Source organism: Acidovorax sp. GW835-FHT14G06, from assembly GCF_058793595.1.
The window spans coordinates 52751-108904 of the sequence record NZ_JBXAGA010000010.1; the positions used below are offsets into that span (position 1 = coordinate 52751).

Here is a 56154-nt window from a genome sequence, read left to right on the forward strand (position 1 = left end):
CAGAAGTTCGTGTCCATGGGCAGCTACATCGACCCCGTGAAACGTTGAGGACACCCGCCATGACAACAAGCTTGCGACAACAGCTGCGTGCGCGCATCCAGTCGGGCCCTACCTTCTGGATGGCCGGTGCGCAGGACGCCCTCTCGGCCCTGCTGGTGGACCAGTCGGACTTTGACGGCATCTTCACCACGGGGTTTGGCATCTCGGCATCGCTGCTGGGCCAGCCAGACATGGAGGTCTACACACTCAGCGAAAACGTGGGGGTGGTGCACCACATCGTCAACGTGGTGAAAAAGCCTGTGTTTGCCGATGCCGACACCGGCTACGGCAATGTCATCAACGTGGCCCGCACCGTGCGCGAGTTCGAGAAGGCGGGCGTGGCCGCGATCTCGATCGAAGACCAGATCAGTCCCAAGCGCTGCCCGGCGGCGGCGGCGGTGACGCCTGTGGTGTCCATCCCCGATGCCGTGGCGCGCATCAAGGCGGCGGTGGATGCCCGCCAGGACCCGGACTTCCTCATCGTCGCACGCACCGATGTGGCCGACCCCGAGGAGGCCATCGAGCGCGCCGTGCGCTTTGCAGAGGCGGGGGCGGACCTGATCCAGCCTATCTCGCGCACGTTCAAGGGCTATGAAGACCTGGTGCGCTTGCGCAATGCCTCGGGCCGCCGCCTGTCGCTGCAGCTCATGCAAGGGCTGTGGATGTCGCGTCTCACGCGGTCGCAGATCGAAGAGGTGGCGGCTTTTGCGACTTATCCGGTGGTCACGCTGATGAGCACGGTGCACGCCTTGCAGAAGAACCTGGCCACGCTGTCGGCCCGCCGCACGGGCGATGTGGACGGCTTGCCCTGCGGACAGACCAGCATGGCCGACTTCAAGGAAGTGATCGGCTGGAAGGCGATGGAAGAGCGCCAGGCGCACTACGAGGCGGGTTGATCGCCACACGCCCGAAAGGGCCGTGGTGTTGATGCAGGCCAGTGCCCTCGACGGGTGCTGGCCTTTTTTGTTGCCTGGACTGACTTTCGGGCGCTGGGCTGTACCTTCAGTCGCGCGTCGCGCGCCGCTGCACGCAGGCGATGTAGGCGTCGCCATCAGGCGGGCGGCCTGCGCGCTGGCTCTCCCATAGCATCTCGCCCAGGCAGTCCATGGCAGCGTGGTGGGCGTCGTGCAGCGAGTCGAGCCGCGCCGTCAGCAGCTCCACCGCCTGGCGTATGCCACGGGGCTGGTCGATGCTGCATTGCTCGCTGATGGACAGGTGCATCGACAGGTGCAGGAAGGGATTGGTCTGCCCCGGTGTTTCGTCGTAGTTGCGGGCCACGGCCGCATCGGCGTCGGACAGGTCGGCGTGGTACTCGGGGTGCTCGGCGATCCACAGGCTGGCCAGCGTCTCGATGGCTTCCATTGGGGCGCCGCTCTGGGTCTTGGCGTGCACGCCGCACAGAAAGCGGCGCACATCGGCTTGGGAGGGGCTGAACATGGGGCGTGAGGGTAGCACGCAGGGCAAGGGCTTGGCGTCAGAGGGGAGGCGGGCGAGGGTGATGCGGATTGCGCCCGGCCGCTACATCGCGCCGGGGCGGCGTCCTACGCGGGCTGTGCGCCGGCGCACCTACATTGGGCTGGCGCAAGGGTCGGGAGCCGGGTCCACTTTGCTGCAGTCCTCCAAACCCGGCATCGGGAGAAGTGTCATGAATGCAATGCGAATCGTTGGTGTGCTGTTGTTGGTGGTGGGCCTTGCCGGGTTTCTGACCGGGGGGTTCAGCTTTACCAAGGACACCACCCAGGCCAAGATCGGTCCGCTGGAGTTGACCGTGAAAGAAAAGGAATCCGTGAATATCCCCCAATGGTTGAGCCTGGGCGCGATGGTTCTCGGCGGCGTGGTGCTGGTGCTCGGCTTTCGCAAGAACTGATTTCATCCACCGTGGCGAGTGACGGGTGTTGCGGCTCCGGTTCTCGCCCTATCCACGTAAGACGGAAATCGGAGCTTTAGCACCGGCCGCTCGTTGCGGTGGGTGATCCCTGGTGCCGGTTGCCGATAGCCGTTATCTGTCACCCCCTCGGCGCTCCCATCATGCGCGAGATGGTCCGGGCCGCACTCAGCAGTGCGGGCAGCAGGCTCTCCTGCATCACCGCCGCACTCGTGCGATTGGCCTGACCGCTGATGTTGAGCGCCGCCACCGTCTGCCCCGTGCGGTTGGTCAGCGGCGCAGCAATCGATATCAAACCCTCTTCCAGTTCCTGATTCACCAGGCACCAGCCCTGCTGCCGCGCCTGGCGGATGTGGGCCAGCAGTGAATCCACATCGGTGGTGGTGTGTTCGGTAAAACGCTGCATGGGGTGGCCTTGCAGCCGGGCCTGCAGTTCGTGGTCCGGCAACCCGGCCAGCAGCATGCGGCCCATGGACGTCCAGCACGCGGGCAGGCGCGAGCCCACGCCCAGCGTGGTGCGCATGATCTTGTGCGTGGGCACGCGCAGCACATAGACGATGTCCAGGCCGTCGAGCACGGCGGCCGATGACGACTCGCGCACCTCTTCCACCAGGTCTTCCATCACCGGCTCGGCCAGGTTCCAGATGGGCAGCGAAGACAGGTACGCAAACCCCAGGTCCAGGATGCGCGGGCTCAGGCGAAACAGCTTGCCGTCCGTCTCCACATAACCCAGCGTCTGCAGCGTGAGCAGGATGCGGCGCGCACCGGCGCGCGTGAGACCTGTCTGCGCGGCGACTTCACTCAAGGTCTGCTGCGGTGTGGCCGCGCTGAATGAGCGGATCACCTCCAGCCCGCGCGCGAACGACTGCACATAGCTGTCGCTCGGTTTGGGGTCTTTGGCTTCAGGGGTTTGTGAATTCATATGTATGCCAACTATAATTCTTTAAGCGAACATTTGTTCTATATGCGAACAAATTTCAGAGAGACAACAAACAAGCAAACCAAGAAAGCGTTGCAATGATCAACAAACTGGCGGACTCGGTGGCCCAGGCCCTTGCGGGGGTAAAGGATGGTGCCACGGTGTTGATAGGCGGGTTCGGCACGGCCGGCATTCCGGGCGAGCTGATCGATGGCCTCATCGCCCACGGTGCGCGGGACCTCACGGTGGTCAACAACAACGCAGGCAATGCGGACCAGGGCCTGGCCGCGCTGCTCAAGGCCGGGCAGGTGCGCAAGATCATCTGCAGCTTTCCGCGCCAGGTGGACAGCTATGTGTTCGATGACCTGTACCGCAGCGGCAAGCTGGAGCTGGAACTGGTGCCCCAGGGCAATCTGGCCGAGCGCCTGCGTGCTGCGGGCGCGGGCATCGGCGCCTTTTTCTGTCCCACGGCCTATGGCACCGAATTGGCTGCAGGCAAGGAAACGCGCGAGATCAACGGCAAACACTACGTGCTCGAACACCCCATCCACGGCGATGTGGCCCTGGTCAAGGCCGAGAAGGGCGACCGCTGGGGCAACCTCACCTACCGTATGTCGGCGCGCAACTTTGGCCCCGTGATGGCCACTGCTGCCAAGACCACGGTTGCCACGGTGCATGAGGTGGTGGAACTGGGGGCGCTGGACCCCGAGGCCATCATCACCCCGGGCATCTATGTGACGCATGTGGTGAAGATCGACCGCACGGCCACGCAGGCGGGCGGATTCAAGAAATCCGCGTGATATCGCCACCAAGCGCAGAAAGAATAAGCATGAGCAGCTATCAAAAGCGTAGTAAAGACGAGCTGGCGAAACGCGTGGCGCAAGACATCCACGACGGCGCCTACGTCAACCTGGGCATCGGCCAGCCGACCCTGGTCGCCAACCACATCCCGGCAGGCCGCGAAGTCATCCTGCAAAGCGAAAACGGCATCCTGGGCATGGGCCCGGCGCCCGCTGCGGGGCTGGAGGACTATGACCTCATCAACGCCGGCAAGCAGCCCGTCACGCTGCTGCCCGGCGGCGCGTACTTCCACCACGCCGACAGCTTCGCGATGATGCGCGGCGGACACCTCGACATCTGCGTGCTGGGTGCCTTCCAGGTCAGCGCCACGGGCGACCTGGCCAACTGGAGCACGGGCGAGCCCGGCGCCATCCCCGCCGTGGGCGGCGCAATGGACCTGGCCATCGGCGCCAAGCAGACCTGGGTGATGATGGACCTGCTGACCAAGCAGGGCGCCAGCAAGATCGTGACGCAGTGCACCTACCCGCTCACCGGTGTCGCCTGCGTGAAGCGCATCTACACCGATCTGTGCACACTGGCCTGCACGCCCACCGGGCTGCAGCTTATCGACACCGTGCCCGGCCTGTCGCACGCTGAGCTGGAGCAACTGGTGGGCCTGCCCATCCGCCCTGCCGCCTGAACGAATCCACCCCCCAAGCAACGAGGAGACAAAACCATGAGCACACAACGCCAAGCCTTCATCTGCGACGCCATCCGCACCCCGTTTGGCCGCTACGGCGGCGCACTCAGCAGCGTGCGCACCGACGACCTGGGTGCCATCCCCATCAAGGCGCTGATGGAGCGCAACCCCGGCGTGGACTGGGCGGCCGTGACCGACGTGCTCTACGGCTGCGCCAACCAGGCCGGTGAAGACAACCGCAACGTGGCCCACATGAGCAGCCTGCTGGCGGGCCTGCCCATCGACGTGGCCGGCGCCACCATCAACCGCCTGTGCGGTTCGGGGCTCGATGCCGTGGGCACCGCAGCGCGCGCCATCAAAGCGGGCGAGGCAGGTCTGATGATCGCGGGCGGTGTGGAGAGCATGAGCCGCGCCCCCTTCGTCATGCCCAAGGCAGAGTCGGCCTTCAGCCGTAACAACGCGGTGTACGACACGACCATCGGCTGGCGCTTTGTCAACAAGCTGATGAAGGAAAAGTACGGTGTGGACTCCATGCCCGAAACCGCCGAGAACGTGGCGACGGAGTTCAAGATTGAGCGCGAAGCCCAGGACCAGATGGCCCTGCGCAGCCAGCTCAACGCCGTGGCCGCCATCAAGGCTGGCCATCTGGCGCGCGAGATCGTGCCGGTGCACATCCCGCAAAAGAAGGGCGACGCGATCATCGTGAGCCAGGACGAGCACCCGCGTGAGACCAGCATCGAAGCGCTGGCCAAGCTCAAGGGTGTGGTGCGGCCCGATGGCACGGTGACGGCAGGCAACGCCAGCGGCGTGAACGACGGCGCCTGCGCGCTGCTGCTGGCCGATGAAGCCAACGCTGCCAAGTACGGCCTCAAGCCCCGCGCCCGCGTGGTGGGCATGGCCGTGGCCGGTGTGGCGCCGCGCATCATGGGCTATGGCCCCACGCCCGCCACGCTCAAGGTGCTGGCACAGACGGGCCTGACCATCGACCACATGGACGTGATCGAACTGAACGAAGCCTTTGCCGCGCAAGGGCTGGCCGTGCTGCGCGCGCTGGGCCTCAAGGACGACGACGCGCGTGTGAACGCCTGGGGCGGCGCCATTGCGCTCGGCCACCCGCTGGGCGCCAGCGGCGCGCGCCTGGTCACCACCGCCGTCAACCGCCTGCACGAGCACGCCGGCCAGTACGCGCTGTGCACCATGTGCATCGGCGTGGGCCAGGGCATTGCCGTGATTCTGGAGCGCGTGTGACCGTGATTGAGCGCAACCCGACACCGGTCACCGTCGTCACCGGCGCCAGCAACGGCATCGGCCGTGCCATCGCCGAAGCCGTGCTGGCCCAGGGCCACGCCGTGGTCAACCTGGACTACGTGCTGCCCACCTGGAGCCACCCGCAACTCACCTCGTACCAGGGCGACCTGACCGACGAAGCCTCGACCCGTGAGCGCGCGGCCGAGATTGCGGCCAAGCACAACGTCACGGCGCTGGTGAACAACGCCGGCGCCACGCGCCCAGGCACCATCGACACCGCCACCACCGCGCAGCTGGATGACGTGGTGGGCCTGCACCTGCGTGCGCCCATGCTGCTGGTGCAGGCCTTTCTGCCCACGTTGCGCGCCAGCGGGCAGGGCCGCATCGTCAACATGTCGTCGCGCGCCGCTTTGGGCAAGGGCGAGCGCATCGTCTACTCCGCCACCAAGGCCGGAATGATCGGCATGACACGCACGCTGGCCATGGAGCTGGGGCCTGACGGCATCACCGTCAACGCCATCGGCCCCGGGCCCATCGCCACCGAACTCTTCCGCCAGAGCAACCCCGACGGTGCGCCGCAAACGCAGCGCATTCTGAACAGCATTGCCGTGGGCCGCATGGGCACGCCCGATGACGTGGCGCGCGCAGCGCTGTTTTTCCTCTCGCCCGACAACGGTTTCGTGACCGGACAGGTGTTGTACGTGTGCGGAGGCACCACGCTGGGAGTGGCGCCTGTCTAGCAACCTGAACTGATTTTCCTTGCCGCCCCGCAAGGGGCACCCCCCGTTCTCGTCCGGAGGCCTCGGCGCCCGGTTGAGGCCACGGCGCGGCCAGACGCGGGCCCACGCGGCGCTGGTGGCACCGACCCATTCATTCATCCACCTTCTTGAAGGAGACAAACCATGACCCGTTCCATCCACGCCACCCGCCGCTTCGCGCTGTCGGCCGCTGCAGTCACCGCCCTCGCTGGTATCGGCCTGCTGGGCAGCAGTGCGGCGCTCGCCCAGGCTTACCCGAGCAAGCCCGTCACCATCGTCGTGCCCTTTGCGGCAGGCGGCACCACCGACATCCTGGCCCGCATCATCGGCCAGGCGCTGACCACGGAGCTGGGCCAGTCGGTCATCGTGGACAACCGCGCGGGCGCGGGCGGCAACATCGGCGGCGCCATGGCGGCCAAGGCCCCGGCAGATGGCTACACACTCTTTATGGGCACGGTGGGCACCCACGCCATCAACGCCAGCCTCTACAAGAAGATGCCGTTTGATCCCATCAAGGACTTTGCCCCGCTGACGCGCGTGGCCAATGTGCCCAACCTGCTGGTGGCCAACCCGGCACAGCCCTACAAGACGGTGAAGGAGCTGATCGCCTACGCCAAGGCCAACCCGGGCAAGGTCAACTTTGGCTCCTCGGGCAACGGCAGCTCCATCCACCTGTCGGGCGAGCTGTTCAAGAGCCTGGCCAAAGTGGACATGGTGCACGTGCCCTACAAGGGCAGCGCCCCGGCCGTCACCGACCTGCTGGGCAACCAGATCGGCATCATGTTCGACAACATGCCCTCGGCCATTCAACACGTGCGCAGTGGCAAGCTGGTGCCCATCGCCGTGACGACGGCCAAGCGCTCGCCCGAGCTGCCCAACGTGCCCACCATTGCCGAAGCCGGTGTGCCGGGCTACGAGGCCACGTCGTGGTTCGGCATGTTTGCACCTGCAGGCACGCCTGCGCCGGTGCTGGCCAAGCTCAACACCGCACTGGTCAAGGTCTTGAACCAGGCCGAGGTGAAGAAGAAGATCAACGAGCAGGGCGCCGAGACCTACAGCGAAACGCCCGAGCAGTTTGCTGCCTTCATCCAGGCCGAGTCCGTCAAGTGGGGCAAGGTCGTGAAGGAGTCTGGGGCGAGCCTGGACTAAGAGCGGCTAACAAAACCCTTCTGGCGTCGTTGCCGCGTCTTGTCGTACTACTCGTACTGCCTGCGACGCGGCGCCTCGCCAGAACCGCTGCGCTGGGTTTTGTTATCCGCTCTAAGCGCAGTCGAGATTTTTGCAGCTACCAAATTGATAGCTGCTACCGCTCATGCATCGGGCGGTAGCAGCTATTTTCGTTTCACATTCGGGTCGGCGGGATCACTGCACCCGGTACACACGCCCCGTCTGCGCGCCTTCCACGCTGCGCTGGTAGGCCAGCGCCACGCGCTCGGCAGGCACCGGCTCGAACCCCGGGAAGAACGGCCCGTAGCTGCCCATCGACTCGGTCAGTACCGTGGGGCTGATGGCGTTGATGCGCAGGCCGCGCGGCAGCTCGATGGCGGCGGCAGCCACAAAACCTTCGATGGCCGCGTTCACGGCCGTGGCGCTGGCGCCGTTGCGGATGGGCTCAATCGACAGGATGCCCGCCGTCAGCGTGATGGAGCCGCCATCGTTCAGATACTTCTGGCCGACCAGCGCCAGCTGCACCTGGCCCAGCAATTTGTCCTGCAGGCCCAGGTTGAACTGCTCGGCCGTCATTTCCGCCAGCGGGCCAAAGTGCAGGTTGCCTGCGGTGCTCACGATGCCATCGACTTTGCCCACGGCTTCGAACAGTTGGGCAACCGCGCCTGGCTGCGAGAAGTCCGCACGGTGCGTGCCGCTGCTGCGGCCCACGGTGATCACTTCGTGGCGTGGGCCCAGGTTGGCCAGCACGGCCTGGCCGATGGTGCCGCTGGCGCCGATGAGAAGAATCTTGGACATGGTGTTTTCCTTGGGTGTCAAAAAGGGTTGATGAGGAACTGACAGCCCGATTCTTTTGCTAATCAGTAGGAACATAAAGTACCTGCAAGTTATGCTTGTGCTAACCATTGATTAGGAATTGAGGGAGTTGCCGTGGACAAGCTGCGCAATATGGAAGTCATGGTGGCCGTGGTGGAGGCCGGCAGCTTTGCCGCTGCCGCGCGCCAGCTGCAGATATCCGCCGTGATGGTGGGCAAGCACATCCAGCAGCTGGAGACGCACCTTGGCGCGCGCCTGTTCCAGCGCAGCACGCGCCAGAACAGCCTGACCGAGGTGGGCGCCGCGTTCTACGACGACAGCAAACGCGTGCTGGAGCAGGTGCGTTGGGCCGAGTCCGCCGTGGAGCGCAGCCGCGCCGTGCCGCAGGGCCTGCTGCGGGTGAGCGCGCCCTTCACGCTGGGCAACCACGTGATCGCGCCGCTGGTGGCCGACTTTCTGCAGCGCCACGACCAGGTGCGTGTGGACCTGCAGCTCACCGACAGCGTGGTGGATCTGGCAGGCGAGGGCTTTGACGTGGCCGTGCGGATTGGCCAGGTGGTGAACGAGGGCCTGGTGGCGCGCCCGCTGCGCCCCTACCGCATGGTGATTGCCGCAGCACCCGCGTACCTGCAGCGCCACGGCACGCCCGAACGCGCGGCCGACCTGGCGCGCCACCAGTGCCTCAGCCACTCGGTGTGGCAGCGCCGGGTGGAATGGACATTGCGCGACGGCAAGGAGGAGTTCTTCTGGCCCGAGAACGCGCGCTTTGTGTGCAACCAGGGCGATGGCCTGCGCCAGGCGGCGTTGCGCGGCCTGGGCCTGATCATGCAACCCGAGGTGCTACTGGCCGACGACCTGGCCAGTGGCGTGCTGGTGCCGGTGATGCAGCACTGCCTGCCCGTGCCGCGCCCGATGCACCTGGTGTATGCGCCCGACCGGCGGCAATTGCCCAAGCTGGCGCGGTTTGTGGAGCATGTGGTGGGCGCGCTGGGCGCAGCCTGAGCGGTGCTGGTCAGGCTTGTGCGCCGGGGCGTGCAGCTGGAGACCTGGGGCCTTGGGCGTGATGCCCAGGGTCGCTCACTCCACGGCGTCGCGGGGCGCCACGGGCCCGATCTTGAACACGCCGCTCACCCGCGCGCAGGGCACGCCATCAGCTGTGACCAGCCCTTGCGCAAACACCAGCGAGCGCGTGATGCGCAGCGGCTCGGCCTCGCCCTCCACCCAGGCGCCCAGCGGGGCGGGGGCCAGGTAGTCGATCTGCAGGCTGATGGTGGGCAAGAAGCGGTCCGACACCTGATCGCTTTTGCGGTGCACCGACAGCGGCACCAGCATGTCGCAGAACGTGGCCATCATGCCGCCGTGCAGGTTGCCCATGGGGTTGGTGTGGCGTGGCTCCACGCGAAAGCCGAACTTCACCACGTTGCCCTGGTGCAGCACATACAGCGGGCCGTTGTGCTGGATGTAAGGGCCCCCGGCCACCAGCGGCGTAAAACCTGCGGGGATGGGGGCGGTGGTGGCGTTCTCGGGGGCGTGCGTCATCAGCGGGCTTCCTTTTCAATGTCGTTGGCAAAACTGGCGTCCTGCAGGCTGCTGCGGGTGGCGTCACCCTGCAGCCAGCCGCCGTACACCGTGCGAAAGTCGGCCTCGATCTGCGCGAGCGGCATGTCGTCAAACGCGCCGCGCTGGTGCACGTATTCCATGTGGCGTGCGCCCGATTGGTCGAACGGGTGGTAGATGGAATCGTTCTCGCCGTCGAACTCCAGCGGCAGCAGGCCAAAGCGCTCGCACAGCTCGATGTTGAAGGCGGGTGTGGCCTTGCGCCAGGCGCCATCGAGCCAGATGTCGGTGTAGCCATGCCAGATGAAGAGGTCGGTCTTCATGGTCTCGCGCATGCGCTCGGTGCTCAGGTGGTTGCGCACATCGGCAAATCCCATGCGCGCCGGGATGCCCGCCGCACGGCATGCGGCCGTCAGCAGCGCGGCCTTGGGCACGCACCAGCCGTAGCCGTTGGCCAGCACGGTGCTGGCCGTCATGCCCTGGGGCGACAGGTCGATGCGGTAGGGGTCGTAGCGGAAACCATCGCGCACGGCCAGGTACAGGGCCACGGCGCGTTCGCGGTCGGTGGCGCCACGCGCGTGTTCGGTGGCGAAGGCCTTCACAGCAGGGGCGTCGCTGTCGATGAGGGCCGTGGCGCGCAGGTGGGCGGGCGTGGGGGCGCTGGTCATGGTGGGTTGTCTCCTGCAGTCTGACGGGAACCAGTGTGCGGGCCCCGGGCTCTGGATGCTGTCACAGGTGCGCCAGCCTTGCTGTGCCAGGGCTGGATGCCTTGGTCACACCCGCCATGCGGGCAGCTCCCAGTTGCGCCACACCGCCAGCCCGCGCAGCCCGGCGGTGAGCAGCATGCAGACCACCAGCGGCGCCCAGTCGGGAGCCTGCATCTGGCGCAGGGCCACGTCGGCCCAGCCGCCCGCAAACGCGCACAGCGCATAGGGCCGGTGGTCGCTGAAGGCCTGGGGCACCTCGTTGCACAGCACGTCGCGCAGCACACCGCCAAACACGCCGGTGGTCACGCCCATCATCACGCTGATGATCGGCGGCATACCGATGGCGGTGGCAATGTCCACGCCCACGGCGGCGAAGAGGCCCAGGCCGATGGCGTCGGGCAGCAGCATGGCGCGCTCGGTGGGCTCAAAGTGCCGCTGGCGCATGAACAGCATGGCGCCAATGCACAGCGCCAGAATGCCCCACACAAACTCGGTGTGGCGAATCCAGAAAAAGGGCCGCTGGTCCAGCAGCAAATCGCGCAGCGTGCCCCCGCCAAATGCGGCCACAAAGGCCACGATACACACGCCCACGGCATCCAGCCGCTTGCGCGCGGCGGCCATCACGCCCGACAGTGCGAAAGCCACGGTGGCGGCCACTTCCAGCACAAAGCGCAGGGTGTGCACCCAGGGGGCGTTGAAGATCAGCGAATCCATGGCGACGATTGTGCCGTGGCCGCTGGCGATTCCAGGGGGGTGGCTAGCTATATATTTGATAGCTGCAGCAGCAGAAAGTAGTAGCGCTTGGGCGCATATTGAGCAAAAAGATGCGCGGATTGGGTGTTGCGTGTCCGGTGGGCCCTGTTCGCGCCCGGTGCTGAGCCTGGCTGCGTGCACTCAGCGCAGCAGGCCCTCGGGCAATGCGCAGGCCACCAGCGCCAGCACACATCCGCCCAGGCCCAGCCACCCCAGCCGCAGTGCCCAGCGCTGGCTGGCCTGGGGCCACAGGTTCATGGCCAGCACCAGCAACCAGCCCAGCACCATCCATGCGGCCAGCACCAGGGCCACACCGGCGACCCAGCCAGCAGCCAGGCTGGCGGTGGTGGTCTGCAACAGCAAGGTGCCCAGCGCCACCGCCTTGGCGCGCCATCGCGCCGCCCCCGTGGGTGTGTCATCGCCCCACGCACGGGTGGGCACTGTGCGGGCCCAGCAGGCCAGTGCCACCAGCGAGGCCAAGGCGGCGGAAATGCCCAGCAGTTCGTTCATGCGGTCTCGGAGGGCTGTGGGTGGCGTGGGGTGTGACGGGCGCGGCTGCGATGGCCCAGGCCCCGGGCCCCCAGCCGGTGGTGCAGCGGCCGCGCGCTGCTGCAGGCTGCTGCCGTGCAGAGCATGGCCGCCACCCAGCCTTGCTGCAGCCCGGCCTTGGCTGCCAGGCCGGCACAGGCCAGCCCTGCCAGCAGCCACAGCAGGGCGCTGGTGCGGGGCGCCCAGGTGCGCACCGTGGCCGCAGGCAACCCGACAAAAAACGACAGCAGCAGGCCCAGCATGCCGGCCGATCGAGCTGGCTCAACCGCCACGATGTGCGACAGACGGAATGACTCCACCGCCAGCGCCGCGCAAAGCCAGAAGGGCAGGTGCGCCAGCGGTGCCAGGGGCCAGGGGCGGCCCGTGTGGGACACCACATGCCGTGCCGCCGCCGGGGTGATCGCAATGGACGGGCGACTCCCCCGGCGCCGATGAGCCTGCTGCACCCGCTGCGGGCCCATGAACGCCGCCACGCCCGCACAGGCCAGACCTGTGACCACAAGGCCCAGGGCCATGGCGGGGGCCAGGGCGCTACCGAGTGCCAGGCCGGTGAGCGCTGCCACAGCCAACAGCGCCCCGGTGCTGCCCAGCGCCACCCGCCACAGCGCCAGCGTGCGCAGCGCCCACGCGGCCAGGGCCGACATCAGCAGCCACACGGCAATGAGCACCCACACGGTCCACACGGGCCGCTGCGCCAGCGGGGCCAAGCCCGCAGGTCTCCACAGGTGTACGAACACCGCCACGAGGAGCGCGGCGGGCACGGTGGCATGCAGGGCCAAAAAGAAACGTTGCATGGTGGGTGTGGTGTGGAAGGTGGGGGCTGATGCCCGTCAGCCCGCCGCGATGGCGTTGCCTGCGGACGCCGGATGTGCCGCGTCGGCCTCGCGCCTGCGCTGCTGGCGCGCATCCAGCCAGATCAGCGTGCCCGAGATCGACAGAAACGCCGGGGTCATGCCCAGAAAAAAATACAGCCACTTGAGCGCCAGCCCGCCAAAGTCGCCAAAGTGCAGTGGCTCCATCAGGCTGTTGAACAGCGACCAGAAGCCCGCCGTGCGTGGGTCGTGCACCTTCTTGGGAATGCCTGTGACGGCATGGATGTCCACCCGCGCGGTGCTGGCCAGGTGGCCGCTCAGGTTGCCGGTGAAACCCGCCTCGGCGGTGCCTGTGCCCCAGCGGCGCAGCGACACATAGCGCGCCTCCAGCCCCGGCACGGCCTGCTGGGCGGTAGCGTACATCGCATCCAACGACTGCATGGGCGCGGGCTCGCTGCCCTCGGCCTTGCGCGCGGGCTTGGCGGTTGTCAACGTGGCAGGGGTGGTGATGAACTTGTAGCCCTGCTCGAACAGCGGCGCCAGGCCCATCCACGCGCCGGTGGTGGCTATCAGGATGTGAAAGCCCAGCCCCCAGATGCCGGCGGACTTGTGCAGGTCCGACATCACCACGCGAAAGCTGCGGCCCCAGCGCTGGGTGAACAGCTCGGCCAGGATCTTGCGGTGGATGACGATGCCGGTGGCAATCAGCACCAGCATGGCCGCGCCGAAGAACCCCACGATCCAGCGCGGCCCGAAGAACAGGAACACATGCAGCATGCGCAGGTACTGGCCGAGCTGGCTGTCCACCGGGCCCACCACCGTGCCGGTGTCAGAGCGCAAGGCCACCTTGGTGCGCGTGTTGGCAGGCGCGCCGCGCTCGCGCACGAACGCGAAGTAGCTGGGGTTGACGGCATCCGGCAGCGCGATGGTCTCCACCGTGGCGCCCGGGTAGCGGGTGTGCAGCTGCGTGAGCACCGCGTCGAGCGAGGCAGGGTTTTCAGAGTGTGGCAGCTTGGCCAGTGAGGGGTTGGCCCACAGGTCGATCTCGTTCTTGAACACCACCACCGCGCCCGAGAAACACACGATGAACAGCAGCAGCCCCGTGACGATGCCCGCCCAGGAGTGCAGGGTGAAGAGGCGGTTGAGCGTGCGCTGGCTGGTCATGGCGTGTGGGCGGCGGGGTGGGGGCGCTGCGTCAGAAGAAGTACGTCACACCCAGGCTGAAGCTGCGGGGCAACGCGGGCGAGACCACGTTGGCGTTGATCGCGCCGTCGTAATACGCCTTGTTGAACACGTTCTTCACGCCCGCCGTCACGCGGTAGTTCTCGCCCACGTAGCTGAGGGACGCATCGGCCACAAAGTACGACGGCAGAGTGAAGGGGTACGAGCCGATCTGCTCGCTCACATACCGCCCTCCCAGGCCCAGCGTCACGCGCTGGACCTTTGGCAACTTGTACGTGGCCCAGGCGGTGAGCGTGTGGCGTGGAGTGAGGTTGAGCGGCAGGCCCACAATCGCCGCGTTGTTGTCCCGCGTGACCTTGCTTTGTGTGTAGGTGTAGGCGCTGGTGATCTTCCAGCCGTTCTTCAGGTCGGCGCCCAGCTCCAGCTCCAGCCCGCGCGCGCGCTGCTCGCCGGTCTGCACGCTGAAGCCGGTGTTCACCGGGTCGGCGGTGGTCACGTTCTGGCGCACCAGGTCGAACACGGCGAGCGCGCCGGTGATCTGGCCACCGGGGGCCTCGTACTTCACGCCCGCCTCCCACTGCTTGCCGGTTTCGGGCACGAAGTTCGATCCACCAAACGTCAGGCCCGACTGGGGCAGGAAGGACTCGCCATAGCTGCCATACGCGGCCCAGCCCGGCTTGAACTCGTACACCAGGCCGGCAGACAACGTGGTGGCGTTGTCCTTCTGGCGCGTCTGTGTTTGGGCCACGCGGTTGTTGGTGTCGTTGGTCGACCAGTCGCGACGCAGGCCTACCAGGGCCGTCCAGCCCTGGCCAAACTTGATCTGGTCCTGCGCATACAGCCCGGCCACGGTGAGCTTGGAAGGCGCGTCGCTGGTCAGCGCCTCGGGGCAGGTGGCCTGCATGCCGTACACGGGCGCGAACAGGTCCAGCGCTCCGATGCGGCAGGTGCGGCTGGCCAGCAGGCTGGTGCCGCTGCGCACATCCAGGCCCGTGACCAGCTGGTGCTTTACGCCCAGCGCCTCGAAACGTGACAGCAGCGAGGTGTCGGTGGCCAGCAGGTCGTAGTCCATGTACTGGCGCGAGGCCTGGCGGTTCTGCAGCCGCTGGTTGGCCTGCAATGCCTGGTTGGAGACGAAGTTGCCCGTGCCCTTCTCGGTCTCGTAGCGCACGTTCTGGCGGAAGGTCATGGCATCCGACAGGCGATGCTCCAACGCATAGCCCACGGTGGTGCTTTCCACGTCATACACACCGAAGCTCGGATCGCCCGTGAACATCGTGCGTGACAACGTGCCATTGCGGTTGGGCAGCACCGTGCCATAGGGCGTGATGCCCTGCTGGCGCATCCACTCGCTGCGGCTGTAGGTGGCAAACAGCACCAGGTCGGTCTGCGCGCCCAGGTCGATGGAGAGCGACGGCGCAAACCACCGGTCCTTGCGATAAACGAACTGTGTGGGATCGTCGGCGTTCGAGACCTGCGCATTGATGCGCAGTGCCGTCTTGCCCGATTCGGACAGCGGCCGGTTGATGTCGGCCTGCAGCGTGCGCTGGCCGAAGCTGCCCACCTCCACACCCACCTCGTTGATCGCCTCCTTTTTGGGCCGCTTGCTCACCGCATTGACAATGCCGCCCGGCTGCACCTGGCCATACAGCACCGAGGCTGAGCCCTTGAGCACTTCAAAACGCTCGTAGCCATACGGCTGCAACTTGGCCCACATGCCAGGGCTTTGCACCAGCCCGTCAACCAGGATGGATTCGGTGGAGCGAAAGCCCCGGATGTTCAGGTCGTCAAACCCCCGGCGCCCAAAGTTGACCGGGCTGACCCCCGCCACGGTCTGCAGCGCCTGCTGCACATTGGTGATCTGCCGCGACTCCATCTGCTCGCGTGTGACCACGCTGATGGACTGCGGCGTTTCCAGTCGGCGCATGGGCGCCTTGCTGGCGGTTTGCGCCTCCACGGGCGCAAAGCCCATGTCTTTTTCGGTGCTGGCGTTGATGCGGACTTCCTGCAACTGAGGGGCGGTGGCTGCGGCCGGGTCGGAGTCAGGAGTGGCGACCTGCTGGGCCGTGGCGACTTGTGCCACACACAAAGCGAGGGGCGTCAGGGCGAACAAACGGGCCTTTCGGGCCGTTGATGAGCAAGTGTGGGCGGACAGCGAACAATGCGCCGCGCGTGAAGGCAGAGAAGACATGAGGGTCCCGATCAAGGTGAGCAGACAGCAGACGCTGGGGTGCTGGCTCACGTGATTTCTCGGGACGCTGGCTGGCGGAATTAGTTATTTTAATGCGAATAGTTATCGTTTGTTTCTTGGGTTTGATCAGAGTGTGTCCGTCGCCCGTAGCGCCGCAGGCGGGGGAGTGGGGGAGGTGCGGCGAAGGATCATGGTTGTAGCCCAGCCCGCAGCCGCCTTGCGCACACTGGCCTGCACTGGCTGGCGGTGCTGACCAAAAGGAATGGGAGGATAGGAGAGGGAGGATCTGGCCGTGACCGGGCAGCAAATCGATTCGCTGTTTTCCGGTTGCCGCTCGCGCTTCAGCGTGAAGAATTGATGTGGTGCATTTACTATCAAAATAAGAGCAATTGGCGCTTTATTTGAAAGCGATATCGCCTATTTTTGATCGAGCTTCTGAGCACTGGCGGCCCCATCGCTTCTCACCGTATCGTCTCCCCCACCATACCCCGGGTACTCCGCCCCCGCCGCATTCATCGCCGCACTCTCCTGTCGCTCTTTGGCCATCTGCTCGGCGAACTGGTTGCGCCCTTCGCGGGCCACGGCGATGAACTTGGCGCGGTCCTTGTGGTGCGGGTACATGCGGTCGGCCAGTGCGATGTTGTGGGTGCGAAAGCGTTGGGTGATGGCCGTGGCTTCTGCGGTTGGGCGGCCCATCAACTCCAGCACGGTGTGCGCGCTTTTGAGGCTGGCTTCAAACAGCTCGCGCTGCACCAGCGTCACGCCCAGGTCGCGCAGCTTGTTCCAGTGGCTGATGTCGCGCGCGCGGGCCACGATCTGCAGTTGCGGGAAGTGTTCGCGCGCGAGCTTGGCGATCTTGAGGGATTGATCCGCATCGTCCACGGCAATGACGAGGATGCGTGCGCGTTCGGCCCCGGCGATGCGCAGCAGATCGAGCCGCGTGGCGTCGCCGTAGAACACGCGGTAGCCAAAGGTGCGGGCTACTTCCAGCATGTCCACGCTGTGGTCCAGCACGGTGGTGGGGATGCCCTGGGCCAGCAGCACGCGCGAAACGATCTGCCCGTAGCGGCCGAAGCCCGCGATGATGATGGGAGCCTCTTGGGGCTCGGAGATTTCCTCGGCCTGGGGCCCGGTCTTGAGCTTGGCGTAGCGGCGCAGCAGCACGCGGTCCAGCAGCACCAGCAGCAGCGGGCTGATCAGCATGGACAACGCCACCGCGCCAATCAGCAGCGAGGCGGTTTCGGCCGGGAATACGCTGGCGCCCGCAGCCGCCTGGAACACCACAAATGCAAACTCGCCGCCCTGGGCCAGCAGCAGGGTGAAGACGGGGCGCTCCTGGTAGGGGATGCCGACGATCTTGGCCAGCGTGTAGATCACCACGGCCTTGGCCGCGAGAAAGCCGACCAGAATGGTCGCCATGAGCCAGGGTGAGCGCAGGATGACGCCAAAGTCGATGCTCATGCCCACGGCAATGAAGAACAGGCCGAGCAGCAGGCCCTTGAAGGGCTCGATGTCGGCCTCCAGCTCGCGCCGGTATTCGCTGTCGGCCAGCAGCACGCCGGCGAGGAAGGCGCCCAGCGCCATCGACAGGCCCACCAGCACCATCAGGTAGGCAATGCCCACCACCAGCAGCAGCGCGGCGGCGGTGAAGATTTCGGGGGTATTGCTCTTGGCGATCCAGCGCAGCACGGGGCGTAGCAGCAGGCGCCCGCCCAGGATGATGGCGGCGATCACGCCGACGATCTTGAGCACCTCCAAAACCATCTCGCCCGGTGTGTGGCCCGCGCCTTCGCCAGCGGCCGCGCCCAGCACGGGCAGCAAGGCCAGGATGGGGATGGCCGCCACGTCCTGGAACAGCAGGATCGAAAAGCCTGCCTGGCCGCTGCTGTTGCGCATCAGGTTGCGCTCGGCCAGCACCTGCAGCGCAATCGCCGTGGACGACAGCGCCAGGCCCAGTGCGCCCACCAGGCTCACGCGCCAAGGCAGGCCCGCCAGTGCACCCAGCGCAAACAGCAAAGCGGCGCAGCCCAGTACCTGGGCCGTGCCGGTCCCAAAGATGGGGCGACGCAGTGCCCACAGGCGGCTGGGTTGCAGCTCCAGCCCCACGAGGAACAGCATGAGCACCACGCCGAACTCGGCAAAGTGCAGGATGTCTTGCACGTTGCTGACCAGCCCCAGGCCCCAGGGCCCGATGGCGATGCCCGCCGCCAGGTAGCCAATGATGGCGCCCAGGCCCAGCGCCTTGGCAATGGGCACGGCCAGCACGGCGGCGGTGAGGTACAGAAAACCGTAGGTGAGCCAGGTGGGGGCGTGTTCCATGGATGGGAGTGCGCTTGGGGGTCGTCGTGGGGTGGGCAGGAACACCGTGCGCCCAAGGGTGGGGCCGGTGTGGCCGATTCTGGCACTGCGGCAAGGCTCTGGGGCGGTCACCGGGTGAAGGGTGTTGATTGCTCTTGATTTGATAGCTGTCAAGGCATGATCGTGTAGCGCATGCGGCTGTTTTTATGCAGATCATGGTGCATGCGGCCCTGCGTTGCTAAGATGCGGGCCCTTCTTCGCACACAGGCACGGTGACCCATGGATTTGCAGACTTGGCTGGCTTTTTTTGCGGCGTCTTGCCTGATTGCGGTGTCGCCGGGCTCAGGGGCCGTGTTGTCGATGAGCCATGGCCTGTCCTTCGGGGTGCGCAAGACGGGCGCCACCATCCTGGGTCTGCAGCTGGGGCTGTTGCTGATCTTGCTGATTGCCGGTGCGGGCGTGGGCTCGCTGCTGCTGGCGTCCGAGGTGGCGTTCAGCATCGTCAAGGTGCTGGGTGCTTGCTACCTGATCTATGTGGGCTTCTGTCAGTGGCGAGCGGGCGATAAGTCGCCGGTGAAAGGGGACGAGGAGACCCCGGCGGGCACCTGGCAAAAACGCTGCCTGACCGGCTTTCTGACCAACGCCACCAACCCCAAGGGCATCATCTTCATGGTGGCCGTGCTGCCCCAGTTCATGACCGACACGCGCCCGCTGTGGACGCAGCTGCTGGTGATGGCCGCCACCACGGTGACGGTGGACGTGGTGGTCATGCACGGCTACGCTGCGGGGGCGAGCGCCCTGCGCCGCCTGATGCGCAGTGCGCGGGCCGTGCGGGCGCAAAACCGTGTGTTCGGCGGCTTGCTGATGGCGGTGGGAGCCGGGCTGTTCTTTGTCAAGCGCGGCGGCCAGCACGCCTGAAACGCCTGAAGCGCGCTTGGCGCCACTGGGCTGTCTGGATGGTGCTTCGATTTTGATAGCTGCTGGCGCATATGAAATATGCGCTTGGAGCTGATTTGGCTTGTATTTTCATGGACCTGCAGATTCCAAGGAGCTTGTCATGCCAGTAGTTGTTGTCGCCAACCCGAAGGGCGGCGTGGGCAAGTCCACGCTGTCTACCAACATCGCGGGCTACTTTGCCAGCCAGGGGCATCCCGTGATCCTGGGCGACACCGACCGGCAGGAGTCCGCCAAGCTGTGGCTCGACCTGCGCCCGCCCGCTGCGCGCCTCATAGGCAGCTGGGACACCAGCTCGGACGTGATCAGCCGCCCGCCCAAGGGCACTACGCATGCGGTGCTCGATACCCCTGCCGGGCTGCACGGCTGGCGCCTGAAAGATGTGCTCAAGCTGGCTGACAAGATCATCGTGCCGCTGCAGCCCAGCGTGTTCGACATCTTTGCCACGCGCAGTTTTCTGGACCAGCTGGCCGAGCACCGCCGGGCGGAGGGCGTGCAGATCGGTATCGTCGGCATGCGCGTGGATGCGCGCACCAAGGCGGCCGAGCAGCTGCACCACTTTGTGGACAGCCTGGGGTTTCCGGTGCTGGGCTATCTGCGTGACACGCAGAACTACATCCACCTGGCAGCACACGGCCTCACGCTGTTTGACGTGGCCCCTGGCCGCGTGGCGCGCGACCTGGAGCAGTGGCAAGGGATCTGCACTTGGCTCAATTCTTGAAGGACAGCGTGAAGCACAACGCAAAACCAAGCCCCCGGGAAAACACCTGTCACCCGGCAGACAAGGCGCGCCTGGGTGCGGGGCTACATTGCGACGATGAAAATCTTCCGCTCTTACTCCGAAGTCAGCGCCTGCGTGGGCCAGGAGGTCGCCGTGACCGACTGGATCACCATCACGCAGGAACAGGTCAACCTGTTTGCCCAGGCCACGGGCGACCACCAGTGGATCCATGTGGACCCCGAGCGTGCCAAGGCTGGGCCGTTTGGTGCGCCCATCGCGCACGGGTTTCTCACGCTGTCGCTGATCCCGCAGTTTTTCGAGACGGGGCTGACCATCGAGGGTGCGCGCATGGGCGTGAACTATGGGCTCAACAAGGTGCGCTTTACGGCTCCGGTGCCAGTGGGCAGCCGCTTGCGCGCGCGCCTCGCGCTGCAGGCTGCCGAGCCCGTGGCGCCCGATGGCATGCAGATGACCTGGCTGGTGACGGTGGAGCGCGAGGGCAGCGACAAGCCGGTGTGCGTGGCCGAATCGCTGGCGCGCAATTTCGGCGCCCCGGCCTGAGCCTGGTCGCCATCGGGCAGGAGGTCTGAACCATGGACCGCTTGCAAGCCATGAAAATTTTCGAGCGCGTGGTGGAAGAGGGCGGCTTTGCCGCCGCCGCCCGCGCCATGGACATGTCACCCCCCGTGGTCACCCGCATGGTGGCCGAGCTGGAGCAGCACCTGGGCACGCGCCTGCTGCAGCGCACGACCCGCAAGCTGGCGTTGACCGATGCGGGTGAGTCGTACCTGCAGCGTGTGCGCGCCATCCTGCACGAGATCGACGATGCCGAGGCCGCCGCCGCAGCCAGCACGCGCGACCTGCGCGGCACCATCCGCATCGTGGCGGCGCCGGTGCTGGCCACCAACTTCCTGGCGCCCATGGTGGCGATGTGGCATGCCCACTACCCCAAGCTCATGCTGGACATCAGCATGGACGCCTATGCATCCAGCCGCGTGGATGAGTTCGATGTGACCATCATGGTGGCGGGCGAGGACTTTGACGCCAACATCGTCGCGCGCCCGCTGGTGCAGGGCGAGGCGATTGTGGTGGCGTCCCCCGACTACCTGGAACGCCGGGGCATTCCGCGTGAGCCGCAGGACCTGGTGCACCACGACTACCTGCGTGATTCGAGCGCGCCCGTGCGCCTGCAGTCAGGGCCTGGCCGCAAGCTGCGCCTGCAGTCGCTGCGGGCAGACGTGCCGGACGAAGAAGTGGACGCACCGGCGGTGTTGCAGTCCGTCAGCACCGAGCTGCTGATGCGTGCGGCCGTGGATGGGGCGGGAGTGGCTGTCACTTCGCGCCTGCTGGCCGAGGAGCACCTGGCCCGTGGCGAGCTGGTCCACATTCTGCCGGGCTGGATCTTTTCGCGTTACACGATTTATGCGGCATTGCCGTCAGGCCGCATGCTGCCCGCCCGCACGCGGGTGTTTCTGGATTTCCTGACCGAACACGTGCCCCGCGCAGTGGCGGAAAAGTCCGGACACCTCAGTTGAGCTGCGAAAACCCGCTGATGATCGTGCCTTCGGGCTCGACCACTACCTGCCCGTCGGGCATCGCAAAGCTGTTCTGGCGCCAGGCCTCGAAGACGGTCACCGCCACGGCGTTGGACAGATTGAGGCTGCGCTGACCCGGCACCATGGGCAGGCGCAGGCGCTGGGCGGGTGGAAAGCTCTCGCGCAGCTCAGGGGGGAGCCCCCGCGTTTCAGCGCCAAACACCATCCAGTCGCCGGGCAGGAAGCAAGTGGAATGCACGGGCTGCGAGCCGTGGGTGGTCATCGCAAACATGCGGGTGGGGTCCGGTTGGGTATCCCGCAGAAACGCGGTCCAGCCCGCATGGACCTGCACGCTGGCGTACTCATGGTAATCCAGCCCTGCACGCCGCATCTGGCGGTCTTCCATCGAGAACCCCAGGGGCTCGATCAGGTGCAGCGTGCACCCCGTGTTGGCCGCCAGGCGAATCACATTGCCCGTGTTGGGCGGGATCTCGGGTTCGACGAGGACGATATGGAACATGCTCGCCATTGTCATCGTTGGACCTGTGAGTTGAGCAACCGCTCGTAATAAAAAGTATCCCTTTGGTACTTCCTAGCTACCTGTTGGTGTACCTGTTTGGGCTTTTCAGTCCAACCCCGTGCGCGCCAGCACGGCGGCCGTGACATGCGCAACGCCGGCCTCGCGCAGCGCCTGTGTGGCCGCGTGCAGTGTGGCGCCTGTGGTCATCACATCGTCGATCAGCACCACCCTCTGGCCGCGCAGGGCGGTAGCGCGGTCGGGTTCGAGGGCAAAGGCGCCGCGCAGGTTGCGCAGCCGCTCAGCCCTCGGCAGGCCGCTTTGTGCCTCGGTGGCGTGCAGGCGCAGCAGGGTCTGGTGGTCGGCCTTGGCGCCAGCCAGTTGCCTGGCCAGCAAGGCCGACTGGTTGAAGCCCCGCTCGCGCAAGCGCTCGGTGGATAGGGGCACTGCCAGCACGCGGTCGGCTGTCTCCAACGCCGGCTCCATCCACGGCGTGCTGCGCATGAGCGTGGCCAATGCTCTGGCCCATCCGGGGTCTCCGCGAAACTTGAACTGCGCCAGCGCATTGGCCCAGGGGTAGGCATAGTCCACGGCGGCAATGCAGGCATCGAAGCTGGGTGGGTTCTGCAGGCAGGTGCCGCAGACAGCGACCCCTGCGGGCACTCGCACGGCGCAGCGCTGACAACGCGTGGCGGGCTGGGCGAACCGCGCCGCGCAGGCGTTGCAGATGCGCTGCGACGGCCAGGCGTGGCACACGGCGCACTGGCTGGGCACTTTGTCCGCCCAGGCGTGGAGATGGCGTGAAATCCTTGGCAAACCCAAAAAAACCATGAATCAATATACTCGCGCGTCCTTCTGCCCCGACCATGTCCTCCGAGCGTCCCCCCACCATTGATCCTGTTGCCGCTGCCCGCTGGCATGCTGCGGCCCCGGCCACGTCCCCTTGGCTGCATGAAGAAGTGGCGCGCCGCATGGAGGACCGACTGCAGTGGATTCGCCAAGCCCCAGTCTCCTGGTGCCATTGGGACCCCGTACGTGGCGGCCTGCAGGCGCATGCCCTGGTGAGTGCTCGCTACCCACAGGCGCGTTGTCAGGTGTACGAGACCAGCGCCCATTGCGAACCCGTTGCGCGGCAGGCACTGGCCAAACCGTGGTGGAGCCCTGCCCGATGGGGCGCTGGGGCCCTGCAGCTTGGCCCACCGGCCGATGCCGGCGTGAACATGTTGTGGTCCAACATGGCGCTGCACATGGCGGCTGATCCGCAAGCCCTGATCGGCCGTTGGCACCGGGCTCTGGCGGTGGATGGCTATCTGATGTTCTCGTGTCTCGGACCGGACACGCTGCGCGAACTGCATGGCGTGTATGCCGCCATGGGCTGGCCACCTGCAGGTCATGCCTTTACCGACATGCATGACTGGGGTGACATGCTGGTACACGCAGGGTTTGCAGAGCCGGTGATGGACATGGAGCGCATCACGCTCACGTTTGCCACACCCGAGCGGCTGGTTCAAGAGCTGCGTGAGCTGGGCGTCAATTTGCACCCTGATCGCTTTCCCTCATTGCGCGGACGGCGCTGGCGCGACAAGCTCTACCAAGTGCTGTCCGAGCGTCTGGCCGATCCGGGTCAAGATGGTCAGTTGGCACTGACTTTTGAAATCATCTATGGCCATGCCTTCAAGCCAGCACCCCGGGTGCGCGTCAGTTCCAGCAGTGCGGTGTCGCTGCAGGAAATGCGCGCCATGTTGCGTAAGGGCGGCACGGAGAGCTAACCTGTAACGGCGTGTCAATGACTTGGAACAAGGCACGCTACAATTCTTGGTTATTGAGATTTCGGGCATCTTCCCGCGCAATTTGGCTGGCTGTGCCTGTTGTGCCCAAGGCGCAACGCGTGCTGCAGTCGGCAGTCTTGTGAGCACTCACGGTGACGGGCTTGGTTTTTCGTTTTGCCACGGTGTCGGGTCAGCGCATCGACTGGCGTCTGGTTCGCAATTGTTCGGTCACGCCGACGCAATTGGGCTGGATGTATTTGTCGCTGTGTGTGGTGTCCCTGGGAATCGCGACATTCTTCTGGATGCTCGGCGCCCACCTGGTGATGCCCTTCGCATGGCTTGAAATCGTGGCAGTAGGGATTGCATTCGCCATGTACGGTCGCCATGCGGCGGATGGCGAGAGGATTTCATTGCAGGGCTCACGCCTTGTGGTGGAGCTGGAGACAGCAGGCAGGCTGGAGCGCGCGGAGTTTGACCGGAGCCGGGTTCGCGTAGAGCCCAAGACGGGAGACCATTCGCTGATCACGCTGTCTGCGCAGGGCCGTTCGGTGGAAGTGGGGCGCTATGTGCGGCCCGAGCTTCGACCGGCCCTGGCATCGGAGATCCGCATGGCCTTGCGCGCTGCCTGACCCCACGCAGGCGCGCGAAAGGGATTGGTTAAATTGAGGCTTAGAAGTAAGTGAGAACTATGAAGAGCATTTCCAACAAGCTGGCTTCTCTGCTGCTGATTGCCGGTGCATGGGTGGGCTCCGCAGCCCATGCCGTTCAGGACCTGCCTGGCGGCCCTGCAGTCAACCAGCTGAACCTGGCGCCGCCCGTCACCAAGATCGCAGAAGAGCAACATTTTCTGCACTGGATGATGTTGATCATCTGCACGGTGATCTTTGTTGCAGTGTTCTCTGTGATGTTCTATTCGATCTGGAAGCATCGCCGCTCCAAGGGCGCGAAGGCTGCCAACTTCCACGAGTCGGTGACGGTGGAAGTGGTCTGGACCATTGTTCCGTTCATCATCGTGATCCTCATGGCCCTGCCCGCCACCAAGGTGCTGGTGGCCCAGAAGGACACCACCAACGCCGACCTCACGATCAAGACCACGGGTTACCAGTGGAAGTGGGGCTATGACTACATCACGGGCGAAGGCGAAGGCCTGGCGTTCATCTCCACGCTGGACAGCAGCCACCGTGTGATGTCTGATAGCGGCAACGTCAAGGACGCTCCCGCCAACTACCTGCTCAAGGTGGACAACCCCATGGTGGTGCCGGTCAACAAGAAGATCCGCATCATCACCACGGCCAACGACGTGATCCACGCCTTCATGGTGCCTGCCTTCGGTATCAAGCAGGATGCGATCCCCGGCTTCGTGCGTGACACCTGGTTCCGTGCTGAAAAAATCGGTGACTATTATGGCCAGTGCGCTGAGCTGTGCGGCAAAGAACACGCCTACATGCCCATTCATGTGAAGGTTGTCTCCGCTGAGGACTACACCGCCTGGGTGGCCGACCAAAAGAAGAAGGCTGCCGCCAAGCTGGACGACCCCACCAAGGTGTGGGCGCTGGACGACATCCTCAAGCGCGGCGAGAAGGTGTACGCTGCCAACTGCGCAGCCTGCCATCAGGCCAACGGCAAGGGCGCTGGCCCGATCAAGGCACTTGACGGCGCTGCCGTAGTGCTCGATGCCGACCATGCCAAGCAGATTCAGGTGCTGCTCAAGGGCCAGAACAATGGCGCCATGCCTGCATGGGCGCAGCTGAGCGACACCGACATCGCCGCCGTGGTCACTTATACCAAGAACAACTGGTCCAACAAGACCGGCCAGCTGGTGCAGCCAGCTGAAGTTGTGGCCCAGCGTGGCAAGTAATCATCGCCCCATCGTATTGAGGAATTCACCATGAGCGCAGTACTCGACAACCACGGGCACGCTGGCGACCACGCACACGACGGCCACGACCACCATGGCCCCACCGGCTGGCGCCGCTGGGTGTTTGCCACCAACCACAAAGACATCGGTACGCTGTACCTCTTGTTCTCGTTCACCATGCTGATGGTCGGCGGCATCCTGGCCCTGCTGATCCGTGCCGAGCTGTTCCAGCCCGGCCTGCAATTGGTGAACCCCGAGCTGTTCAACCAGCTCACTACCATGCACGGCCTGATCATGGTGTTCGGCGCGATCATGCCGGCCTTCGTGGGTTTTGCGAACTGGATGATCCCTCTGCAAATTGGCGCATCCGACATGGCCTTTGCACGCATGAACAACTTCAGCTTCTGGCTGATGATTCCTGCGGCACTCATGTTGGTCAGTTCGTTCTTCATGCCTGGCGGTGCTCCCGCTGCAGGCTGGACGCTGTATGCACCGCTGACGCTGCAGATGGGCCCTTCCATGGATGCGGGCATCTTCGCGATGCACATCCTGGGTGCCTCGTCCATCATGGGCTCGATCAACATCATCGTGACCATCCTCAACATGCGCGCTCCCGGCATGACTTTGATGAAGATGCCGATGTTCGCCTGGACCTGGCTGATCACTGCCTACCTGCTGATCGCCGTGATGCCTGTGCTGGCTGGCGCGATCACCATGACGCTGACGGACCGTCACTTCGGTACCAGCTTCTTCAACCCCGCTGGCGGCGGTGACCCAGTGATGTACCAGCACATTTTCTGGTTCTTCGGCCACCCCGAGGTGTACATCATGATCTTGCCGGCCTTCGGCATCATCAGCCAGATCGTGCCCGCGTTCAGCCGCAAGAAGCTGTTTGGCTATGCCTCCATGGTGTATGCCACCTCGTCCATCGCCATCCTGTCGTTCATTGTGTGGGCCCACCACATGTTCACGACCGGCATGCCCGTGACCGGCCAGCTGTTCTTCATGTATGCCACCATGCTGATCTCCGTGCCTACGGCCGTGAAGATCTTCAACTGGATTGCCACCATGTGGCGCGGCTCCATGACGTTTGAAACCCCCATGCTGTTTGCTGTGGGTTTCATCTTCGTGTTCACCATGGGTGGTTTCACCGGCCTGATCTTGGCCATGGCCCCCATCGATATCCAGCTGCAAGACACCTACTACGTGGTGGCCCACTTCCACTACGTGTTGGTGGCCGGTTCGCTGTTCTCCATGTTTGCAGGCGTGTACTACTGGCTGCCCAAGTGGACGGGGGTGATGTATTCCGAAACGCGTGGTCAGATTCACTTCTGGTCGTCGCTGATCTTCTTCAACATCACCTTCTTCCCGATGCACTTCCTGGGCCTGGCAGGTATGCCACGTCGCTATGCCGACTACCCCATGCAGTTTGCCGACTTCAACGCCATCGCGTCGGTGGGTGCGTTTGGTTTCGGTCTGGCGCAGGTGTATTTCTTTGTGGCAGTCATCATCCCTGCCATGCGTGGCAAGGGTGCAAAGGCTGCGGCCAAGCCATGGGATGGCGCCGAAGGCCTGGAGTGGGAAGTCCCATCCCCAGCGCCTTTCCACACGTTTGAGAATCCTCCCAAGCTGGACGCTACCGCAACCCGCGTGATTGGCTGAACACCATGTCCATGACCCCCGAGCAAAAAAAGAGCAACCTGCGGCTGGCGCTGATCCTGGCGTCCGTGGCGGTGGTGTTCTTTGTCGGGTTCATGGTCAAGGTGGTGTTGCTGTCCCGCTGAAGCCACCGGCCAACACCATGAGCCTGCACCGCGAAAACGCCAAGATGGTCGGCAAGCTGGTCGTGATTGCGGCTGGCATGTTTGCTTTTGGCTACGTGCTGATCCCGATCTACAAGCACATCTGCGAAATTACGGGCATCAACATCCTGTCGTTGTCCGAGCGGCAGGTGCCAGGCAACGGCGTGGCAGGCAAGGACGTGCGGGTGCCCGCCAACACGCAGGTGGACAAGTCGCGCACCATCACGGTGGAGTTTGACGCGAACTCGCGCGGTCCGTGGGACTTCAAGCCAGCGCAGCGTTCCGTGCAGGTGCATCCGGGGGAATTGACGACGGTGATGTACGAGTTTCAGAACGTACAAAACCGCCGCATGGCCGCCCAGGCCATCCCTAGTTACGCACCCCGCCAGGCCGCAGCGCACTTCAACAAGCTGGAATGTTTTTGCTTCAACCAGTACACGCTGGAGCCTGGTGAAAAGAAAGCCTGGCCCGTGGCGTTTGTGATCGATCCGAAATTGTCCAAAGACGTCACCACCATCACGCTGTCGTACACCTTTTTCGAGGTGGGCGGCAAGACACCGGCAGCGCCCGAATCGACGGCGGCGGTCGTGTTGCCCGCGCCCGGCTCTGCAGGTTTGCAAGGGTCCGGGTCATGAGTGCGCCACTGGAGCCGTCGGCAGACGTCAAGCCCCTGCACCGCAAGGTATCGTTGCTGCGCACGGTGCGTGCAGTGGCATGGTCGCTGATTGGCTTGCGCAAAGGCAGCGAGTACCAGCAAGATGTCGAAAAGCTCAATCCGATTCACATCATCGTGGTGGGATTGTTCGCGGTTTTCTTGCTCGTCATTGGTCTGATCGGGCTGGTGAACTGGATTGTGTGAGTGTGTGTTGGCTGGTTCGTGCGAACAAATACTGAAAACAAAGATTTTGAGAATCAGGAGCTGAAATGAGTGCATCAACCCACGGCGGAACCCCGTACTACTATGTGCCCGCCGAGTCCCGCCACCCGGTGATGGCCGCGGCCGGTCTGTTCTTTGTGATCCTGGGCGCAGGCCAATGGATCAATGGCCATGACTGGGGCAAATATTCCCTGGCCGTGGGGCTGGTCTGGTGGCTGTTCACGCTGTACCAATGGTTTGGCGACGCAGTGCGTGAGAGCGAAGGAGGCCTGTATGGTCACAAGATCGATCTGTCGTACCGCTGGAGCATGAGCTGGTTCATCTTCTCTGAGGTGATGTTCTTTGGCGCGTTCTTCACAGCCCTGTGGTGGGCGCGCTCGCACTCGGTGCCTGCGCTGGGCAGCCTGGACAATGCGCTGCTGTGGCCCGATTTCAAGGCAGTGTGGCCCAGCATGGCGGCTGGTGTCACCGCTTCGCCTGCGGGCATCATCGAGCCCTTCCAGACCGTGGGCCCCTTCTGGTTGCCCACCATCAACACCGCTCTTCTGCTGACCTCGGGCGTGACGCTGACCATCGCCCATCACGCTCTGCGTGAAAACCACCGTGGCAAGACCATTGGCTTCATGTGGGCCACGGTGCTGCTGGGCTTCGTGTTCCTGCTGGTGCAGGGCTACGAGTATTACCACCTGTACACCGACCTGAACCTCAAGCTCAGCTCGGGTGTGTTCGGTTCCACGTTCTTCATGCTCACCGGGTTCCACGGCTTCCATGTGTTTCTGGGCATGTTGATGCTGCTGGTGATCACGCTGCGCCTGCAAAAGGGTCACTTCACGGCTGACAAGCACTTTGGCTTCGAAGGTGCCGCCTGGTACTGGCACTTTGTGGACGTGGTGTGGCTGGGTCTGTACGTGCTGGTCTACTGGATGTAAGTCAGGCCCGGACGCCATCAAAAAAAGCGCCTCGCGGCGCTTTTTTTGTTCCACCCTCTGTGCGTGCTGGCCAGTGGTGGCCTGTGATGGGCCCAAGCCTCCCAGGCTGCGGACCAAGCCCTCAGTTCAACGGGTGGCGGGCAGGCCGGTGGGCTGGATATATCCCAGCTGCCAGGCCACCAGAATGCACAGAAACAGCACGATGGACAGCCCGACACGCACCGCCAGCGCCTTGGCCATGTGGTTGCCCTTGCTCTTGTCGTCGCGCCCATTGCGCATCATGAAGAACAGGGCCGATGCCAGGCTGGCCAAAATGGCGACGAACGCCAGCACTACGAGGTATTTCATGGAGCGCATTATCCTGTGACCCCCCTTCGCCGTTCTGTGGACCTGCGTTTTTGGCTGATTACCCTGGCTGCTGTGGTGGGCATGCTGGTCACGGCCTCATTGGGGCGCTGGCAACTGTCGCGTGCTGCCCAGAAGGAGTCGCTACAGGCGATGCTGGATGCCCGTGCCACTCTGCCAGCCATCGATGGGCGAACGCTGACAGAGCCTGCCAGCGCAACGCCTGAGGCGCAACAGGCCTTGGTACACCGCGCTGTGGCGCTGCAGGGGCGCTGGTTGCCCGAACACACGGTGTATCTGGACAACCGGCAGATGCAGGGGCGTCCTGGCTTCTTTGTGCTGACTCCGCTGCAGCTCTCTGGGGCGGGCGCTGGGGTGGTGCTGGTGCAGCGTGGATGGGTGGCACGCAATTTTCAGGACCGCTCGCAGTTGCCGTTGGTGAACACGACGGCTGACGCCGAAGTGCGCATACAAGGCCGGGTGGCCCTCGCGCCTTCCCGGCTGTACGAGTTCCAGGGGGGCGATAGCGTACAGGGGTCTTCTCGCATCCGGCAAAATCTTGACTTGGCAGCGTTCCGCACCGAAACCGGTCTGGCGTTCGCCCCCCTTACGGTGTTGCAGACAGGCACAGTGGGCGACGCGGGCGATGGCCTGCAGCGCGACTGGCCTGTGGTCGGCGCAGGCGTCGAAAAACACTATGGTTACGCATTTCAATGGTTCGGGCTCTGTGGCCTGATAGCACTTCTTTATGTCTGGTTCCAAATCGTCCGACGGTTCATTCGCCCGCGCAGCCAGCCTGCCGCCTGATTCCCAGGCAGGTGCCCGTGCGGAGCACCCGCTGGGGCTGACCGTGCACACCCTGCCCGAGGCGGGGGACGCGGTCGTCAACGCGCAACGTGCGCGCCATGGGCGCTGGAAGATGCTCGGCGTGCTGCTGATCTGCGCTGCGCCGGTGGTCGCCTCGTACTTCACTTACTACGTGATCCGTCCCGAGGGACGGCGCAATTACGGCGAGCTGATCAACCCCCAGCGTACGTTGCCAGCGCTCACCGCCTCCACGCTCGGTGGCGGGGCCGCCCGGTTGGAGTCCCTCAAGGGCCAGTGGTTGCTGGTGAGCGTGGCAGGGGGCGACTGCGACCCGGCCTGCCAGAAGCATTTGTATCTGCAGCGCCAGTTGCGCGAGAGCTTGGGGAAGGAAAAAGACCGTATGGACTGGATCTGGCTGATCAACGACAACGCCCAGCCACCAGCCGCCCTGGCGCCTGCCCTGCAACAAGCGACCGTGTTGCGGGTGGACCCTGATGCGCTCAAGGCCTGGCTGGAGCCCGCCCCAGGCCAGCAGCTGGCGGATCATCTTTACGTGGTGGACCCGATGGGCAACTGGATGATGCGCTTTCCGGCCGCCATGGACACCAGCGGCGCCGCCAGGGCCAAGCGTGACGTGGAACGACTGCTGCGCGCTTCGTCGTCGTGGGATGAGCCGGGGCGTCCGGGCAAGCCATGACCGACATGCAACCGCTGTACGACCTCGCACCGGTACTGGAGCTGATGCTGCTGGGCCTGGTGATTGCGCTGGGGCCGCTCACCTGGGTGTGGGTGCGTAACCGCCGCAGTTCGCCCATGCGGCGCCTGCAGGCGCTCACCGTGCTGACGCTGTTCCTCACGTTTGATCTGGTGCTGTTCGGCGCCTTCACGCGCCTGACCGACTCGGGGCTGGGCTGCCCCGATTGGCCTGGCTGCTACGGCAGTGCCAGTCCAGTGGGCGCCCGTGCGGAAATCGCGGCCGCCCAGGAGGCCATGCCCTCCGGCCCGGTGACCCATGGGAAGGCCTGGATCGAGATGATCCACCGCTATCTCGCCACGGGCGTGGGGGTCTTGATCATTGTGCTGACCATAGCCTCCTGGGTGCAACAACGACGTGCCCGGCGCGATGGCGGACAAGAGCCACCGCTCAGCCCCTGGTGGCCCACGGTGACCTTGTTGTGGGTGTGTCTGCAGGGTGCGTTTGGTGCACTCACGGTGACCATGAAGCTCTTTCCCGCCATCGTCACCCTGCACCTGATCGGTGGCCTGGTGCTGCTGGCCCTGTTGTGTGTGCAGGCAGTACGCCATACCCACAGTGCCCAGGGGCGCATACCGGTGGGCGTTTCACCCGCTCTGCGCTGGGGGCTGGTGGGGACCGGGCTGCTGCTGGCCCTTCAGGTCGTACTGGGCGGCTGGGTCAGCACCAATTACGCGGTGTTGGCGTGCACCACCTTCCCCATGTGCCAGGGCAGTTGGTGGCCCACCATGGACTTCGCGCAAGGGTTTCAAATCTGGCGCAAGCTGGGCATGTTGCAAGATGGCAGTCACATCAGCTTTGCTGCGCTCACTGCCATTCACTATGTGCACCGCCTGATGGCCTACGTGGTGCTGCTTGCTCTGGGCTTGGTGGCCTGGCGTTTTCACCGCAGTGGCGTATTGCCCGCGCAGGCGCGTTGGCTCGCCGGGCTGGCTTTGCTGCAACTGGTGACGGGCTTGTCCAACGTGGTGCTGGACTGGCCTCTGGTTGCAGCGGTATTGCACACCGGTGGGGCTGCAGCCCTGGTGGTGGTGTTGACCTGGGCCTTGGTGTCCAGCCGCGTGGCACCCGCGCCCCGAGAGTTTTCCGCGCCCACGGGCGCATCGAGAGTATCTGCATGAGTGTTGCCCCCTCCGCCGTTGCTGCGCCGCCTTCGCGGTTTCAGCAGTTTTATGCGCTGACCAAGCCCCGCGTGGTTCAGCTCATCGTCTTTTGTGCGCTGATCGGCATGGTGCTGGCCGTGCCCGGTCTGCCCAACGCTGCGCAACTGGGCCACATGGCTCTGGCCAGCCTGGGCGTGTGGCTGGTGGCGGGGGCTGCCGCCGCGTTCAACTGCATCGTCGAGCAAGGCATCGACGCCAAGATGAAGCGTACCGCCTGGCGCCCCACGGCCAAGGGTGAGCTGTCCAACGCGCAGACCCTGCTGTTCTCGGCCGTGCTGTGTGCCGCAGGCTCCGCGCTGCTGTATGTGTGGATCAACCCGCTGACCATGTGGCTGACGTTTGCGACCTTTGTGGGTTACGCGGTGGTCTACACCGTGATCCTCAAGCCCCTGACACCCCAGAATATCGTGATTGGCGGCGCCTCCGGGGCCATGCCACCGGTACTGGGCTGGGCAGCCATGACCAACGACGTGGGGCCCGAGGCGCTCATCCTCTTCCTCATCATCTTTTTGTGGACCCCACCGCACTTCTGGGCGCTGGCCCTGTACCGGGTGGAGGACTACCGCAAGTCCGGCTTGCCGATGCTGCCCGTCACGCATGGCAATGAGTTCACGCGGTTGCAGGTCTTTCTATACACACTGATCCTGCTGGCCGGGTGCATGATGCCGTTCATCTACGGCATGAGTTCCTGGATCTATCTGGCTGCGGCCATTCTGTTGAGCCTGGGTTTTTGTGGGTACGCGTTCGCCTTGTGGCGCAACTATTCGGACGCCCTGGCCCGCAAGACCTTCCGCTTTTCCCTCATCCACCTGAGCGTGCTGTTTGCTGCACTGCTGGTGGACCACTATGTGCTGTGATCTCCATGCAGAAACGAAACGCTCTTAAATTGATAGCTGCTAGTGCAATATCTTTATGCGCTACAGGCCTCCTGGGCGCATGTTCCGAGAAAAAGGCCGAGTTTCGGGGGGTGGATGTGACCGGCGCCGAATATGCCCGCGACATTCCGCTGACCGACCACAACGGCCAGCCGCGCCACATCAAGGACTTTGCAGGCAAGGTGGTGGTGGTGTTCTTCGGCTACACCCAATGCCCCGACGTATGCCCCACGTCGATGCAGGAGCTGGCCGAGGTCAAGCAGATGCTGGGCAAGGACGGCGACCGACTGCAGGGCGTTTTTGTGACGGTGGACCCGGAGCGAGATACGCCCGAGGTGCTAAAGGCCTACATGGGCAACTTCGATCCGAGTTTTTTGGCGCTATACGGCACACCCGAGCAGCTGGCCGCCGTCGCCAAGGACTTCAAGATCTATTACAAGAAAGTCGATGGCAAGACGCCCACCAGCTACACCATGGACCACTCTGCAGGTAGCTACGTGTACGACCCCTCAGGGCGCCTGCGGGTCTACAACCGCTATGGCAGCGGCGCACAGGCCCTGGCGGCCGATGTGAAGGTGTTGTTGGCCGAGGCCGGGGGCTGAGCCCCTCCAGCCCCTGAGTGACCCGGGGCCTGTGTCAGGCCGCCGTTATGCGAGGCACTGTGCGGCCCCGCATGAGTTGATGCTCTTGGGCCTTATTCGGCCTTGATGCCCCGCATCGCAATCACGCCGCCCAGCAGATTGGTGTCGGCCTTGATGCGGTTGGCCAAGCCTTCGGGAGACGAGCCCACCGTCTGCCACCCCTGCTGAAACAGCTTGCTGCGCACGTCTTCGCTGCGGGCGATCTCGCTGATCAGCGCGGCCAGCTTGGCCTGGATGGGCTTGGGCATGGTGGAAGGCGCTGCGAAGGCGTTCCAGATTTCCAGGTTGAAGTTGCTGATGCCTGCCTCGGCCAGGCTCGGCACCTCGGGTGCCAGCGGGCTGCGCCCGGAGGAGGTCACGCCGATCGCGCGCAGCTTGCCCGCACGCACCTGGGCCTGCGCCAGCGCCGGGGGCAGCAGCGCCATCTGCAGCTGGCCGCCCAGCATCGCGTTGGCCACCTGCGGATAGCCAGGGTAGGGCACATGCACGGGGTTGATGTTGCTGCGCGCCTTGAGCAGCTCGGTGCCGATGTGGCCCACCGTGCCCACGCCTGGCGTGCCGTAGCTCCACTTGTCACCACCATTGCGTGCTGCCACGAAGAAGTCGCGGGCACTGCTGTTGGCGGCCACGCCGGGCTGGTTGACGGGTGCGGTCAGGATCAGCGGCGAGGTGCCGATCAGGCTGAGTGGTGCCAGATCCTTGATCGGGTCATACGGCACGGCCGGGTTCAGCAGTTTGGCAATTGTCATGTTGCCGTTGATCATCAGCCCGATGGTGTGATCGTCACGGGCCTTGGCCACTGCGTCGGCACCGATGTTGCCGCCCGCACCTACCTTGTTGTCCACAATGACGGGCTGGCCCAAAGCCTTGGACAGGGGTTCCGAGAACGTGCGTGCCGTCAGGTCGGGGGAAGAGCCGGCCGGGAAGCCCACGATGATCTTCAGGGGCTTGGTGGGCCAAGCCAGCGGCGCGGGCGCTGTGGCGGGCTTGCCGGCGTTCTGCGCCAGCGCCCAGGGGGATGCAGCAGCCAGCGCAATCAGCAGCGAAGCACGGCGGGAAACACGGCCAGGAAAGGCGGAACGTGATGGCATAGGGAGCAATCTCCTTGAGGAATATTCGGGGCCCAAACGACACGGGGCCCCAGAACTGGGGCCCCGCGAGGCAACTTCTGCAGCCGGGGATATTAACCCCGCCGTCCAATGCGCTCAGGCGTATTCGGCCAGCGCCTTTTTCATCTTCTTCATGGCAGCCACCTCAATCTGGCGAATGCGCTCAGCGCTCACGCCGTAGACAGCCGCCAGGTCGTGCAGCGTCATACCGCCACTGCCGTCGTCGTTGACCTTGAGCCAGCGCTCTTCCACGATGCGGCGGCTCCGGTCGTCCAAGCTGGCGAGCGCGTTGGCAATGCCGTCGGTGGCCAAGGTGTCTCGCTGGCGCGACTCGATCATGGCTGTGGGTTCGTGCGACGCATCTGCCAGGTAGGCGATGGGTCCAAATGCCTGCTCTCCATCGTCGGACGGGGCTGGGTCCAGCAGCACATCGCCGCCCGCCATGCGGGTTTCCATTTCGATGACTTCTTCGCGCTTCACGTTGAGCTGCGCGGCCACGGCGTCGATCTCATGGTCAGACAGGGTGTCGCGGTGCGTGGCGGCATCGGCGGCCGAGGCGTCTGCCTTGAAGCCCTGCTTCATGGAGCGCAGGTTGAAGAACAGCTTGCGCTGCGCTTTGGTGGTCGCTACCTTGACCATGCGCCAGTTCTTCAGGATGTATTCGTGGATCTCGGCCTTGATCCAGTGCATGGCGTAGCTCACCAGGCGCACGCCCTGATCGGGGTCGAAGCGCTTGACGGCCTTCATCAGGCCCACATTGCCTTCCTGGATCAGGTCGCCATGGGGCAGTCCGTAGCCCAGGTACTGGCGTGCAATCGAAACCACGAGGCGCAGGTGCGACATCACCAGCCGGCCGGCGGCGTCCAGATCGTTGTTTTCCTTGAGCTGGCGTGCGTAGGTCTGCTCTTCTTCGTGCGTGAGCAGAGGCAGGCGGTTGACGGCCGAAATGTAGGCGTCCAGATTGCCCAAGGGGGGCACCAGCGCCCAAGGGTTGGCGGGCGCCAGAGACATCGTCGCGGTTCCAGATTGAATGTTCATTCCGGGAATCCTTTCCTCTAAGCCATGATATTAGCACTCTCTCTGATTGAGTGCTAAGCCCGGAGTTCCCGTCAGGTTGCCCATGGACACCGTTTGACAATATTTGTTGTCGATTCCACTCGAGTTTTGTATTTTTCTCATTGAGTTTTGTATTTTTTGGGTGCAAAAAATCGCGTAACTATTTGATTTGTAAAGGGAAATTTGTTCTTGATGACGTTTCATCAATCTTCCGTGCCTGTTTTTCGGCGGATTTCAGGAATCTGGCCCCACCCCTTTGAGCAGCGGGTCGTGCGTTGGTTGCGTCGCAATGCGGCTTAGCCAGCAGTTGAAAGCACATTGTTTGCAAGTGTGTGCTAACTATTTCTGCCTGATCAGTAGGAAGAAGTTGGTGAGATATTCGCCCCTATCGATGTGGGCCTAAGAACTGGGAGCAGCGGCGCCCCTCCAATCGGTCGCGTAGGTGAGGTCATCCCCGCAAAGGCATCTACATGATGCCCTAGTGAGGCTGCAGGACGTTCCCTGGTCGAATAGGTTCCTATCCTGGAGTCGTTGCTCTCACCCACCTAGCAGTCACCATGGTACTGAGTAGCACCTGGTGCATCCGTCCCGGGTACAGCGCGCCCCTCAAACGCCTTTCTGCCTCTTTGCGTGCCCGGTTTATTTGCGGGTACGTACCACAGGCGTGTGCATGGCGTGGATCCTTGGAACCTGTCCATGTTCCGCCCCCCCCCGGGGGGGGCAGGCTCAAGAAGACGCTCAGCGCTAAAAGCCCCGGCAGTGGATGGCTCTAGATGACGATCTGGAACGTTGGCCCGACTCCTGTCGGCAAAACCAGGTCGCATGCGATGGAACTACAGGCTTGTCCAACCCCGATGCCCAACCAGACCTGAGGGAGAAGTTGAGCTGCTGCTATGTAGCGGTGTCGGGCAACCCTCCGTAGGTCTTTGAAGCAGGCAGCTGGAGGGGACCGGGGCCAGGTGTCCATCGGCACACTGCTGCCTGTGGCTTCGCCTCAGCCAAAGGCAGTTTTGTAGCAATTGCCACCACCGATATCGGATTGACGAACTGACGCTATGAGGCGCACAGCGGCCTTTGCCCGACGCTGGTCCGATAGAAATGGCATTGCCTGCGATACCTTGGGGCTGTTACCAGCAGATGCACTGGGCTATACCGGAGCGGCGCTGCCAGTTCTGGCTCAACGGAGAACAGATCAGCGTCCAACTCATAGTCGGCCCGTGCTGAAGATCGGCGCCTCTGGGGCCTTGTTGATCGCTACGATCACTTTGGAGTCCTTCATGCCTGCCAAGTGCTGGATCGCACCCGAGTTACCGGCCATCACAAATAGCCAGGACACCACGATCTTGCCCGTCTCACACCAGTGAGACGGCGTTGCACCCGGATTCACAGCCGAACTGCAAACTATTGTCAAACGCGGGGTTTGGCCGCGTCACCGCCCATCTCACCCGGTCAAGCAGCACCTGCGTCGCTATAGTTCATGGCAACCTGCGAAATGGCAGGAACCTGTTTGCCCTGATACCGTATCAACCCGAGGAGATGCGTCATGAGCAGCGTTTTGAAGCGAAACAATGTCAAAGTTCTGGGCGATGAAGGCCCTGTGCTCATGTACGCGCACGGCTTTGGGTGCAATCAAGATATGTGGGGCTTGATGACACCTGCGTTCAGAGCTACGCACCGCCAAGTGCTGTTCGACTATGTGGGCAGCGGCGGCTCGGACCGCGCGGCGTTTGACCGGCTGCGGTATGCCGATCTTCGGGGCTACGCGCTGGATGTCCTGGAAGTGTGCGATGCCCTTGGCCTCAGCGAAGGGGTGACCTTTGTAGGCCATTCCGTCAGCTGCAGCATCGGCATGCTCGCATCCATCGAGCGGCCTTCGCTGTTTGACCGGCTGATTTTGCTGGGCCCGTCTCCATGCTTTCTGAATGACCCGCCCGGCTACGCGGGGGGCTTCGAGCGTGACGACCTGGAAGGTCTGCTGGCGCTGATGGATCAGAACTACATGGGATGGGCCAACTACCTGGCGCCGGTGGTTGCGGGGAATGCAGGAGCCGGCGACGTCACCAGCACGCTGACAAACAGTTTTTGTTCGACGGACCCGGTAGTTGCAAAGGTGTTCGCCAGGGCCACATTCTTCGCGGACAACCGGGCTGACCTTGCCAAAGTCTCGCGGCCATCACTGCTATTGCAACACCGCAGCGATACTTTGGCACCCCTTTCCGTCGGGGAGTATCTGCATGCACATCTGCCGGACAGCACACTGCAAGTGCTCGACGTTGCCGGCCATTGCGCGCATATGAGCAACCCAGCCCTCGTGATCAATGCCATGCGTGACTACCTTGATCACGCTTGCGTCGTCGCCTGAAGCAATCGCAGGCCGCTTCCATGAGTCTTCTGGACCAATTGCCCTGCGCGGTGGTCGTCACGAACGAAGCGGGTCGCCTTCTGGACGTCAACGCGGCACTTCTCGCGCTTGCAGGAGGGGCACGAAAGGATCGCATCGGGGCGTTGTTCGATGAACTGCTGCCGCCAGCCAGCAGAATCTTCTTGCAGACCCATATCTGGCCCACCTTGCTTCGGGACGGGCAGGTCAGCGAAATCCATCTTCAAGTCAGCGGTTGCGACACAAACCGCGTGCCTGTGCTGCTCAATAGTCGCCGGGGGGAATACCAGGGTGCTCCCGCCTATTTTTGGAGCCTTGTTTCCACGCACGAGCGCCACCGCTTCGAGGTTGAACTCATTGAACAGCGCAACCTGGCAGAGTCGGCGGGCCTGGCGCTCGGCGAAAGCCAGCGCTTTATTCGCGCCATCACTGACGCGATCCCAAGCATGGTGGCTTACTGGGGCAAGGATCTTCGCTGCCGCTTCGCCAACCATGCCTACGCGCAATGGTTCGGCAGGCACCCGCACGAGTTGATCGGCATGTCGCGCGAAGAGCTGCTGGGCGAACGCATCGTTGAATGGAACGAGGAATACGCCCATGCGGCGCTCGCGGGACACGAACAGAATTTCGAACGTGCAGTGACCAATGTAGATGGAAGTCGCCGCCACGTCCTGGCGCACTACGTCCCCGATATCGCAGGCAGCGAGGTACTTGGCTTCTTCGTCAATGTCAGTGACGTTACGGCACTCAAGACAACGCAGTTGGCACTGGAAGAAGCCCAGAGGCTCGGCCAAACGGGCAGCTGGAGCTGGCAAGTCGAGGGAGATGTGGTCACTTGGTCTCCACAGATGTACTCGATTCTTGGCTGCGACCCGCAGGCTCCAGCCCCCAGTTTTGAAGAGCAATCTCGCATATACCAGCAGGAAGACTACGCCAAGCTCGCTGAGCGGGTACTCAATGCGCTGCGCACTGGCGAGGACTACATCCTGGATCTGCGCTACTGGCGACCCGATGGCCGCCCAGGCTGGGTGGAGGCGCGCGGCGAAGCTGTGCGCGAGGCGTCAGGGAGCATCGGTGGCCTGCGCGGTACGATTCAGGAAACCACGCAGCGGCGAGAGCAAGAGCTGGCACTAGTGGTTGCGCAGGGTCGGCTGCAGGCGATGTACGAGACCACGCCTGCCATGCTGCACTCGATTGATGCCCAAGGCCGACTTCTGCACGTGAGCGATGCGTGGCTTGCTTGCCTTGGATACCGTCGGGACAACGTCATTGGCAGACTGTCTTCAGACTTCCTCACCGAAGAATCCCGTAGACGCGCCAAAGAGGAAGTACTTCCGGGCTTTTTCGCGACGGGCCGATGTGACGCAGTGCCCTACCAAATGATCGCGAGCAGCGGAGAAATCATCGACGTGCTGCTCTCAGCAATTCTGGAGCGAGACGCACAAGGCCAGCCAGCGCGCAGTCTGGCCGTCTTCGAGGATGTGACGCTTCGCAGGCGCGCAGAACGCGAGCTCCAGAGGGAGCATGAGCGTTTGCGCAATCTGATAGAGGGTACCAATGCAGGCACCTGGGAATGGAACGTCCGAACCGGCGAGGTGATCGTCAACCCTCGCTGGGCGGAGATCATCGGCTGGACCATCGAAGAACTGGGGGTCATAACGAATCAGTACCGCGCGGATATCGCCCACCCGGACGAACTGCCCCAGACTCAGCAGCTGCTGCGAGAGCATTTCGCAGGGCGCAGCGATGCCTACGTGTCCGAACTGCGCTTGCGCCATCGGGACGGCTCCTGGATTTGGGTCGAAGACCGAGGGCGTCTCATCACACGCACAGCCGACGGCAGGCCCGAGTGGGTGTTCGGTATCCACATCGACATTTCAGAGAGAAAACGCCGTGACGATGCCATGCTGCGGCTCAGCGCCGAACTGGCGCAGCAGCATGAACTGATGAGGGTCACACTCCAGTCGATTGGAGACGCCGTCATCACCACGAATGCCGATGGGCTGGTCAGCTGGCTCAATCCGGTGGCCGAGCGAATGACTGGGTGGCTGTCTTCGGAGTCGATCGGACGCCCCTTGCCGCAGGTATTTCACATCATCAATGAAGAAACGCGCGAGCTCGCACCAGACCCGGTTGCAGCGTGCCTGGCCGAAGGCAGGACGGTAGGCCTGGCACCCAAAACCATGCTCATAGCGCGAGACGGCACTGAATACGGAATCCAGGACTCTGCGGCGCCGATACGCGGCCCACAGGGCGAAATGCTAGGCGTCGTTCTCGTCTTCCATGATGTCAGTGAGCAGCGTAGGCTCAGTGGCGAGATGACATATCGGGCCACGCACGATTCGCTGACAGGTCTTGTGAACCGCGCGGAATTCGAGTCGCGATTGCTTAGAACGCTGCGCCATGCTGAGGAAAACGACAGCAGCCATGCGCTGTTTTACATTGATCTGGACCAGTTCAAAGTGGTGAATGACGCGTGCGGTCACGCCATCGGTGATCAGTTGTTGCAGCAGGTCAGCAAGCTGCTGGCGGAATCGATCCGAGCGCGCGACACCCTTGCACGCCTGGGGGGTGACGAATTTGCCATCATTCTTGAAAACTGCACCATGGAGCAGGCTAGTCGGGTTGCCCAGAAGATCTGCGATCGCATGAATGATTTTCGGTTCGTTCATGGGGAGAGACGTTTCCGCATCGGTACCAGCATTGGCCTCGTTCCGCTGGACAAGCGGTGGGCCAATGCATCCGTTGTACAACAGGCCGCCGATGCATCGTGCTATGCAGCCAAAGAGGCGGGTAGAAATCGCGTCCACGCCTGGTTTGAGACTGACGTCACCATGCGCGAAAGAAATCATGAAATGCAGTGGACAACCCGGATTCAGCACGCGCTGGACAACGATTGCTTTGTGCTGTTTGCGCAGCGCATCCATTGCCTAAAAAAACAACCACCGGGCATTCACGCCGAGGTTTTGCTGCGCCTGAGAAACGATGATGGATCGTTGGTGCAGCCCGGAGTGTTCCTTCCTGCAGCCGAACGCTTTCATCTGGCGTCGCGCATTGACCGCTGGGTTCTACAAAACGCGGTCCGGTGGCTGCAAGGCTTGGAGGAGCCCGAGGCCATCGACAGCCTCAGCGTCAACCTCTCGGGCCAGTCCGTGGGCGACAGGGCCTTTCATGCATGGGCACTCGAATTATTTTCTGCATCAGGTGCAACGGCATGTTCCAGGCTTTGCCTCGAAATCACCGAAACGGCAGCTGTCACTAACCTTGCGGACGCGGCAATCTTCATCGGCCATGTTCGTTCAGCTGGAGTGAAAGTCGCGCTTGACGACTTCGGTGCTGGCGCATCGTCGTTCGGGTATCTCAAAGCCCTGCCCGTTGACTACCTCAAGATCGACGGGCAGTTCATTCGAACTCTCCTCAGCAATCCCCTGGACGAAGCGGCGGTTCGCTGCTTCGCCGATGTCGCGAGACTGATGGGATTGGAAACAGTGGCTGAATTTGTTGAAAGCCTAGAAGTTCTGGAGCGCCTGAAGGAGATGGGGGTGGACTACGCGCAGGGATACCTAGAGCACCGTCCCGAGCCCATCAACCGCTTGACAGAGATTGCGACCAGGGCCGGGGCGACTGCCTTGTAAGGCATCCATCGCCCAACCGCCACGAGCCCGTGGACAGCGACCAGCGCTTAGCCGCCGATGCGGGGATGACGAGAGATGCAAAACGCCCCCAGGCACCCCATATATCCCGCACAGAGCGCGGGCGGATTCTTCTTTAGCCTAGTCGCCCCTGTCAGATCTTGCTCTGAGAGACTCGTGCTGACTCGAAGATCAATGCTGCTCTCGTCATGAGAAGACTTCTGCCGAAGACGGGATAAGCGACTGCTTTCAGCCTGTAGTCGCCGCTTGGCCAAAACGCTGTTCTTTGCGTCAAGCGTTTAAGTGCGGCCCTGAGTAGAAAGATCCTGAGCTGATGGCGCGCCAAGCAGCCCGGCTGAAAAAAATACAAGACTCAGTGAGAAACGCCCGGGAAAGTACAACACTGAAGGAATAAAAAGTACAAAGGTAGGCCCCCCGTGTTGTTCCAAGTCGTTGATTTCTCGAGTTCGGCAGTCCAACACCCAGCGCATATCGACATGTGTGTCGATTCCACCCGGGTTTTGAACTTATTGGGTACGGCAATGTCGCGTAACTATTTGATTCACTTCCATATTCCGGCAATCGGCAATGACAGCGTCCGGTTCAAGAAGGTATCTGCACCGCAACCACCACAGACCCCCAAGAGGTAGAAGAAAGCCAAGAACTTATCCACCACGTGAGCATCCAGCTCACGAACCAGGGTGGGTCAGATCGAGATGGAAATGGTGGGTTGCGGTTGCATGCAAATCAACAACCCGCGCTAGCAGCGCCAGCGCCTTGATCGGTCTGCATGGTGCACAACAGGTGCGTTTAGAAATTCAACAGCTTCTGTCCCGCAAAATCCTAGGCGCCATGGGTCGTCATTTGTTCAACCCCTGTCATCCCATGAACTCAAGTGGGCACCCCCGGTCATCGCCCTACACGGTGATTGGCGCAATAGGGACCTATTTTGCTTTGGTAGGACCTACCAAATCCAAACCGCCAATGCCGCCACTGAGAATAGAAACAGCCTGGTCGAACTCGAGGTTCTCCACATGTCCTTGGAGGCGCTGAAAGGTCAGTGCGTCGAACAAGGGGCGCAGCAAAGGCGCCAGCTTCTCGAACAAGTCCAGCCCGCTCAGGTTGGCATCCTGCAGCGCACGCACGAGTTCGACAACGCGCTGTGGGTCTAGCGGCGGCGCGCCAGCTTTCATCAGTAGCGGCTCCGCCGGCACCCGCAGCCAGTCGGCCGAGGCAGCCCGCACTTGCGCGGTTGCCTCCGCGAGCCGGGCGAGCAGAGGCGCTACCGCTTCGGTCTGATCCTGACGGCAGGCTACCTCCACCTGCCCCGCCAGAGCGGCGATCTCCTTGGCCCCCAGCGTGGCCGCGCTGCCCTTGAGCTTGTGCATCAGTGCCGCCATTGCCTGGCGCTGCTCGGGCGCCGTTGCCGGTGCGTCCAGGCATTCCTCGCACAGCGCGAGCATGCGTTGCAGCATGCTGCGCAAGAGCTTCACGTCGCCCGCCAGGCGTCGGCTTGAATCCTCGGCATCGATGCCCTTGATCTGCGGCCAGCCCTGGGAGTCGCTCGCCACCTGGGCGACTACGGGGCCGACGGGCGCGCGGCCGATCAGCCGTCGCACGCCCTGCACCAGCAGCTCCGGGTCAATAGGCTTGGACAGGATGTCCTGCATCCCAGCTTCGCGTGCGCGCCGGTGTTCGCTGTCAGTATTGCCCGCAGTCAGCGCCACGACGGGTAGCCCGGCACGCTCGGGCAAGGCGCGGATGCGGCGCGTCGCCTCCAGCCCGTCCATGACGGGCATCTGCACGTCCATCAGTACGATATCGAAGTCAGCGCGCTCCTCCACCCAGCGCAACGCCTCGGCGCCGTCGCGTGCGGGCTGCACCAGAGCGCCTTCGAGTTCCAGCAAACGCCCAGCGACCTGCAGGTTGATGTCGCTGTCGTCCACCAGCAGCAGGCGCACTCCCTGAAGGCGCGGGCCGTCGATACCCACTTGCGCTGCACTCGCGAACTCAGCGGCGTCGCCCAACTCGAAAGGCAACTCCACCCAGAAACAGCTGCCCTGGCCCGGCGTGCTGTGCACGCCTATCTGTCCGCCCATCAACTCGACCAGGTGCTTGGTGATCGACAGGCCCAGCCCCGTGCCGCCAAAGCGTCGCGTGGTGGACGCATCGGCTTGCGAGAAGGGAGCGAAAAGCCTGGGTAGCACATCCGCGGCGATGCCCACGCCGGTGTCTCGCACCTCAAAGCGTAAGCGGCACTGGCCGACCGGCGCCACCAGCGCCTGGACGCTCAGCGCGACCTGACCGTGTGCGGTGAATTTGATCGCATTGCCCAACAGGTTGACCAGGATCTGGCGCAGCCGTGTGGGGTCGCCCAGCAAGGCATCCGGCAGCGTGGCATCAGGGGTCACCGCCAGGGCCAGGCCCTTGTTGCGGGCATGCTCCTCGAAGACCGCCTGCAGCGACGAGCTCACGTCGCGCAGGCTGAAGGTCGTGCGCTCCAGTCCCATCTCGCCAGCCTCGATCTTGGACAGGTCCAGCACATCGTTGACGATGCCCAGCAGCGCCTTGCCCGACAGCAGGATGTTCTGAACATAGGGCGCCTGCTCGGTGCTCAGCAGCGTGCGCTGTAGCAGGTGTGCCAGCCCAATCACCGCGTTCAGCGGCGTGCGGATCTCGTGACTCATGTTGGCCAGGAAGGCACTCTTGGCTTCGCTGGCGGCCTCAGCCGCAGCCGTTGCCGCGCGCAGCAGGTCGTCTGTTCGGCGTTGCTCGCTGATGTCCTGAAAGGCCCCGACCAGTTGCACCGGCTTGCTGTGGGCGTCCAATTCCACCTCGCCCATTGACCGTACCCAAACCGTTCGTCCGGTATAGGTGATCAGGCGCAACTCCAGGTCCCAGCCTTGGCCGCTGGCGATCGCCCGGTTCACGGCATCGGTGATCACCGGGCGGCTCTCAGGCGCGTAGAAGTTGATGGCTGTGTCCAGCGTCGGCTCGAAGTCGGCCGGCACTTCGTGGATGGCGCGCGTCTGCTCGCTCCAGTGCAACTGGCCAGCCCGAAGGTCAACACGCCAGCCGCCCACCAGAGCCATGCCGCCGACGCTCCGCAGCAGGCTTTCATTGGCCTGCAGCGCGGCTTCGGCTCGCAGCCTTTCGGTCACGTCGAAGTTGACGCCGATCATGCGCAGCGGTCGACCGTCGGCGTCCCGCACGACACGGGCCATGGCCTTCAGATATCTCTCCTCACCGTCGAGACGAATCACGCGGAACTGGAGCTCGAAGTCGGCACGCCCGTCGATGGCGTCCTGCAGTGCCTTCTCGCTGCTGGCCCTGTCTTCGGGGTGAACGCTGTCGCTCCACAGCGTGTAGGGCTCGCGCCCGCCCGAGCGATGGCGCCCGTACAACGCATACATCTGGTCATCCCAGACCAGGGTACGGGCGACAACGTCGTAGTCCCACACGCCGATGCCTGCGGCGCCGGCTGCCAGCTCGAAGCGCTCGTTGCTGCGCTGGACTTCCTGCGCGAGGTGCTTCTGCGCCGTGATGTCGGTGCGGATCGACACGTACTTCCGAATCGAGCCGTCTGCGTCCTTCACGGGCACCATCACCGCGTAGGTCCAGTACACGCTGCCATTCTTTGCGACGCCACCGATCTCACCTTGCCAGGCCCGGCCGGCGCGCAACGCAGGCCAGATCTCGCTGTTGAAGTCGCCCGATCCGAGCTGGGGCTGGTGCACGGCGTAGGTCTGCCCGAGCAGCTCCTCACGCGAGAACCCGGTGAGCTGGCAGACGTTGTCGTTGACCGTGATGAAGCGACCGTCCGGGCCCATTTCGGAGAAGATGGCGTAATTCTGGATCGCCACCAGCAAGGCCTCGTTCTCGCGCAGTGCGGCTGCCAGTTGCAGGCGGCCCTCGTTCAGCTCGGTGACGTCATGAACGATGACGTAGAAGCCCTTTACCTCGTCACCCTGGTGGTCGGGCAGGTAATGGGCCAGCGAGTGGCGCAGACCCTGCCCGTTTGGACGCGGAATAGAGCGCTCGAAGGTCTGCTTCTCACCGCGCAGCGCGGCCTCGACGAACGGGCGGTTGGCCTCGAACAGCGCCGGGCCCAGCAGGTCGCGCATATTGCGCCCGGGTAGGGTGCCTGGATCGACACCGAACCAAGTGTGGTAGGCCTGATTGGCGACGCGGTTGTCGAGGTTTCGGTCCCAGTAGCCGATCATCGAGGGCACAGCGTCGAGCACGGTGCGAAGGTCTCGGCGGGTGGCTTCCAGCGCCGCCTGGCGGTCCTGCAGGGACTGGATCATGGCGTCGAAGCTTTGAGAAAGCGAGCCGAACTCATCCCGCGCCAGGTAGGCGCTGCGGGCCTGCAGATCGCCGGCCTCAATGCGGCGCGCTGTGTCTTGCAGCGTGCGCATCGGCCGCAGGACGCGCCGCATCACCACGGCCACCAAACCTGACAGCAGCGCGGCCAGCGAAGCATTCGCGACCAACGTCGCGATGCGCAGCCGGCGCTGTTGTTGGCTACGCATTTCGATCAGTCGGCCCGCCAGGTCGAAGGCCCCGTCGCTGATGCGGCGCGTTTCAGCCACCAGGTGGTCGGACAGCATCTGTCGCCGCCCGCCATCGGAATCGGCGGCGCCCGCTCCGGCCGACGATTCAAGTGCAGCAAAGAGGGGCGGCAGGCCTTCGCTCACGCCCACCAAATCGTCGATGTCGTCCTTAAGGCCCAATACGGGGCCGTCGAGTACGTGCAGGGTCTGGGTCAGCTCGGTGTGCACGGCATGCCACTGCCGCCGCGCCCGTGCATGTCCGTGCAGCAGATAGTCCTGCGTCAGAACCAGCAGACCGGCAGCGTCGCGCGAGACCCTGCCGACTTCCAGCTGCACGGTATCGATGCGTTCGTGCTGCCGTTCCAGCAACTCGGCGGCGACTTGATGCATGACCACCAGCACGAAGGCCAGTGTCATGCCCCACAACATCAGACGGCGGACTTGCAAGCTCGGCTCACTTGATAAGGTTCACCGCGCGTGGGGCGAGCTTCTTCAGCGGTTCGGTGCGCACCAGGTCCAGGTAGTCGGGTACCTCGCCCGCCGGCACCAGCCGTCTGCGCAGCGCCCAGCGGGCCTCGGCCTCCAGCGTGGTGATCAGTGACTGCGACAGCTGCAACCTGAACTCGAAGCCGTCCCAGGTCTTTGACAGGTCCTCCACAGAAACCTTGAGCGCCTTGGCCACGATGGCACGGGCGCGCTCGGGTTCGCGCTGCAGCAGGACCGTGGCGCGCTGCACGGCCCGCAGCAGCTTGATGGCATCATCGTCGCTGACACCCTGGCTGGCTGGGCGGCTGACAATGTTGAAGGTAACGCTGAAGAACGCAGGGCCGGGCATCACCCTGGCCTGCGGCCCCAGCCGATGCAGCGCCTCCGTGACATGGGTGCTGAACAGCGCCGCTGCATCCACCTCGCCACGCGCGAGGGGGCCGACAGGGTCCTTGGGCTCCAGGGGCTGCTCCGTCACGTTGTCGAGCTTCACCCCGTGGAAGAGCATGAAGGTGTCGGCAAAGTAGTGGCTGCTGGTGCCTGGGAGGACTCCCAGCCGCTTGCCCTGCAGGTCGGTGGGTTGAGTGATGCTGCGGTCGGTGCGCACCACGATCTGGTTCTCGCGCCCTGACACGGTGGTGGTGGCCAGGATGCCGAAGTCGCGCCGGGTGAAGCCGGCCAGCATGATGGGCGTGTCGGCCACGGTGGCGAAGTGCGCCTCGCCGGCCAGCAGCGCTTCCAGGCAGATCCGCCCGACCGGGTAGTGCTTGATGTTCAGGGCCAGGCCCTCGGCCGCGAAGTATCCCTCGGCCTCAGCAATGAGCACCGGGGCCGAGTAGGGGATGTTGGCCACTGCCAGCGTCAGCGTCGCAGCCCGGCTGGCACCGGCGAACAGCGTCAGTCCCACCCAGCACACCGCAAACCAGAACCTGTGCGGTCCTCTTCCCTGACTCAGTCGATTTGAAGTTCGCAAAGCCTCTGCTCCTTGTGAACGTTTATGGTCGGGCTCCTGCGCCCGGCCCGCGCCGCAGTGGCCTTAAAACTGCACCTGTTCGGACCTGCCTGTAGAGGCACGCCGCCGTCTGCCGAGTCTGCCGCGCCTGACGTATCACCGTCGGCGGATCACCATCGACCCGCACAGTGTCCGTGAACGCCGACACATCGACTGGCACTACGCACTAGATTACGCCAAAGGCGCAGGCGCTGGAGAATTTCTTGTCGACCTGGCTGCTTCTCGTTCTCGTATAGCGCTTGACCTGCGCCAGTGTGGGAAGCCCGCTCTGGGGCACAACGATGCCGCGCAGGCCGGACTCTACTAAGTGGCCGCAATAGACCGCGGCCAAGCCCGCCTGCATGCATGCAGGCTGGCAGAACAATCCAACGCGGAGGTCTCTGTCCGATATCTTCATGAATGGCGCGCCGGGGAATCGAGAGTCGCGTGCAGGCGTTCGCCTGATTGCGGTGAGACGGACTCCGGCGGCGGTTCGATCGTCCGTGCCCTGGCCCTGCCATGCTGTTTGGCAAGGTACAGCGCACGGTCGGCGCGTCGCATCAGGTCGGCGCTGTCTGGCTCCCCAGCGGCTGCGTTGCCTTGCTGCTCCCACGATTCTTCCGAAGAGGCAACACCAATGCTGACCGAGACAATGCCGTCTGCGACTCCCCCCTCATGGGGCAAGTGAAGCTCGAGTACGGCCTGGAGCAGGCGCTCAGCTACGAGACAGCCACCGTCCCGGGTGGTGTTGGGCAGCAGCACGGCGAACTTTTCGCCGCTGTACCGGGCTACCATCTCCGTTGGGCGCAATAAGGCTCCACGGAGCGCCTGCGCGACGTCATTCAAGCACGTGTCGCCGGCCGGATGGCCGTAACGCTCGTTATAGGCCTTGAAGTGGTCGACATCCACCATGAGGCAGCACAGCGGCTGTGTGTCCCGCAGCGAGCACGCCCATTCCCGCGCCAACGCCGCGTCGAACGCGCGGCGGTTGGGCAGCTCGGTCAGCGCATCGGTGTTGGCCATGCGGCGCAATTCATCAGACAGCTGCTTGAGACGCAAGTGGGCGGTAACACGCGCGCGCAGGATGTGTTCGCTCACAGGCTTGTGGATGAAGTCGGCAGCGCCCACGCTGAAGCCCAGCATTTCATGATCGAGGTCGGTGTGTGATGTCACGAAGATCACTGGCACGTCGCTCAAGTCCGGTGCGGCCTTGAGCGCGACGCAGGTGTCAAAGCCGTTCATGCCGGGCATCTCGGCGTCCAGCAGGATCAGGTCGGGGCGCTCCGCATGCGCCTGCCGCAGCGCGGCCTCGCCGCTGGTGGCAAAGCGTATGCGCCCCAGATCACCCAGTAGCCGACCCATCAGATGAATCAGCGTCGGGTCGTCGTCAACCAGCAGCAGCGAAGGACGCATGGATGTCTGAACTCCATCTTGATCGGTTTTGCCGGGCTCGGCCACTGCATATGCCACGCACCAGGCTCTTCGCCGCTGCCATGCTCTCCACCCGGCGGCCGGTTGTTTACACGATAGCTTATTCACTTCGCCATCCGCAAGGACTGTTTACCCTTTCAGACAGCCGAGCGAACCCATGCCCCGAGATCAGTGGCGCTTGACCCACCGGCTGTTGGCGCCAGCGTCAAACTGACCATCCGCGCCGATCTGGCATTGACCATCGGTTGCCTGCTGCAAATGGCGTGGTGGTGATTGTTCAAAGCCGTCCTGAGCGGTCACGCCGCAGTCGGCACATGTGTACAGATCTGGTCAGACCGGTGCCCGCTGCAACATTCATGAGACACCTCCACGGTTTCCACCAAGAGATATCGACGTCCTGGACCCAGCACTTGAATCCTGCCTTTTCCCCTGTTGCTTGCTGCTTGCCGCCCGTTGCCCGTTGCCCGTTGCCCGTTGCACGATGGGCAGAGCGGTGACGGCATCAACCCGCGCTAGATGCCCTGCCGCACCTGGCTTTCAAAGTCTTCCAGCGTCAGCGGGCGGCCAAACAGGTAGCCCTGGAAGGCCCGGCAGCCATGGGCCAGCAGAAACTGGTGGTGGGCGGTGGTCTCCACCCCCTCGGCGATCACGGACAGGCCCAGGCTGCCAGCCAGTGCAATGATGGAGCGGGCGATGGCGGCATCGCTTGCGTCCAGCAGCACGTCGCGCACAAAGCCCTGGTCGATCTTGATCTGGTCCAGCGGCAGGCGCTTGAGGTAGCTGAGCGACGAGTAGCCCGTGCCAAAGTCATCCAGCGAAAACCCCAGGCCATGGGCCTTGAGGGCGCTCATGGTGGCGATCACGCTGTCCACGTTGTCCAGCAGCAGGCTTTCGGTCAGCTCCAGCTTGATCTGTGCGGGGTTGGCGCCAGTCTGCCGCACCAGTGCCAGCACCTGGGCCACAAAGTCGTCTTGCAGAAACTGGCGTGCGCTCACGTTGATGGCCAGGCTCAGGTGTGCAAACAGCGGGTCTTGCTGCCAGCAGGCCTGCTGGCGCAGGGCGGTTTCCATGACCCAGTGGCCCAGCGGCAGGATGAGGCCCGATTCTTCGGCCAGCGGGATGAACTCCGACGGCGGCACCATGCCCTGGACCGGGTGCTGCCAGCGCACCAGGGCCTCGGCGCCGGTCACGCGCCCCTGGCTGTCCACCTGCGGCTGGTACAGCAACAGGAATTGCGCGCGCCGCAGGCCGTTGTGCAGCTCGGTCTCCAGGAGGGCGCGGCGGTTCACGGCTTGCTGCATGTCGGGGTCAAAAAAGCGCAGCGTGTTGCGCCCGGCGTCCTTGGCACGGTACATGGCCATGTCAGCCTGTTTGAGCACCTCGTCCACCGAGTCGCGCTGGTGGTTGAGCAGCGTCACGCCAATGCTGCCTGTGAAGTGGTGCTCGTGCCCTGCCAGTTCATACGGCTGGCGCAGCTGCGCCAAGATCAGCTCGCCCAGCGTGCGCGCCTGTGCGGCAGCCTCGGGAGCGTCGCTGCTCAGGTTCTGCAGCACCACCACAAACTCGTCACCTCCCAATCGGGCCACGGTGTCCTGCTCGCGCACACAACTGCGCAGGCGCCGGGCGACATCCTTGAGCAGCAGGTCGCCCACCTCGTGGCCCCGGGTGTCGTTCAAGGTCTTGAAGTTGTCCAGGTCCACAAACAGCACGGCCGTGGTCAGGCCCGATCGGGCGCCGTTGACCAGCACCTGCTGCAGCCGGTCCACCAGCAGGCGGCGGTTGGGCAGTTGCGTGAGGGCGTCGTAGAAGGCCAAGTAGCGCGCTTCGTCCTCTGCGGCCTTGCGGCCCGAGATGTCGATGTCGATGCAGAACATCTCGGGCGGGTGCCCCGGCACCTGGATGTAGGCATGGCTGGAGAACACATGCACCGGCGTGCCGTCCTTGCGCTGCAGTTGCAGCTCGCCCGCCGGGATCACCTCGCCGGTGGCGAACATGTGCTGCATGTGTGCCCGCACGCCGTCGCGCATGGGCGGCGGGATGATGAGGTTGAGCAGGTTGCCGCCCAGGGCTTCTTCGGCCGTGTAGCCGTACAGCTGCTCGGACGCCTGGTTCCAGTAGCTGGTGGTGCCGTCCTGCAGGTAGCCTTGCACCGAGATGGACGGGATGTTGCGCAGCAGCGAGCGAAAGCGCAGCTCGGACTCGCGCAGCGCACTTTCAGCCTGCTTGCGCTCGGTGATGTCGCGGGCCAGGAACACCACGGCTGCCTGGCCGCCCACCTGCACGCCCAGGGGCTGGGTGCGCCCTTCAAACTGGCGCAGTCCAGACAGGGTCTGCATCTCGTATTCCACGCTGTGGGTCTGGCCAGACTGCAGCGTTTCCTGGATGAGCGCCATGAACCGTTCGGCCTGCTCGGCGGGCAGCACATCCTGCAACCGCTTGCCCACAAGCACCGGGGCGCTGGCGACCAGCGCGGCGTCGTTGGGGGAGAGCACCTCTACATACCGGCCTTGGGCGTCGAGCACCAGCAGCACATCGGGAATGGCCTTCGTGATGGCATGCAGGCGTGCTGCCGTGCCAGTCAGCGCGTGCTCGGTGGCCATGCGCTGCTCCACGTCGTGCAGCAGCAAACCCAGCACCACGGTAGCGGGGGTGAAGGTCAGCAGATAGGGCAGGGCCAGCGTCTGGTTGATGCGCTGCACGGCCTCGGCAGGCAGCAGCTGAAACAGGGCGATCACAGCCATGTGCAGCAGCAGCCCGAACAGCGCAAGGGGGATGGGCTCCACCCCCAGCCGCCCACGGGCGCGGCCTTCGCGGTACACCAGCCCCAGCGCGGTGCACAGCACGATCACCATCAGCCCCACCTCGGCGCCCGCGCCACCCAGCCACAGACGGCCGGTGGCTGCCATCAGCGCAGCAATGCCCGCCACCAGCGGGCCGCCGAACAGGCCCGCCATGCTGAGCACCACCGAGCGTGCGTCGAAGATCACGCCCGGCATCAGCACCACCGGGGTGAGCATGCCCACCACGCAGATGCCGCCGAAGATCAGCCCCGAAAAGACCTGGCCCACCCACGGGTGCTTGCGCCAGACGCGGATGTTGAACCCGTGCAGAAAGCACAGCGCCAGCAGCAGCGCAACGCCTTTGACCAGCTCAATGAACATGGGCCTCCGTGCAATTCCAGGGGAAAGCCCATGATGGGGGAAACGTTGCGATCCGTAAACGTGTAAATGGCCCCGGATGGGGCCATTGCTCGGTGGGTGCAGGGCCGAAGCCTGCCCGATCAGCTCAGCAACGCCTGAGCGAACTCGCGGGCATTGAAGGTTTCCAGGTCTTCGAGCTTTTCACCCACGCCGATGAAATACACCGGAATGGGGCGCTCCTGTGCAATGGCGGCCAGCACGCCGCCCTTGGCCGTGCCGTCAAGTTTGGTGACGATCAGGCCGGTGAGCTGCAGCGCATCGTCAAACGCGCGCACCTGGGCCAGCGCGTTCTGGCCGGTGTTGCCGTCGATCACCAGCAGCACCTCGTGCGGGGCGGTGGCATCGGCCTTAGTGACCACGCGGCGGATCTTTTTCAGCTCTTCCATCAGGTGCAGCTGCGTGGGCAGGCGGCCGGCGGTGTCCACCAGCACCACGTCCTTGCCGCGCGCCTTGCCGGCGGTCACGGCATCAAAGCTCACGGCGGCGGGGTCGCCACCTTCCTGGCTCACGATCTCGACCGTGTTGCGGTCGGCCCACACACCCAGCTGCTCGCGCGCAGCGGCCCGGAAGGTGTCGGCCGCCGCCAGCAGCACGGCGGCGCCTTCACCCGCGAGGTGCTTGGTGAGCTTGCCGATGGAGGTGGTCTTGCCCGCGCCGTTCACGCCGGCCACCATGATCACGGTGGGGGTGTGCTCGCCAATCACCAGGGCTTTTTCGAGCGGGCGCAGCAGTTCTGCCAGCGCATCGGCCAGCAGGCCCTTGACGGCGGCGGGGTCGGTGGTCTTGCTGTCCTTGACGCGGCGCTTGAGGTCGGCCAGCAGGTGCGTGGTGGCCTTCACGCCGGTGTCGGCCATCAGCAGGGCCTCTTCCAGCTCCTCATACAGCGCGTCATCAATCTGTGTGCCGGTAAAGACGGTGGCAATGCTGCTGCCAGTCTTGCGCAGGCCGGCTTTCAGGCGATCCAGCCAGCCTTTGCGCTCAGGCGCCGGGGCAGGGGGCGCAGCCGAGGTTGCGGGTGCTGTCACTGGCGCAGGCGGTGGTGTGACGGGCGTGGGTGGCGCAACCGGCGCAGGTGCAGCAACGGAAATCGGGGGCGCCACGGAGGGCAATTCAGGGTTTGTAACCACTGGAGCAGCGGCGGGCGCTGTGGCTGCCGGTGCCGCAGGGGGCGGTGGGGTGACAACCGGTGCTATCGGTGGCATCGCCACGGGCGCTGGTGGGGTCAAAGTGACGGGCGCTGGTGCTGCGGGGGGCGGCGCAGTGGGCTCAGGGGCTTTGTTGCCAAACGGGTTGCGCAGCCAGCCAAAGCCTGCCGGGGCGGGCGCCGCCACGGGAGCCGGTGTAGCGGGCGCTGGCGGGTTGAGGGTAGCCGCGGGCGGCGTGGCGGGCAGGGGGGGCGCTGCGGGCGCAACCACGGTGGGCGACGGTGCGCCTACCGGCTGGGCCTGGGCGGGCGCATCGGCGGGGGCTGGCGAAGGAGCGGGCTTTTTCTTGAAAAAACTGAACATTGGCGGGTTCTTAGAATCACCCCATTCTATGAAACGCGCTTTCACCCTACTGGGCCTGCTGGCCTGCCTCTCGTCCGGGGCTGCCTTTGCGGCCACCACCCCGGTGTCTCAACCCTCCACCACGCCGTCCACCACGGCCTCTGGCGCGCAGCAGTTCACGCTCAAAAACGGCATGCAGCTCATCGTGCAGCCCGACCGCCGCGCCCCGACGGCGGTGCACATGGTCTGGGTGCGTGTGGGCTCCATGGACGAGGTGGATGGCACCTCGGGTGTGGCCCATGTGCTGGAGCACATGATGTTCAAGGGCACCAAAACCCTGCCACCGGGCGAGTTCTCGCGCCGCGTGGCAGCGCTGGGCGGCCGGGAGAACGCCTTCACCAGCCGCGACTACACCGGCTACTACCAGCAGATCCCGTCCAACCGGCTCGAAGATGTGATGAAGCTCGAATCGGACCGGTTTGCCCACAACCACTGGCCGGACGAGGAGTTCAAGAAAGAGATCGAGGTCGTCAAGGAAGAGCGCCGCCTGCGCACCGAAGACCAGCCCCGGGCCATGCTGGCCGAGCAGCTGTTTGCCGCCACCTTCAATGCATCGCCCTACCGCCGCCCCATCGTGGGCTGGATGAGCGACCTGGACGCGATGACGCCCGATGACGTGCGCGCCTTCCACCGCCAGTGGTACACCCCCACCAACGCCGCCGTGGTGGTGGCGGGCGATGTGGACGTGGCCCAGGTGCGTGCGCTGGCCGAGAAGTACTACGGCAGCCTGCCCGTGCATGCGCTGCCCGCGCGCAAGCCCCGCACCGAGCCCGAGCAAAAGGGCCTGCGCCGCATCGCCGTCAAGGCCCCGGCAGAACAGGCTTATGTGGCCCTGGCCTTCCGCGCGCCCAGCCTGGACCGCGTGGACAACCTCACCGACGAAGATCGCGATGCCCTCGCGCTGATGGTGCTGTCGGCCGTGTTCAACGGCTACGACGGTGCTCGGCTGGACCGCGCGTTGACCCAGGGCCCCAACCGCGTGGCCGACAGCGCCAGCAGCTCCGCCATGGTCACCGGGCGCGGCCCCAGCCTGTTCATGCTCAGCGGCGTGCCCGCTGCGGGCAAGACCGCCCAGCAGGTCGAAGACGCACTGCGCGCCGAGGTGACCCGGGTGGCCAAGGAGGGGGTGAGCGAGGCTGAGCTGAACCGAGTGAAGACGCAGTGGATCGCCTCCACGGTGTACGAGCGCGATTCGGTGATGAGCCAGGCGCAGGAGCTGGGTGGCAACTGGGTGCAGGACTTTCCGCTGGATGCCAACGAGCGCCTGCTGGCCCTGCTGCGCACTGTGACTCCTGCGCAGGTGCAGGCCGTGGCCGCCAAGTATTTTGGCGACGACCAGCTCACCGTGGCCACGCTGCTGCCCCAGCCCCTGGACGCCCCCCGCGCCCGTCCCCAGCTGCCTGCCGGCGCTGCCATCCGCTGAACCCGCCCTGCGGAAACTGCCCATGATTACTATCAAAAACATAGCTGTCCGTGCTTTATGCACTAGCGCTATCGCCCTTTTTTCTTCCAATTCGGCGTGGGCGCTGCTGCCCATCCAGCACTGGACCGAACCCAACGGCGCCAAGGTCTATCTGGTCGAAAGCCCGGTCATCCCCATGGTGGACGTGCAGATCGACTTTGACGCCGGCACGCGCCGCGACCCGGCGGGCCAGTCCGGCCTGGCCAACGCCGTGGCGGCCATGGCCAGCAAAGGCGTGAAGGCCGGGCGCGACGCGAGCGCCGAGCCTGCGCTGGACGAAAACGGCCTGGGCGAGGCCTGGGCCGACCTGGGCGCCAGCTTTGAAGCCAATGCCGACAACGACACGCTGCACTACGTGCTGCGCTCGCTGACCGACGCGCCGCTGCTGGAACGCGCCGC

The 56154-nt window shown here is 64.3% G+C and carries 52 protein-coding genes and 1 pseudogene (2 of these 53 only partly in view); 31 read left to right on the forward strand and 22 right to left on the reverse strand.

Annotation, left to right across the window (positions count from 1 at the left end):
- Window positions 1-48, forward strand: the 3' end of a protein-coding gene (locus tag AC1Q64_RS18155) for an ABC transporter substrate-binding protein (RefSeq protein ID WP_492252300.1). It extends 1161 nt beyond the left edge of the window; only the last 48 of its 1209 coding nucleotides appear in the window; its start codon lies off the left edge, out of view; the stop codon is at window positions 46-48.
- Between the two features lie 11 nt (window positions 49-59).
- The gene (locus tag AC1Q64_RS18160; RefSeq protein ID WP_056746831.1) at window positions 60-935 is read left to right on the forward strand and encodes an isocitrate lyase/PEP mutase family protein; all 876 of its coding nucleotides are present in this window, start codon (window positions 60-62) and stop codon (window positions 933-935) included.
- 106 nt (window positions 936-1041) lie between these two features.
- On the opposite strand, the gene AC1Q64_RS18165 is transcribed toward AC1Q64_RS18160, so the two are convergent.
- Window positions 1042-1476 (reverse strand): DUF1841 family protein, encoded by a 435-nt coding sequence (locus tag AC1Q64_RS18165; RefSeq protein WP_010459392.1) that lies wholly within the window; start codon window positions 1474-1476, stop codon window positions 1042-1044.
- A 208-nt stretch (window positions 1477-1684) separates the two neighbouring features.
- Here AC1Q64_RS18165 and AC1Q64_RS18170 point away from each other — a divergent pair, with 208 nt between their 5' ends.
- Window positions 1685-1906: a hypothetical protein gene (locus tag AC1Q64_RS18170; protein WP_199170782.1), complete on the forward strand. Its 222-nt coding sequence runs from the start codon at window positions 1685-1687 to the stop codon at window positions 1904-1906.
- Window positions 1907-2045: 139 nt separating this feature from the next.
- Here AC1Q64_RS18170 and AC1Q64_RS18175 read toward each other — a convergent pair whose 3' ends face one another.
- Window positions 2046-2846, reverse strand: a complete 801-nt coding sequence (locus AC1Q64_RS18175) for an IclR family transcriptional regulator domain-containing protein (protein WP_492252301.1) — start codon at window positions 2844-2846, stop codon at window positions 2046-2048.
- A 95-nt stretch (window positions 2847-2941) separates the two neighbouring features.
- On the opposite strand from AC1Q64_RS18175, the gene AC1Q64_RS18180 reads away from it, so the two are divergent.
- The 5 genes from AC1Q64_RS18180 to AC1Q64_RS18200 all read left to right on the forward strand — a co-directional run bounded on the left by AC1Q64_RS18180 (window position 2942) and on the right by AC1Q64_RS18200 (window position 7478).
- A complete protein-coding gene (locus AC1Q64_RS18180) occupies window positions 2942-3643 on the forward strand; it encodes a 3-oxoacid CoA-transferase subunit A (protein WP_492252302.1) in 702 nt (233 codons plus the stop codon).
- Window positions 3644-3672: 29 nt separating this feature from the next.
- Window positions 3673-4323 (forward strand): 3-oxoacid CoA-transferase subunit B, encoded by a 651-nt coding sequence (locus AC1Q64_RS18185; RefSeq protein ID WP_056066067.1) that lies wholly within the window; start codon window positions 3673-3675, stop codon window positions 4321-4323.
- 36 nt (window positions 4324-4359) lie between these two features.
- Window positions 4360-5571, forward strand: coding sequence for a 3-oxoadipyl-CoA thiolase (gene pcaF, locus AC1Q64_RS18190; RefSeq protein WP_492252303.1), 1212 nt, complete (start codon window positions 4360-4362; stop codon window positions 5569-5571).
- Window positions 5568-6311, forward strand: a complete 744-nt coding sequence (locus tag AC1Q64_RS18195) for an SDR family NAD(P)-dependent oxidoreductase (protein ID WP_492252304.1) — start codon at window positions 5568-5570, stop codon at window positions 6309-6311. The genes pcaF and AC1Q64_RS18195 overlap by 4 nt, the downstream gene beginning before the upstream one ends.
- Before the next feature lie 162 nt (window positions 6312-6473).
- Entirely contained in the window at window positions 6474-7478 is a 1005-nt protein-coding gene (locus AC1Q64_RS18200) for a Bug family tripartite tricarboxylate transporter substrate binding protein (protein ID WP_492252305.1), read from the forward strand.
- A gap of 213 nt (window positions 7479-7691) precedes the next feature.
- Here AC1Q64_RS18200 and AC1Q64_RS18205 read toward each other — a convergent pair whose 3' ends face one another.
- Window positions 7692-8294 (reverse strand): short chain dehydrogenase, encoded by a 603-nt coding sequence (locus AC1Q64_RS18205; RefSeq protein WP_492252306.1) that lies wholly within the window; start codon window positions 8292-8294, stop codon window positions 7692-7694.
- 132 nt (window positions 8295-8426) lie between these two features.
- On the opposite strand from AC1Q64_RS18205, the gene AC1Q64_RS18210 reads away from it, so the two are divergent.
- Window positions 8427-9314 (forward strand): LysR family transcriptional regulator, encoded by an 888-nt coding sequence (locus AC1Q64_RS18210; RefSeq protein WP_492252307.1) that lies wholly within the window; start codon window positions 8427-8429, stop codon window positions 9312-9314.
- A 75-nt stretch (window positions 9315-9389) separates the two neighbouring features.
- Here the strand turns inward: AC1Q64_RS18210 and AC1Q64_RS18215 are convergent, their stop codons facing one another.
- From AC1Q64_RS18215 to kefC, 8 genes are all read right to left on the reverse strand, one after another.
- Window positions 9390-9851, reverse strand: a complete 462-nt coding sequence (locus tag AC1Q64_RS18215; protein ID WP_291433793.1) for a PaaI family thioesterase — start codon at window positions 9849-9851, stop codon at window positions 9390-9392.
- Window positions 9851-10537 carry a transglutaminase-like domain-containing protein gene (locus AC1Q64_RS18220; protein WP_291433795.1) on the reverse strand — a complete coding sequence of 229 codons (687 nt, stop codon included), beginning with the start codon at window positions 10535-10537 and terminating at the stop codon, window positions 9851-9853. Before AC1Q64_RS18220 ends, AC1Q64_RS18215 begins: the two co-directional genes overlap by 1 nt.
- A gap of 105 nt (window positions 10538-10642) precedes the next feature.
- Complete coding sequence (locus AC1Q64_RS18225) at window positions 10643-11290, reverse strand: trimeric intracellular cation channel family protein (protein WP_492252308.1); 648 nt, start codon at window positions 11288-11290, stop codon at window positions 10643-10645.
- Window positions 11291-11470: 180 nt separating this feature from the next.
- Window positions 11471-11839 carry a hypothetical protein gene (locus tag AC1Q64_RS18230; protein WP_492252309.1) on the reverse strand — a complete coding sequence of 123 codons (369 nt, stop codon included), beginning with the start codon at window positions 11837-11839 and terminating at the stop codon, window positions 11471-11473.
- A complete protein-coding gene (locus tag AC1Q64_RS18235) occupies window positions 11836-12672 on the reverse strand; it encodes a hypothetical protein (protein ID WP_492252310.1) in 837 nt (278 codons plus the stop codon). Before AC1Q64_RS18235 ends, AC1Q64_RS18230 begins: the two co-directional genes overlap by 4 nt.
- Before the next feature lie 36 nt (window positions 12673-12708).
- The gene (locus tag AC1Q64_RS18240; protein ID WP_492252311.1) at window positions 12709-13854 is read right to left on the reverse strand and encodes a PepSY-associated TM helix domain-containing protein; all 1146 of its coding nucleotides are present in this window, start codon (window positions 13852-13854) and stop codon (window positions 12709-12711) included.
- A 31-nt stretch (window positions 13855-13885) separates the two neighbouring features.
- Window positions 13886-16063 carry a TonB-dependent siderophore receptor gene (locus tag AC1Q64_RS18245; RefSeq protein ID WP_492252312.1) on the reverse strand — a complete coding sequence of 726 codons (2178 nt, stop codon included), beginning with the start codon at window positions 16061-16063 and terminating at the stop codon, window positions 13886-13888.
- Between the two features lie 417 nt (window positions 16064-16480).
- Window positions 16481-18382 carry a glutathione-regulated potassium-efflux system protein KefC gene (gene kefC, locus AC1Q64_RS18250; protein ID WP_492252313.1) on the reverse strand — a complete coding sequence of 634 codons (1902 nt, stop codon included), beginning with the start codon at window positions 18380-18382 and terminating at the stop codon, window positions 16481-16483.
- 258 nt (window positions 18383-18640) lie between these two features.
- Between kefC and AC1Q64_RS18255 the strand changes: the two genes are divergently transcribed.
- From AC1Q64_RS18255 to AC1Q64_RS18270, 4 genes are all read left to right on the forward strand, one after another.
- Window positions 18641-19279 carry a LysE family translocator gene (locus AC1Q64_RS18255; protein WP_291433805.1) on the forward strand — a complete coding sequence of 213 codons (639 nt, stop codon included), beginning with the start codon at window positions 18641-18643 and terminating at the stop codon, window positions 19277-19279.
- 139 nt (window positions 19280-19418) lie between these two features.
- Window positions 19419-20036, forward strand: coding sequence for a nucleotide-binding protein (locus tag AC1Q64_RS18260; protein WP_492252314.1), 618 nt, complete (start codon window positions 19419-19421; stop codon window positions 20034-20036).
- Window positions 20037-20132: 96 nt separating this feature from the next.
- Window positions 20133-20597 (forward strand): MaoC family dehydratase, encoded by a 465-nt coding sequence (locus AC1Q64_RS18265; RefSeq protein ID WP_492252315.1) that lies wholly within the window; start codon window positions 20133-20135, stop codon window positions 20595-20597.
- A gap of 32 nt (window positions 20598-20629) precedes the next feature.
- Window positions 20630-21571 carry a LysR family transcriptional regulator gene (locus AC1Q64_RS18270; RefSeq protein ID WP_291433811.1) on the forward strand — a complete coding sequence of 314 codons (942 nt, stop codon included), beginning with the start codon at window positions 20630-20632 and terminating at the stop codon, window positions 21569-21571.
- Here the strand turns inward: AC1Q64_RS18270 and AC1Q64_RS18275 are convergent.
- Entirely contained in the window at window positions 21564-22091 is a 528-nt protein-coding gene (locus AC1Q64_RS18275; protein ID WP_492252316.1) for a tRNA (cytidine(34)-2'-O)-methyltransferase, read from the reverse strand. The genes AC1Q64_RS18270 and AC1Q64_RS18275 overlap by 8 nt on opposite strands.
- Window positions 22092-22196: 105 nt before the next feature.
- Complete coding sequence (locus AC1Q64_RS18280; RefSeq protein ID WP_492252317.1) at window positions 22197-22919, reverse strand: ComF family protein; 723 nt, start codon at window positions 22917-22919, stop codon at window positions 22197-22199.
- Window positions 22920-22954: 35 nt separating this feature from the next.
- On the opposite strand from AC1Q64_RS18280, the gene AC1Q64_RS18285 reads away from it, so the two are divergent.
- The 8 genes from AC1Q64_RS18285 to AC1Q64_RS18320 all read left to right on the forward strand — a co-directional run bounded on the left by AC1Q64_RS18285 (window position 22955) and on the right by AC1Q64_RS18320 (window position 29323).
- Window positions 22955-23857, forward strand: coding sequence for a biotin synthase (locus AC1Q64_RS18285; RefSeq protein WP_492252318.1), 903 nt, complete (start codon window positions 22955-22957; stop codon window positions 23855-23857).
- A gap of 152 nt (window positions 23858-24009) precedes the next feature.
- Window positions 24010-24486 carry a DUF2244 domain-containing protein gene (locus AC1Q64_RS18290; RefSeq protein ID WP_056066007.1) on the forward strand — a complete coding sequence of 159 codons (477 nt, stop codon included), beginning with the start codon at window positions 24010-24012 and terminating at the stop codon, window positions 24484-24486.
- A 59-nt stretch (window positions 24487-24545) separates the two neighbouring features.
- Complete coding sequence (coxB, locus tag AC1Q64_RS18295; protein WP_291433822.1) at window positions 24546-25715, forward strand: cytochrome c oxidase subunit II; 1170 nt, start codon at window positions 24546-24548, stop codon at window positions 25713-25715.
- A gap of 30 nt (window positions 25716-25745) precedes the next feature.
- Entirely contained in the window at window positions 25746-27377 is a 1632-nt protein-coding gene (gene ctaD, locus AC1Q64_RS18300; protein WP_492252319.1) for a cytochrome c oxidase subunit I, read from the forward strand.
- Between the two features lie 11 nt (window positions 27378-27388).
- Window positions 27389-27499, forward strand: coding sequence for a cytochrome oxidase small assembly protein (locus tag AC1Q64_RS18305; protein ID WP_225581085.1), 111 nt, complete (start codon window positions 27389-27391; stop codon window positions 27497-27499).
- A 17-nt stretch (window positions 27500-27516) separates the two neighbouring features.
- Window positions 27517-28152 carry a cytochrome c oxidase assembly protein gene (locus AC1Q64_RS18310; RefSeq protein WP_492252320.1) on the forward strand — a complete coding sequence of 212 codons (636 nt, stop codon included), beginning with the start codon at window positions 27517-27519 and terminating at the stop codon, window positions 28150-28152.
- Window positions 28149-28376, forward strand: a complete 228-nt coding sequence (locus tag AC1Q64_RS18315) for a DUF2970 domain-containing protein (protein WP_492252321.1) — start codon at window positions 28149-28151, stop codon at window positions 28374-28376. Before AC1Q64_RS18310 ends, AC1Q64_RS18315 begins: the two co-directional genes overlap by 4 nt.
- Window positions 28377-28441: 65 nt before the next feature.
- On the forward strand, window positions 28442-29323 hold the full coding sequence (locus AC1Q64_RS18320; RefSeq protein WP_291433829.1) for a cytochrome c oxidase subunit 3: 882 nt from the start codon (window positions 28442-28444) through the stop codon (window positions 29321-29323).
- A gap of 126 nt (window positions 29324-29449) precedes the next feature.
- Here AC1Q64_RS18320 and AC1Q64_RS18325 read toward each other — a convergent pair whose 3' ends face one another.
- Window positions 29450-29671, reverse strand: coding sequence for a twin transmembrane helix small protein (locus AC1Q64_RS18325; protein ID WP_291433831.1), 222 nt, complete (start codon window positions 29669-29671; stop codon window positions 29450-29452).
- Between the two features lie 15 nt (window positions 29672-29686).
- Here AC1Q64_RS18325 and AC1Q64_RS18330 point away from each other — a divergent pair, with 15 nt between their 5' ends.
- The 5 genes from AC1Q64_RS18330 to AC1Q64_RS18350 are packed head-to-tail and all read left to right on the forward strand — an operon-like array spanning window position 29687 to window position 33869.
- Complete coding sequence (locus AC1Q64_RS18330) at window positions 29687-30475, forward strand: SURF1 family protein (RefSeq protein ID WP_492252322.1); 789 nt, start codon at window positions 29687-29689, stop codon at window positions 30473-30475.
- Window positions 30417-31172 carry a redox-active disulfide-containing membrane protein gene (locus AC1Q64_RS18335; protein ID WP_492252323.1) on the forward strand — a complete coding sequence of 252 codons (756 nt, stop codon included), beginning with the start codon at window positions 30417-30419 and terminating at the stop codon, window positions 31170-31172. Before AC1Q64_RS18330 ends, AC1Q64_RS18335 begins: the two co-directional genes overlap by 59 nt.
- Window positions 31169-32350, forward strand: a complete 1182-nt coding sequence (locus AC1Q64_RS18340) for a COX15/CtaA family protein (RefSeq protein WP_492252324.1) — start codon at window positions 31169-31171, stop codon at window positions 32348-32350. The genes AC1Q64_RS18335 and AC1Q64_RS18340 overlap by 4 nt, the downstream gene beginning before the upstream one ends.
- The gene (gene cyoE / locus AC1Q64_RS18345) at window positions 32347-33249 is read left to right on the forward strand and encodes a heme o synthase (protein WP_291433839.1); all 903 of its coding nucleotides are present in this window, start codon (window positions 32347-32349) and stop codon (window positions 33247-33249) included. Before AC1Q64_RS18340 ends, cyoE begins: the two co-directional genes overlap by 4 nt.
- Window positions 33250-33254: 5 nt before the next feature.
- Window positions 33255-33869 carry an SCO family protein gene (locus AC1Q64_RS18350; RefSeq protein WP_492252325.1) on the forward strand — a complete coding sequence of 205 codons (615 nt, stop codon included), beginning with the start codon at window positions 33255-33257 and terminating at the stop codon, window positions 33867-33869.
- Between the two features lie 92 nt (window positions 33870-33961).
- Here AC1Q64_RS18350 and AC1Q64_RS18355 read toward each other — a convergent pair whose 3' ends face one another.
- Together AC1Q64_RS18355 and rpoH are read right to left on the reverse strand one after the other, a co-directional pair.
- The gene (locus AC1Q64_RS18355) at window positions 33962-34999 is read right to left on the reverse strand and encodes a Bug family tripartite tricarboxylate transporter substrate binding protein (protein WP_492252326.1); all 1038 of its coding nucleotides are present in this window, start codon (window positions 34997-34999) and stop codon (window positions 33962-33964) included.
- Between the two features lie 114 nt (window positions 35000-35113).
- A complete protein-coding gene (gene rpoH / locus AC1Q64_RS18360) occupies window positions 35114-36055 on the reverse strand; it encodes an RNA polymerase sigma factor RpoH (RefSeq protein ID WP_291433845.1) in 942 nt (313 codons plus the stop codon).
- A 781-nt stretch (window positions 36056-36836) separates the two neighbouring features.
- Here rpoH and AC1Q64_RS18365 point away from each other — a divergent pair.
- Window positions 36837-36995, forward strand: a complete 159-nt coding sequence (locus tag AC1Q64_RS18365; protein WP_492252327.1) for a hypothetical protein — start codon at window positions 36837-36839, stop codon at window positions 36993-36995.
- Between the two features lie 233 nt (window positions 36996-37228).
- Here the strand turns inward: AC1Q64_RS18365 and AC1Q64_RS18370 are convergent.
- Window positions 37229-37466: pseudogene (locus AC1Q64_RS18370) on the reverse strand (electron transfer flavoprotein subunit alpha/FixB family protein); the annotation flags it as partial.
- A gap of 150 nt (window positions 37467-37616) precedes the next feature.
- Between AC1Q64_RS18370 and AC1Q64_RS18375 the strand changes: the two are divergent.
- Both AC1Q64_RS18375 and AC1Q64_RS18380 read left to right on the forward strand, forming a co-directional pair.
- The gene (locus AC1Q64_RS18375) at window positions 37617-38435 is read left to right on the forward strand and encodes an alpha/beta fold hydrolase (protein WP_492252328.1); all 819 of its coding nucleotides are present in this window, start codon (window positions 37617-37619) and stop codon (window positions 38433-38435) included.
- Window positions 38436-38455: 20 nt separating this feature from the next.
- Window positions 38456-42088: a bifunctional diguanylate cyclase/phosphodiesterase gene (locus tag AC1Q64_RS18380; RefSeq protein ID WP_492252329.1), complete on the forward strand. Its 3633-nt coding sequence runs from the start codon at window positions 38456-38458 to the stop codon at window positions 42086-42088.
- Between the two features lie 941 nt (window positions 42089-43029).
- Here AC1Q64_RS18380 and AC1Q64_RS18385 read toward each other — a convergent pair.
- The 5 genes from AC1Q64_RS18385 to ftsY form a co-directional block, all read right to left on the reverse strand.
- On the reverse strand, window positions 43030-47055 hold the full coding sequence (locus tag AC1Q64_RS18385) for a PAS domain-containing protein (RefSeq protein WP_492252330.1): 4026 nt from the start codon (window positions 47053-47055) through the stop codon (window positions 43030-43032).
- Between the two features lie 37 nt (window positions 47056-47092).
- On the reverse strand, window positions 47093-48031 hold the full coding sequence (locus tag AC1Q64_RS18390) for an ABC transporter substrate-binding protein (RefSeq protein ID WP_291433854.1): 939 nt from the start codon (window positions 48029-48031) through the stop codon (window positions 47093-47095).
- A 498-nt stretch (window positions 48032-48529) separates the two neighbouring features.
- Window positions 48530-49528, reverse strand: a complete 999-nt coding sequence (locus AC1Q64_RS18395; protein ID WP_492252331.1) for a GGDEF domain-containing protein — start codon at window positions 49526-49528, stop codon at window positions 48530-48532.
- Window positions 49529-50058: 530 nt separating this feature from the next.
- A complete protein-coding gene (locus AC1Q64_RS18400) occupies window positions 50059-52707 on the reverse strand; it encodes an EAL domain-containing protein (RefSeq protein WP_492252332.1) in 2649 nt (882 codons plus the stop codon).
- Between the two features lie 119 nt (window positions 52708-52826).
- Window positions 52827-54254, reverse strand: a complete 1428-nt coding sequence (ftsY, locus tag AC1Q64_RS18405) for a signal recognition particle-docking protein FtsY (protein WP_492252333.1) — start codon at window positions 54252-54254, stop codon at window positions 52827-52829.
- A gap of 28 nt (window positions 54255-54282) precedes the next feature.
- Between ftsY and AC1Q64_RS18410 the strand changes: the two genes are divergently transcribed.
- Both AC1Q64_RS18410 and AC1Q64_RS18415 read left to right on the forward strand, forming a co-directional pair.
- The gene (locus AC1Q64_RS18410; protein ID WP_492252334.1) at window positions 54283-55716 is read left to right on the forward strand and encodes a M16 family metallopeptidase; all 1434 of its coding nucleotides are present in this window, start codon (window positions 54283-54285) and stop codon (window positions 55714-55716) included.
- A gap of 22 nt (window positions 55717-55738) precedes the next feature.
- Window positions 55739-56154, forward strand: partial view of a M16 family metallopeptidase gene (locus AC1Q64_RS18415; RefSeq protein WP_492252335.1) — the 5' end (the start) only. It continues 943 nt past the right edge of the window; only the first 416 of its 1359 coding nucleotides appear in the window; the start codon lies at window positions 55739-55741; its stop codon lies beyond the right edge, outside the window.

Excerpts from the sequence above, each read along its gene's own strand:
- AC1Q64_RS18160 (WP_056746831.1), top strand. The coding sequence starts at position 60 with ATGACAACAAGCTTGCGACAACAGCTGCGTGCGCGCATCCAGTCGGGC.
- AC1Q64_RS18165 (WP_010459392.1), bottom strand. The coding sequence starts at position 1,476 with ATGTTCAGCCCCTCCCAAGCCGATGTGCGCCGCTTTCTGTGCGGCGTG.
- AC1Q64_RS18170 (WP_199170782.1), top strand. The coding sequence starts at position 1,685 with ATGAATGCAATGCGAATCGTTGGTGTGCTGTTGTTGGTGGTGGGCCTT.
- AC1Q64_RS18175 (WP_492252301.1), bottom strand. The coding sequence starts at position 2,846 with ATGAATTCACAAACCCCTGAAGCCAAAGACCCCAAACCGAGCGACAGC.
- AC1Q64_RS18180 (WP_492252302.1), top strand. The coding sequence starts at position 2,942 with ATGATCAACAAACTGGCGGACTCGGTGGCCCAGGCCCTTGCGGGGGTA.
- AC1Q64_RS18185 (WP_056066067.1), top strand. The coding sequence starts at position 3,673 with ATGAGCAGCTATCAAAAGCGTAGTAAAGACGAGCTGGCGAAACGCGTG.
- pcaF (WP_492252303.1), top strand. The coding sequence starts at position 4,360 with ATGAGCACACAACGCCAAGCCTTCATCTGCGACGCCATCCGCACCCCG.
- AC1Q64_RS18200 (WP_492252305.1), top strand. The coding sequence starts at position 6,474 with ATGACCCGTTCCATCCACGCCACCCGCCGCTTCGCGCTGTCGGCCGCT.
- AC1Q64_RS18205 (WP_492252306.1), bottom strand. The coding sequence starts at position 8,294 with ATGTCCAAGATTCTTCTCATCGGCGCCAGCGGCACCATCGGCCAGGCC.
- AC1Q64_RS18215 (WP_291433793.1), bottom strand. The coding sequence starts at position 9,851 with ATGACGCACGCCCCCGAGAACGCCACCACCGCCCCCATCCCCGCAGGT.
- AC1Q64_RS18220 (WP_291433795.1), bottom strand. The coding sequence starts at position 10,537 with ATGACCAGCGCCCCCACGCCCGCCCACCTGCGCGCCACGGCCCTCATC.
- AC1Q64_RS18225 (WP_492252308.1), bottom strand. The coding sequence starts at position 11,290 with ATGGATTCGCTGATCTTCAACGCCCCCTGGGTGCACACCCTGCGCTTT.
- AC1Q64_RS18230 (WP_492252309.1), bottom strand. The coding sequence starts at position 11,839 with ATGAACGAACTGCTGGGCATTTCCGCCGCCTTGGCCTCGCTGGTGGCA.
- AC1Q64_RS18235 (WP_492252310.1), bottom strand. The coding sequence starts at position 12,672 with ATGCAACGTTTCTTTTTGGCCCTGCATGCCACCGTGCCCGCCGCGCTC.
- AC1Q64_RS18240 (WP_492252311.1), bottom strand. The coding sequence starts at position 13,854 with ATGACCAGCCAGCGCACGCTCAACCGCCTCTTCACCCTGCACTCCTGG.
- AC1Q64_RS18245 (WP_492252312.1), bottom strand. The coding sequence starts at position 16,063 with ATGTCTTCTCTGCCTTCACGCGCGGCGCATTGTTCGCTGTCCGCCCAC.
- kefC (WP_492252313.1), bottom strand. The coding sequence starts at position 18,382 with ATGGAACACGCCCCCACCTGGCTCACCTACGGTTTTCTGTACCTCACC.
- AC1Q64_RS18255 (WP_291433805.1), top strand. The coding sequence starts at position 18,641 with ATGGATTTGCAGACTTGGCTGGCTTTTTTTGCGGCGTCTTGCCTGATT.
- AC1Q64_RS18260 (WP_492252314.1), top strand. The coding sequence starts at position 19,419 with ATGCCAGTAGTTGTTGTCGCCAACCCGAAGGGCGGCGTGGGCAAGTCC.
- AC1Q64_RS18265 (WP_492252315.1), top strand. The coding sequence starts at position 20,133 with ATGAAAATCTTCCGCTCTTACTCCGAAGTCAGCGCCTGCGTGGGCCAG.
- AC1Q64_RS18270 (WP_291433811.1), top strand. The coding sequence starts at position 20,630 with ATGGACCGCTTGCAAGCCATGAAAATTTTCGAGCGCGTGGTGGAAGAG.
- AC1Q64_RS18275 (WP_492252316.1), bottom strand. The coding sequence starts at position 22,091 with ATGTTCCATATCGTCCTCGTCGAACCCGAGATCCCGCCCAACACGGGC.
- AC1Q64_RS18280 (WP_492252317.1), bottom strand. The coding sequence starts at position 22,919 with ATGGTTTTTTTGGGTTTGCCAAGGATTTCACGCCATCTCCACGCCTGG.
- AC1Q64_RS18285 (WP_492252318.1), top strand. The coding sequence starts at position 22,955 with ATGTCCTCCGAGCGTCCCCCCACCATTGATCCTGTTGCCGCTGCCCGC.
- coxB (WP_291433822.1), top strand. The coding sequence starts at position 24,546 with ATGAAGAGCATTTCCAACAAGCTGGCTTCTCTGCTGCTGATTGCCGGT.
- ctaD (WP_492252319.1), top strand. The coding sequence starts at position 25,746 with ATGAGCGCAGTACTCGACAACCACGGGCACGCTGGCGACCACGCACAC.
- AC1Q64_RS18305 (WP_225581085.1), top strand. The coding sequence starts at position 27,389 with ATGACCCCCGAGCAAAAAAAGAGCAACCTGCGGCTGGCGCTGATCCTG.
- AC1Q64_RS18310 (WP_492252320.1), top strand. The coding sequence starts at position 27,517 with ATGAGCCTGCACCGCGAAAACGCCAAGATGGTCGGCAAGCTGGTCGTG.
- AC1Q64_RS18315 (WP_492252321.1), top strand. The coding sequence starts at position 28,149 with ATGAGTGCGCCACTGGAGCCGTCGGCAGACGTCAAGCCCCTGCACCGC.
- AC1Q64_RS18320 (WP_291433829.1), top strand. The coding sequence starts at position 28,442 with ATGAGTGCATCAACCCACGGCGGAACCCCGTACTACTATGTGCCCGCC.
- AC1Q64_RS18325 (WP_291433831.1), bottom strand. The coding sequence starts at position 29,671 with ATGAAATACCTCGTAGTGCTGGCGTTCGTCGCCATTTTGGCCAGCCTG.
- AC1Q64_RS18335 (WP_492252323.1), top strand. The coding sequence starts at position 30,417 with ATGTCTGGTTCCAAATCGTCCGACGGTTCATTCGCCCGCGCAGCCAGC.
- AC1Q64_RS18340 (WP_492252324.1), top strand. The coding sequence starts at position 31,169 with ATGACCGACATGCAACCGCTGTACGACCTCGCACCGGTACTGGAGCTG.
- cyoE (WP_291433839.1), top strand. The coding sequence starts at position 32,347 with ATGAGTGTTGCCCCCTCCGCCGTTGCTGCGCCGCCTTCGCGGTTTCAG.
- AC1Q64_RS18350 (WP_492252325.1), top strand. The coding sequence starts at position 33,255 with ATGCAGAAACGAAACGCTCTTAAATTGATAGCTGCTAGTGCAATATCT.
- AC1Q64_RS18355 (WP_492252326.1), bottom strand. The coding sequence starts at position 34,999 with ATGCCATCACGTTCCGCCTTTCCTGGCCGTGTTTCCCGCCGTGCTTCG.
- rpoH (WP_291433845.1), bottom strand. The coding sequence starts at position 36,055 with ATGAACATTCAATCTGGAACCGCGACGATGTCTCTGGCGCCCGCCAAC.
- AC1Q64_RS18365 (WP_492252327.1), top strand. The coding sequence starts at position 36,837 with ATGGCTCTAGATGACGATCTGGAACGTTGGCCCGACTCCTGTCGGCAA.
- AC1Q64_RS18375 (WP_492252328.1), top strand. The coding sequence starts at position 37,617 with ATGAGCAGCGTTTTGAAGCGAAACAATGTCAAAGTTCTGGGCGATGAA.
- AC1Q64_RS18380 (WP_492252329.1), top strand. The coding sequence starts at position 38,456 with ATGAGTCTTCTGGACCAATTGCCCTGCGCGGTGGTCGTCACGAACGAA.
- AC1Q64_RS18385 (WP_492252330.1), bottom strand. The coding sequence starts at position 47,055 with ATGACACTGGCCTTCGTGCTGGTGGTCATGCATCAAGTCGCCGCCGAG.
- AC1Q64_RS18395 (WP_492252331.1), bottom strand. The coding sequence starts at position 49,528 with ATGCGTCCTTCGCTGCTGCTGGTTGACGACGACCCGACGCTGATTCAT.
- AC1Q64_RS18400 (WP_492252332.1), bottom strand. The coding sequence starts at position 52,707 with ATGTTCATTGAGCTGGTCAAAGGCGTTGCGCTGCTGCTGGCGCTGTGC.
- ftsY (WP_492252333.1), bottom strand. The coding sequence starts at position 54,254 with ATGTTCAGTTTTTTCAAGAAAAAGCCCGCTCCTTCGCCAGCCCCCGCC.
- AC1Q64_RS18410 (WP_492252334.1), top strand. The coding sequence starts at position 54,283 with ATGAAACGCGCTTTCACCCTACTGGGCCTGCTGGCCTGCCTCTCGTCC.